Below are 41,436 nucleotides of genomic sequence, written 5' to 3' on the forward strand. Positions count from 1 at the left end.
TTTGACTCTTACCTATGTTTAAATATAAAAGAAGAGAATACTATAATATCAAGTTTCCCTTGACTAATGGTAGAAAAATTGCGGGATCAATTGATGAGTGATCGTCCCCACTACTAGTACTGTTAAAATAGCCAGAACAACTGACATTGATAACGTCGTTCCCATTTGACGCATCAATTTTCTAATATTGGTATTCTGCCCGTCATTAAACATCAGAACAGAGATAATCACCAATAAAAAAATCTCTGGCTCAAATTCAAAGTGTTTATAAATCGGTAAGAATGACAAAACATATCCACCAGCCATTTGTAAAAATGCCACTGGTATTAAATCAAAACGTGAATAAATGGCATTAGCCCCAACAACCGCTGCAATCAACAATAAAACTATAAAGACAGTCTCCATATCAATTACCCTCCCTAGCAATTTTTAGTCTGTTTAATTTTAACGCAACAGCTAATTTAATGGCATAAAAAAATGAAATAAGCTTAAATGTCTCCGATCGTCTAAATGATTTTGGCATAAAAATAAAAAGCATGATCCCCAATACCTTTGAGATCATGCTTTAAACAAATATTCTAATTGAACAAACTAGCCAAAAAGTCTAAGTAACGGAGCCAATTTGGCACAAGACTAAGTTCCACAAAAGGTTAATTTGTTTGAAATTTTTGACGAATATTAAAACAATAATTATTTCTTATCAAGTGATTCAGAAATCTTCTTAAGATATTCGATCATTTCATCCTCTTTAGTTGATTCCACATCTGCTTCTTCTTCACGTTTATTAATTACCTTATTCATAGCCTTAACTAAGAAGAATACTACTAAAGCGATAATCAAGAAATTGATTATCGATTCGATAAAAGTACCATATTTAAATGTAGCATCCCCAACCGCAAAGGTTAGATTCGATAAATCGATTTTCCCCAAAAACAATCCAATCAAAGGATTTACTAAATTACTTACTAAAGATTGAACGATCGATGTAAAAGCAGCCCCCATGATAACACCAACTGCCAGATCCATTACACTACCACGACTAATAAAATCTTTAAATTCCTTTAACATACAATAATCTCCTATCTAATTAATATCTGCTTGATTGATAGTCCAACGGCTAGGTTTTGAAGCCGTTAACATCAAAATGAACAACCAAATACTACCGATCAGTGGAACAAATTCAATTAACATCCACCAGTTACTTTTATTGATATCATGAAATCTTCGTGCTCGAACGGTAAAATTGGCTAGCCACAATAATGCCGTGACAATCACAAAGATAATCGAATTAGGCGTCAAATGCATATGATATGTTCCATTAACAACATATTGTGTTTGATTTGTCAGCGCATAATAAATTGCTAACAAAAAGTAGTTTGCGATGGTTGGTATCCAATACTGACTTCTCGTGGCGGTCGCATTGAATACGGTCATCTTCTTCCAAAAATCTAAATATTTTGACATATACCCCTCCTGGTAAATTATATAAATAATCTTATCCTTTTTACCGGCCAACGCGCAATAAATAACGATTTCTCAACACGAATAATAGGCTAAATTCGTTCAAAATCAATTTAATTGCTTAAATTAGCTACCCATTATCAGCTAGCTAATTTTCTTTAAATATTCATTATTTCCGGTATAGTTTTTTAAATAATTCACATAGGATTTATATACTCTATCATCAAAACATGTTAATAAAATATCCATTTGATAATCAGGGCTATTTACTAACCATTGAGCAGTAGTTTCCAACGTGATCATAGCCGCTTCATCAAACGGATAACCATAGACACCAGTTGAAATGGCAGAAAAAGCAATGCTATGAAGATTTCTATTTTTTGCTAAATCAAGTGAATTTCGATAGCAACTAGTCAAATTCAAAACATCACTGTCACTTCCAGAATAAACAGGACCAACTGTATGAATAACATATTTTGCAGGTAGATCATAGCCGTTAGTTATCTTAGCTTGACCTGTTTTACAACCATTTAAAGTTCGACACTCTTGCAATAGTTCTGGGCCAGCGGCACGATGAATTGCTCCATCGACTCCGCCACCACCTAAAAGGGTTCTATTGGCAGCATTTACAATACAGTCACATTTAATTGTAGTAATATCAACGGTTTCAAATTCTAATTTACTCTTGTACATAGGCGCAACCTCCTACATCCAATATACATTTTAGGCAATAAAAAAACTAGTAAATCAGAATTCACTAGTTTAAAAGTATTTTATGAATGATTTGTTACGTAACTGTCCATGACCCATTCGTTTGTAGATACACGATAATATACATGACCGTCAAAATCTTTTTGCTGGTCAAATTGCCATGGAGTATTATTTGCTAAACCACGATTTTGAATATCCGTCTTATTATTAGATTCATCAAATGCAACTAAAGGAACAAAGATAGCTTTCTCATTATTAACTGAAAGTACTGTGGTCTGAGGAACATTACTATTATCTCTTCCATAAATCAGACCAGAGTCTTTCAAGTTATTGTAATAATATGAGATCAAATCATTGAATTGATTCATGTCATAGCCCCATTTTGCAAAGTAACCATCGGGATCAGAATGATTCGTTTCTCTATAAGTATTACTTACTTGATGATGTGAAACAACAGTTTGACCAGGAATGTCCGGCAAATTATATTGGATCAAACGTGTGGCTATGTAGTATGCATCATTGGACAGTGAACGTGCAAAAGCATCATAATCATGAACTTCACACAGTTCAACTTGAATGAATTTATAATTGGCGGTATGTCCAGCACCCCAAACACCATAATCTGCACTGTGAATATTAATAGATTCTTTATCATCAACAAAAGCGTGCACGTAAGTCTGCAAACTTGGCCAATTATTATTAAAGTATGAAACCTCATTTTCAGCACTAGCATTAGCGTCAGCAGTTTCGTGAACTACGACACCCTCAGGCTTACCAACACCATTTTCATAACCAAACCAATGTGAAAATGTACCCTCACGATATTGAATCTCCGCTGGTTGAATCTTATTTCCTAAAATATAGCTGTTGATTGTATCAGCTTTAGTATTTAAACCACCAAACGAAATAAACAATACTCCTAGTAGTATTGCCACTACGCTCGATAGTAAAACTTTCCCCTTTTTCATAAAGAGCCCCCTATTTAATTTTCATTACAATTTTACCAAAATTGGTACGACCAAACGTTAATATGTAATAAATGAAAACTAAATGTAACAATGACTACGCAAAATTTATAAAAATCTTTTAATTATCGAGAAAAAATAGGAAAACCGATATAACGGCTTTCCTATCTTAATTTATACGAACTTTCGTTCTCTTTAGTTCTAAAGATGCCGCCGACAAGAGTCGAACTTGCACATGGAAAACCATACAGCGACCTGAACACTGCGCGTCTGCCAATTCCGCCACGGCGGCAAAAGTTAATACAATATCTTTTGTAATAAGATTACAATAATAAATGATACTACAAAAAGGAGAACTTGTAATGCAAAAAATTGATAAATCAATTCTTTCAGAAGTAATCCACAAGAGACCTGACATTTCATACAAAGGAAATTACGGTCGAATCTTGATAATTGCCGGATCGACTCATTTTGGTGGGGCTGCTTTAATGTCGGCCCGTGCTGCGGTTAATACTGGTGCTGGTTTAGTAACTGTTGCTACTGTCTCAGAAAAATTCACAGCTATTAACGTTGATATTCCCGAGGCCATGACGATCGACTATCGCCAAGAAAATGATTTAAGGGATGCTATTTCAAAAAACAACGTCATTGTGATCGGACCTGGATTAGGTTCATCCGAAACTACCTTTCATTTGATAAAAACTATTATTAAAAATATCGATGAACAAATAATTATCATGGATGCATCTGCTTTAACGGTCGTTTCTGAAAAAAATATTAATTTAAAGACCATTAAAAACTTAATTTTGACCCCACATCAAGGCGAATGGCAGCGTTTATCGGGCTTAAAAATACCTGATCAGACCACAAAAAATAATTTAGAAAAAATAAACTCATTAGCACCAAATAGTTTATTAATTGTCAAAAAACATTTATCTGAAATTTACTACCAAGAAAAAATTTATCAACTGATCAGTGGAAACCCTGGTATGGCAACCGGTGGCATGGGAGATACCTTGACTGGGATCATCGCCGGATTCGTTGGACAATTTGGTTATTCACTAAAATCTGTAAGCGCTGCATTGTACTTACACAGCCATATTGCTGATAAAATTTATCAAAAAGATTATGTAGTTTTACCAACAAAGTTAGCTAGTAAAATCCCTGAAACTATGCAAGAATTTGCTTGTAGTCAAAATTAATAATTATTAGGAGTCGGGGCAATGAAAAAAGAAATTGAAGTTCCAATAACACGTGACGGACTTTGGCTTGATAGTGACATCACTTATGCACAAGTACCTGGTTGGTTGGGAAACTCTACTCGTGATTTGAAGTTATCTGTCATTCGCCACTTCCCCACTGACGATGAGAACACCAAATATCCTGTTATTTTTTGGTTTGCTGGTGGCGGCTGGATGGACGTTGATCACAATATACATCTACCCAACTTAGTTGACTTAGCACACAAGGGTTACGTTATTGTCAGTGTTGAATATCGTGACAGTAATAAGATAAACTTCCCTGGTCAATTAAATGATGCGAAGGCTGCTATTCGTTACATGAGAAAAAATGCCTACAAATTTCAAATTGATCCTGAAAGATTTGTGGCCATGGGCGAATCGGCCGGAGGACATTTGGCAAGTATGCTTGGTGTCACAAATGACGTTGATAAATTCGATATTGGTGACAATTTGGAATTTATGAGCGACGTTCAGATTGCTATTCCCCTGTATGGCGTGGTTGATCCATTAACTGCTAAAGAGGGAAGTTTGAGTAACGATTTTGATTTTGTTTACCGTAATCTACTTGGCGCGGAACCCGAAGAAAACGCTGAACTGGATGCGGCTGCTAACCCATTAACATATATTAACGATAAAACAGTGCCATTTTTAATTTTTCATGGTGACAAAGATGTTGTTGTTCCCGTTGAAGATGGCGAAAGACTTTATGAAACTTTAATTAAAAATAATGCTAAGGCTGATTTCTATAAATTAAAGAATGCCGGACATATGGATATCAGATATTGGCAACCAGAAATCATTGATATAATCAGTGATTTCTTAGAAAAATACCTTTAAAAACAGACTAAAATCAAAAAACACTTCCAACTTTTGGAAGTGTTTTTTTAGCATTCGCCTGAATTTGTAGTCTTATTATTAGTGGTATCCCAATCAATAATATTAACGGCGCCGTCAACTAATTCACGTGCATTCTTAAAGACAATCATCTGTGTCTTACGATTTACTTCTAATTTCATGTCCTTTTGAATATAATCGTCAGCTATCTTCTTAAAATAAATGGGACCTATATCACTATCCAAAGTGATTTCATAGTCGGACCTAGATGCATTTGCGTCAATTGCAATAAGTCTAAACTTTGTAACGAGTGCTCAATTACCTTCTGCTGAATATGGTCCCAAGCCATTATCTAAATCCAGTAAAATCATTTTACCAGCATCAGTATATGGCTTCAATTTTTGCTTTACTTCATCTGTTATTTCAATTTTCATTTGAGTTCCAATCTAGGCATTCGCCTTAACAACGTCATAATCAATAATATTGACACTGCTGTCAATAATCTCATTTTCATTTTTGAATACTAAAAGTTGAGTCTTAGGATTTACTTCAAGTTTTAGACCATTATCGAGAAAGTCTTCAGCACTTTGTTTGTAATAGATTTTTCCTAAATCACTATCTAAAGTTATTTTATAATCAGATAGATCTTCATCATCACTGACTGCGATAATTCTAAATTTAGTGATCAAGGCACAGTCACCTTCACCAGAAAAACGACCTAACCCGTCATCAAGATCAAGAATGATTTTCTTATCCGCGTCAACGTATGATTGTAATTTACTTTTTGCTTCACTTGTAAGTTCAATTTTCATTATATATGCACCCTCTCTACTTTATTTATGTTTATAGATATTGCCCAAACTACTTTGAAATAAACAATTTGAATATATTCAATATAATTTAGGAATATCCTTCACTTTTAGTATACATAAATCAGTAAAGTTTGTACTTATATTTGCTCATAGAAAAAAATTATTTAACAAAATAGGTACAGTTTTCATGCATTAATAAAAATAGAGCCATTAATCGAAATCGATTAATGGCTCTATTAATTTTAATTAAAAAAGCCTGTCTTATTTAATTTTCACTAATCGTCTGATTCTACCTACTCTGGCGCCCATGATTTTATCAGCCAATTTAGTTTTCAAAACTAAATATCCGTAGATCAAAGAACCAACGATAGCTTCAATGATCAAAATCACAACACTGACAATACGATCAGAATTACCGATAAATTTGAAAGCTACACTATTAATGAAGAAAATAGCGATAAACATGACCAGTGAAAAGACAATGATTCCACTGATACGACGAGAAATCCTATTAGTATCGAATGGATACAGACTGTGCAATTTACGCATCATTAGGAAGCAAACTACTCCCATACCAATACTTGTAGCAACTAATGGTCCGAATTCATGGAAGAACCCGATCATTGGTACTTGTACAACAATTTTAACTATTAAACCAACTATAAAGTATTGAATAGCTAATTTATTGCAATACAGGGCCTGCAAGATTGCTGACAAAACGGTAAACATTCCTAATAAAATTGAGATGATGGATGAAAATTGTAACATCCAAATTCCTAATTGATCATAACGATAAAAGGTTGTCCACAATGGTTGTGATACAGCATACATTCCCAACGAGGCGGGAATCATAATAAAGAAGAAGAGTTCCAAAGTATTAGAAATTTGATCTTCAATATCTTTTTTGACACCTTTTGAGAAAAGTCCCGACAAAATAGGAATGGCCGTAACAGACATCGCTGTGGATAGAGAAACAATGATCATAATCAGTTTATTAGCTTGGAATCCAAACAGCGAGTAGTAATTATCCAATTGGGCATTCGTTGCTTTAACAAACATTCTCATAATTTGATTAAAGGTAGACTGATCAAACAAGTTAAATAATGTAATACCAGCACCTAGAATAATGAAGGGAATTGCTTGTTCAAATATTTCTTTAGTAAAATTTTTATTCAACTTCTCCGGTGCTTTTCCATTTCTGGATAAGGCTCTAAGTTTTGGAAGTTTTCTAGCAAAAGCTATTAATAGTATGGCAATCCCAACTCCAGCACCAATAAATGCTCCAAATGTAGATTGCACAACAGCTGAAATATAACCGCCACCTTGAACTTTCATAATAAAGTACGTAGCAGCTAACATATAAAGTACACGGGCTATTTGTTCAACAAATTGTGAGATAGCCGATGGAGCCATATCGGAGTATCCTTGCATGTAACCACGAAGGATACTCAAAATTGGAATGATCAGAACTGCAATTGCTAATGATTGAATAACTGGTACACTTCTAGGATCGCCGTCAGCAAATATTGCCGACATAAACGATGCGCCAAAGTACATTACGGCACCGAAGATTATTCCCATCAGGATCATTATTTTTAGACCCTGTTTAAATAATTTATTACCAGTAGAATACTCATCTAGCGCATTGTAATGGGAAATCTGTTTAGAGATTGCTCCAGGAATACCTGCAGTAGAAATGATTATAAAAAGACTATAAATATTATACCCCTTAGCATAAAGTGCATTAGCCGCAGGATAAGATGAACCCATCCAGGCCATCCAAGGAATAATATAAATAGCACCTAAAATACGTGAAAAAATACTACCAGCCGTCATCCAAGCAGAACCCTTAAGCATTGTATCTTGAGTATTAGACTCAGGATTAATAACCGGCATAATCTCTTCACCATTCTGGTTGTTATTTTCGTTCAAGTTTTGCACCACCTTAAAAACATCTCTTCAATTATAGCAAAATTCTAATCTCAGAAACTTTAAAATACTCTTAAATTAGACAAAATGCAAGAGCACTAAGAACAGCGTTTAAACTTCGAGCATAGCCCAGGTACCTAAATTATGCAGCCTTTGCATTCTTTAGGTGTCGTAGCTGAGTAGAAAAACTTGACGTTCTCAGTGCGTTTGTACCCACCAAATTCTCCAATGTTATACAATATAATTAATAAATTACCAAAAGGGAGAAAAATATGGAACAAGGATCACTTTTTTCAGCAAACAACACCGAAAACTCCCCACTAGCTAACAGGGTTCGTCCAGATAACCTTGATGAATTCGTTGGACAAGATCATCTGATCGGCAAAGGAAAAATTCTACGCGAAATAATTGATGCTGATAAATTACCTTCGATCATTCTGTGGGGCCCACCTGGTGTTGGCAAAACAACGTTGGCCCATATCATTGCTGCAAAAACTGAGGCCAATTTTATCACCTTTAGTGCTGTAACCAGCGGTATTAAAGACATTAAAAAGATAATGGAAGAAGCCGAATTAAATCGTGAGATCGGTCAGACGACGATTGTCTTTATAGATGAAATACATCGTTTTAATAAGGCACAGCAAGATGCTTTTTTGCCTTTCGTAGAAAAAGGTAGCATTATTTTGATCGGAGCAACAACTGAGAACCCTTCGTTTGAAATTAATTCAGCATTACTATCACGCTGTAAAGTCTTTATTTTAAAGGAATTGACCACCGATGATTTGATTGATCTTTTAAATAATACTCTAAAGAATGAAGCGGCTTTTCCTAACTCTACTGTCAATATCGACCCTGATTCCATTGAAACCATTGCTGAATTCTCTAATGGTGATGCTAGAGTTGCGCTAAATACTTTAGAAATGGCCGTTTTAAATGGCGATAAGAATAAAAACGTTGTCACCATTAATCAAAAAACTCTCAGTCAGACAATTACAACCAAATCGCTACGGTATGACAAACACGGAGAGGAACACTACAATATTATTTCAGCTTTGCATAAATCTATGCGTAATAGTGACGTTGACGCGGCCATTTATTGGTTAAATAGAATGCTAGATGGCGGCGAAGATCCGATTTATATTGCTAGAAGATTGGTCAGATTTGCCAGCGAAGATATTGGATTAGCTGACACTCACGCTTTATCCTTAACAATTGATGTCTTTCAAGCCTGCCAATTCATTGGAATGCCCGAATGTGATGTTCACTTGACCGAAGCTGTTATATATTTATCCTTAGCTCCTAAATCGAATGCCGTCTATTTAGCTAAAACTAAGGCTCATAAGGATATTAAAGAATATGGAAATTTAGCCGTTCCTTTACAAATACGCAATGCTCCTACTAAGTTGATGAAAGATGTTGGCTATGGTAAAAATTATCAATATGCCCACGATGAAAAAGATAAATTAACTGACATGCAGACTGCTCCACCTGAAATTAAAGGTCACGAATATTACGTACCCACTGAGCAAGGTAAAGAAATCCGTTTTAAACAAAGACTGGCTTATATTAAGTCATGGCATGATCAACATAAATAACTCTATCTATTTGGTTAAATCACTGTTACAATAGTCCTATACAGCTTTTATGGGTGACCTTCACAGTCACTTTGTATAGGGAGATAGACAGGTGTGGTCACTTGTCTATTTTTTTGTGCTTTTTTCATTAATTTTAATAGTAGTAACGAACCCCTTGTTGTGGAAACTCAACTAAGGGGTTTTATTAAATCAAAATATTTTAAATAACAAAAAACGCCTGATCACATTTAAATGATCAGACGTAAAATTTTATCCTAAGATTTTTATTTAACAACGATATTAACAATCTTGTTAGGGATAACAATAACTTTAACGATATTCTTACCCTCAACAAATTTCTGAATCTTCTCGTCAGTTTTAGCTAATTTCTCTACCTCAGATTTGTCCATATCAACTGGTAATTCGATTCTATCACGTAATTTACCATTAACTTGGATAATAACTTCAACAGTATCAGAAACTAACTTGCTTTCATCAAATTTTGGCCATGAGGCGTATGATAATGACTCATTATGACCTAACTTGTTCCATAATTCTTCCATCATATGTGGAGCTATTGGAGCTAGTATTTTGATAAATCCTTCAGCATAAGCCTTTGGCATTGTATCAACTTTATGAGCTTCATTAACGAAAACCATCATTTGTGAGATAGCCGTATTAAAGCGTAATTGATCAAAATCTTCAGTTACTTTCTTAACTGTTTCATTATAAACTTTATCTAATTTACCGTCGTTCTTATCAGTTAAGAAGTCCTCTCTAACAGTGCTGTAATCATCATCATTAATGAACAATCTCCAAACACGATCCAAGAATTTGTGTGCTCCTGAAAGCCCATTCTCTGACCAAGGAATCGATGCGTCCAAAGGACCCATGAACATTTCATATACTCTTAAAGTATCAGCACCATATGACTCAACAACATCATCTGGGTTAACAACATTACCCTTTGATTTAGACATTTTTTCATGATTATCACCGAGGATCATACCTTGGTTAAATAACTTTTGGAAAGGTTCTTTAGTTGGAACAACACCCAAATCATATAATACCTTGTGCCAGAATCTTGCATATAGCAAGTGAAGAACGGCGTGCTCTGCACCACCGATATAAAGGTCAACTGGCAACCATTGTTTCAATAGATCGTAGTCGGCTAATTTTTCATCATTGTGTGGATCAATATACCTCAAGTAGTACCATGAACTGCCGGCCCACTGTGGCATTGTGTTAGTTTCACGACGACCTTTACGGCCATTCTTATCAACAACATTTACCCAGTCAGTCAAGTTAGCAAGTGGTGATTCACCGGTACCTGAAGGCTTAATATCAGCTTCAGCAGGTAATTTTAATGGTAATTCGTCTTCTGGAACTAGAGTTGTTTCTCCATCTTCCCAGTGAATGACAGGAATTGGTTCACCCCAGTATCTTTGACGTGAGAATAACCAGTCACGAAGCTTGTAATTAACAAATTTCTTACCATAACCTTTATCCTCAAGAAATTCGATCATCTTGTCGATAGCCTCTTTTTGATGAAGTCCATCTAAGAAATCAGAATTAATATGAGCACCGTCACCACCAAAGGCTTCTTTAGAAATATCCCCGCCTTCAACAACTGGCTTGATCGGTAAATTAAATTTATTAGCAAAAGCATAATCACGTTCATCATGAGCAGGAACGGCCATAACAGCACCGGTTCCATATGTTGCTAATACATAATCAGAAATCCAAATTTGGACCTTTTCGCCATTTACAGGATTAATTGCATAGGCACCTGTGAAGGTACCTGTCTTATCATGATTCAAATCAGTTCTATCAAGATCTGATTTTCTGGATGCTTCCTCTTTATATGCTTCAACAGCGTCACGTTGTTCATCAGTTGTAATAACGTCAACTAAATCATTTTCAGGTGCTAAAACAACATATGAAACACCAAATACAGTATCAGCACGTGTTGTAAAGACAGTAATCTTTTTATCATCATATCCATCGATTGGAAAATCGATATGAGCACCGATCGAACGACCGATCCAATTACGCTGCATTTCTTTGATACTTTCTGGCCAGTCTATCAAATCGAGGTCATCAAGCAATCTATCAGCATAAGCAGTGATCTTTAGCATCCATTGACGCATTGGCTTTCTAACAACTGGAAAACCACCACGTTCAGTCTTGCCATCAATAACTTCCTCATTTGCAACAACTGTTCCTAGATCAGGACTCCAGTTGACTGGAACCTCAGCTTCATATGCTAGACCCTTTTTGTACATTTGTTCAAAGATCCATTGTGTCCACTTGTAATACTTAGGATCTGTTGTCTGAACCTCACGGTCCCAATCATATGAAAAACCAAGTGAATTGATCTGTCGTTTAAAGTTGTTGATATTTTTTTCAGTGAAGTCTGCTGGATTATGACCAGTATCCATCGCATATTGTTCTGCTGGTAATCCAAAAGCATCAAAGCCCATTGGATGCAAAACATTGTATCCTTGAGCACGTTTCATACGAGCTAAAATATCTGTAGCCGTATAACCTTCAGGATGTCCAACGTGTAGACCTTGTCCTGATGGGTATGGAAACATATCTAGTGCATAAAAATTATCCTTGTTTTTGTCATTAGTAGTTTTAAAGGTTTGGTTCTCTTTCCAATACTTTTGCCATTTTTTTTCAACAGCGTTGTGATTATACATATAATTCCTCCAATATTTATGAGTGCAATAAAAAAGTCCTATGATTATAAAATCATAGGACGAATTATCGCGTTACCACCTAAGTTCCGCCAATTGGCGACTCTCGATATCTTTAACGCAGAATGTACGTGATCACTTACTATTAGTTCAGTAATCAAACTTAAGTGGATGAGTTCGGTTTAACAAGTTACACGTTCACATTAACCACGTGCTTTCTGAAATTCTTCTTAAACTTACTACTTCCGTTTGTTGTATTATACTATACCATTAATTTCTGTCCGACAACTAATAAATCTGAATTTAAATTATTATCTTGTCTGACTTTATCAACAGTTGTACCAGCTTGACTGGCGATAGAATCAATTGTGTCACCGGATTGAACTGTTACTGAACTAGATTGATCCGATGATGAACTTGCTGAATTGTCAGATATTGTATTATCAACACTGATACTCTTAGTATGTTTCTTAACACCATTAGTTTCATCTTTTACAATGATTGGAGCCTGATTAGCACCATAAGCATCTTTAGTTGTGTCATCCAAAGTATTTGTCACATTGATCGCATCAGTTGTATCTTGTGGTTGAGCCTGACTTGTAACATTTAAAGTTTTACCTGGATAAACGTAACTATCAGAATTAATATTATTCAAAGTCTTTAATGAATTAACATCCATATTGAATTTAGTAGCAACTGATTGTAAAGTGTCTCCTTGAGCAACCACATATGATTGATCTTGAACGGAATCATCAGCTTGATCAAATTGTGTTAAGTTATATTTTTCAATAACACTGTTTAATTTGTCAGCATAACTTGTATCAGTAGCGTAAAGACCGGTTAAATATGATGTAGCATCTTTATATGATGAAGTATTACTCTTCCATGCTCCAGAATAAATCTGAGGATCACCGGAAACTCCACCTCTGATCAAGTAAACATAATCTTCAAGTGACTCTTTATATGAAGGATATTTTTTAAAATCGGAACTGATAGAATAAAGACTACCTGTTCCATCATCTTCTTGTGTACCCATATTAACTGAGTCACCTTTATATGATCCCTTAATACCAAACAGATTGTAATTTGGAGCACTAGCTAACCCACTAGTTCCCCAACCACTTTCTACCATGGCCTGAGCAATCATAACTGAAGCGTAAATATCATTATTTTGGGCTAATTTACGAGCTGAATTACCAATGTAATCGATAAACTCTTGATCACCAACTCCACGAGGGGTGATGATTGGACTTGAATCAGTTGATGCCTGAGTATCATCAGTCGAATCATTATTACTATAACTATCGGCATGAACAATTGGTAAGGTAGCATTGCTGACTTCAGCAACTGTTCCACCAACAAATAGACCGGCACCTAAAACGGTCATCTTCTTTTTCAAGTTTGTTCTTTTAGCTTTTTTATTATTTAATTTAGTCAATCGGCTCTCTTCGGCCATACGTTGACGACGTGTAATTGTCATAATAATCTGTACCCCCGTATATCGAACTGCAAAATAAATAGATACCAAAGGACCCTATCAATGAAAACTTCCCAAAAAGTAACTTTTAACGTTTTACTACTACTTGTATTCATATTTTGGACTATCAATGTGATACTCCAAACATCCCCTATCAAACTGTTTGATAGTACTATGATTTCAGAAATCTATCATCATTCAGCTTGGTCCCTGAAATTCTTTAGGGGGATAACCTTCCTCGGCAATACTGACCAAACAATCGCAATTGTAATCATTTTTACTATTATCTTACTTTGGAAGCGTTATTATTACGCAGCAATCTTTTTGATCATTAATAAAATACTCGTAACATCCACTAACACTATTATAAAGCATTTAGTTGAACGTGAAAGACCCATCCACCATCACTTTGTTTACGCTGGAGGATTTAGCTATCCCAGTGGACATTCAGCTAGCGCATTCGCATTGTATATAACGCTCTTCATTATAGCATGGTTTGTTTTTAAAAATCTAAAATTAAGAGTACTAATTGGAATAAGTTGTCTTACTATGACTCTATTAATTGGATATAGCAGAATTTTTTTAGGTGTGCATTATCCGAGTGATATTATTGGCGGTTATTTACTAGCTGCCACTATCTTAACGTTTACTACACTATTCTTATTCTCCCAAAATCTGCTTGTTTTTAAGTTCAAACATATTAATGAGCAATGCGATAAGTAGTAAAACGATTGAAGCAATATAAATATTGTGTAGTCCTGAGAACAAGATCTGTCTCATCTTGGGTAATAATTCAACCGGTAATTGACTGGCGGTTTGTGGATCAATTAATTGATTCATCATGTCGACGGTTATTTTTTTATTCTCAGCTGCACCTTTGGCCAAAGCCGTGTTCAAAACAACCCCACAAATGGAAACCATCATTGATTGTCCAATAGTTCTAAGTAACGTATTAAAACTAGTTGCTACTCCAACATTTTCAGGTGGTACAACCGTCTGTGCGGTAACGGTTGTAGTTGTGATAGTAAGTCCAAATCCTAAACCTGCTACCGCCGCTAAAGCACAAAAGTAAGCAAATGGTGAAGTTACAGTAGCCATTATCAATGCACCACCCGCTATTAATAGGAAGAATAAACTAATGTAAATGATCCGATTAGGCGCCATCTTCCTGATTAAATGACCAGCCCAGAATGATCCAAATATCCAAATAATTGAACTTGGGGTAACGGCAAATCCTCCCATTGATGGACTCAAACCTAATATTCCCTGCATCCAAGTTGGAATATAAGCTTCAAACCCAATCAAGAATCCACTAACTAAAAGTGCAATAACATTTTGAATGACAAAAGTTTTATTAGCAAATAAATGTAACGGTAAAATCGGATCGGCAACACGCTTTTCGACCACGATAAATAAAATTACGGCAATAATTGAAATTGCGGTCAAACCTAATGGAATAAAGGCCGAACCAGTTCCAATATTTTGCAAAGCTAGCATTAATGGCAACAAAACCGCCACTAATAATACTGTTCCTGTATAATCGATCTTAATTTTGTCATGTTCCTTTTTCTCTTCTTTAAAGAACAACCAGATCAAGGTAATTGTGATCAATCCAACTGGCAAGTTAATCAAAAAGACCCAGTGCCAACTCAATTTTTCAACAATGAATCCACCCAGTAAAGGTGCAATAACGGCGGCTATTCCCCAAGATGAACCGTTCAATCCCAAAACTCGTGCTCTTTTTTCTAATGGATAAATATCAGCAATGATCGTAAAGGTCAAGGGCTGAATAGCACCTGAACCAATACCCTGTACAGCACGCGCTAGGATCAAAGTCAGCATCGAATTAGACATACTGCAAAGTGTTGATCCGATAACAAATATAATAAGTCCTAAAATAAAAATAGGCTTTCGTCCAACGATATCTGACAATTTCCCATAAATAGGAGTTGCCACAGCTGTCATCAGTAAATAAATCGAGAAAACCCAATTCATCAGACTAACTCCGTGCAAACTCCCAATAATTGTCGGCATGGCTGTAGATACGATTGTTCCCTCGATTGCCGTCATAAATGTTGCTATAAAGACGGCAATAGTAACTACTAAAACATGCGATTGTTTCTTTTCCATTAATTTCCTCCAAAAAAAAAGAGGATTCTTTAAAGAGAATATCTTTAAAGAACGCCTCTGTAATCACTGACTAATCCTTTAAGGAACTCTTGATGTCATCGACTTTATCAAGTTTTTCCCATGGAAGGTCAATATCTGTACGTCCGAAGTGACCATATGCGGCCGTCTTCTTATAAATTGGTCTTTGTAGATCAAGCATCTCAATAATGCCTAATGGTCTTAGATCAAAGTTCTTATTGATACATGCAACAATCTGTTCTTCAGAATAATCACTTGTTCCAAAAGTATCAACGTGAATTGAAACTGGTCTAGCAACACCAATAGCGTAAGCAATTTGAATCTCACATTTATCAGCGATACCAGCAGCAACTAAGTTTTTAGCAATGTATCTTGCCGCATAACTTGCTGAACGGTCAACCTTAGTGGCATCTTTACCTGAAAAGGCACCACCACCGTGACGAGCAAAGCCACCGTATGTGTCAACGATAACTTTTCTACCAGTTAAACCAGAATCTCCTTCTGGTCCACCAATAACAAAACGTCCCGTTGGATTGATCAAAAATTTAGTCTTATCATCGATCAAACTCTTTGGTACAACTTCATCGATAACGTACTTTTTGATGTCCTTTTGAACTTGTTCAAGAGTTGCCTCTTCTTTGTGTTGAGTACTCAAAACAATTGTATCAACACGAACCGGTTTGTCATTTTCATCGTATTCGATCGTTACTTGTGACTTAGCGTCAGGCATCAAGTAATCGATAGTATTGTTCTTTCTAACTTCAGCTGTTTTACGCATTAACTTGTGTGCTAAAGAAATGGGTAATGGCATATATTCTTTAGTTTCATTTGTAGCAAAACCGAATACAAAACCTTGATCTCCGGCACCAATTTGATCCAATGGATCATAATCTGTATCATTTCCACGCTTTTCAAGCGCATCATCAACACCTTGGGCGATATCAGGAGATTGCTCATCTAAAGCAACAAGGACGGCACAACTATTACCGTCAAAGCCTGGATTAGTCCCGTCGTAACCAATTTCTTTGATTGTATTACGAACGACGCTTTGAATATCAACATAAGCACTAGTTGATATTTCACCAACAACCAATACTAAACCAGTAGTAACAGTTGTTTCGCAGGCTACACGAGCGTTTTTATCCTTTTCTAGGATAGCATCTAGAATTGAATCACTGATTTGATCAGCAACTTTATCAGGATGTCCTTCTGAAACTGATTCAGAAGTAAATAAGTAATTCTTTGACATATTTTTTCCACCTTTCGGTTACAGGGCTTCTCCTTTTATCCAGTTTCCCAGAAATAAAAAAAGGATCCCATCAGGAACCTCTTAATAGATTAACACAACTTTTCTACACTTTCAGGAAAAAGTTGAATTGACGTGAAAGTTTTTCTACACTAATATGTCTTTATACGTAAAGGAGTCTCTATGAATAATCGCAAATTAATCGTTGCTCTGCTGGAGTTTATCAGCTATCATATTTTCCCCATCAGTTTTTTATTCACGCATGGTCTAAATAATTATTCAATTAACTTTTATCTGTTAGTTATGGTCGCCATGATTGCCTTTTATAAGGAATACGTTCGTACACTAAAACCGAATTTCTACTTTAATGGTCTATATAGTGTCTGCTTCTTTATTTTAGCGTTCATCTCTTATCGAACTTTAAATATCAATGTGATCATTTTGGCTTTTGTACAATTGGTTTTCTTATACTTGACCAAATACATTTCCAAGAAGTATCAGATCTTAGAAACATTAATCGATAATTTCATAATTCCAAGTTTTACTTCAATCGCGATTGCTTATACATATGCACACTTTATTTCAGTAAATTTTGTCGTACCACTGCTATTGGTTAACATTTCCGCTATCTTGATTGACTACTTTGATGGTGAAATAGCTGACTTCATTCAGCTTGTAACCTTAGCGGGATTAACCTTGATCCTCTTCTTCCTAGGTTATGTCAACATTATTACTGCCGTAACGATCGTAATTTTTGTAGTTGCTTCAACATTATTAAAAGAGTTCAGACATATCTCAGTTTCAAACTTAGTTTATCGTCTGATCGGAAATATTCTTCTATTAATATAGAAACAAACAGGAGCCGTATAACACCTTGAGAAAATCATGTGTTGTGTAGCTCCTGTTTTATATATCAAGGTCAATCTTAAATATGTTTCAAGAAATACAATTCTTCAGGTTTTAAATCAATCGTTTCTGATCGTTCAATAAAAGATCGAATAGTTTTTTCGTGTTCAATTTTTAATTGTGTCTTTAATTTGCGGTTCTTCCAAAATCCGTACGCCATAATAGAAACTGGAATCATTTCAAAAAAAACAGTTGTAGGAACAAGCCAAGGTTCATCACGGATCAATTTAAAAAAATTAGCCTTATCCTCTGCATTTGCTGTTAATAATTTTGTAATTAATATCACACTCCTTTGAAATTAACCACATCATAACCCATTGTTATGATTAAGTCATAATTGAGAACACAAAAAAAACTAGGAACGCGTCCTAGCTAAAATGTTTTATTTGATGGAGGATACAGGGATCGAACCTGTGACCTCCTGCTTGTAAGGCAGATGCTCTCCCAGCTGAGCTAATCCTCCAAATAAAAGTGACCCGTACGGGATTTGAACCCATGTTACCGCCGTGAAAGGGCGGTGTCTTAACCACTTGACCAACGGGTCATTTAATTATGTCTTTCTCAAGCACAAAAAATATTATATATTAACTATAAAGGCGTGGCAAGCCCTTTTTCAGGTTTTTGTAAAAAAGTTAGTGGAGGCAGATATTGAATATAAAGGATTTTTTTGAAAATGGAGAAACAATGGATATTGCAAAAGATATGTTGGGACATACTTTTACATATCTTTCAGAAGAAGGAAAATTTTCAGGAATCATCGTTGAAACAGAGGCTTATCTAGGCGAAATTGACAAAGCAGCCCACTCCTACAACGGTCGGCATACACCTTCCAATGACCCTCTCTACCAAGATGGCGGTACGATTTACATTTATTCGATCCATAGTTGGCTGGACATGGACATTAGTATTCAGAAAAAAGGCGTTCCAAATGGAATTCTGATTCGAGGATTACAGCCGATCGAGGGTCTAGATTTAATGGAAAAAAATCGTAAAAAAACTGGATTCGATGTTTCAAATGGACCAGCTAAATGGATCAGAGCATTTGGAATTCGTGATAAGGACTTGTCTGGTACCTTCTTAAACTCTGATAATTTTATTTTTTCAAAAGAAAAAGTCCGGACTCCTCAAAATATTTTGACCACACCAAGAATTGGTGTTCCAAATAAAGAGCCATGGACTTCTAAAAAATTGCGTTTTATTGTTGAAGGAAACCCTTATGTTTCCAAAATGTATAAACGTGATATGAATCTAGACACTTATGGTTGGTTATAGTCGATCACTTCTAGCTCTCAAAGCATAGAGAATTGTAACTGTATCAACTACTTCTTGAAGTAATGCTCCAACAATAGTTGGAATAAATCCAAATCCGGCGATCACCATCAACACGATACAGATAAATATTCCGATCAAAACAGCTTCCTTAGCTACTTTCAAGGTATCACGAGATATCTTCACCACTTGTGCAACTTTATCAAAGTCATCTTGCAGAATAACTGCATCAGCCGACTCACTTGCGGCATTTGCACCTTGATACCCCATTGCGATACCGGCATCAGCTAAAGCCAATGCTGGGGCATCATTTACCCCGTCACCAACCATAATAGTCGGATGTTCTTCAATGCCTTTAATGATTTTAACTTTATCATTAGGCAAACTTTCGGGATAAGTTTGCGTTATTCCAACTTGAGAGGCAACCTTTGCGGTTGTCTCTTTTTTATCTCCAGTTATCAATAGAATATTTTTGAGGCCAAAATCCCTTAACTTTTGAATAGTTGAAGCAGCTTCTGGCCTAACCTGATCTAGTAAACTAAAAACCCCGGCATATTTGCTATCAATTGAAACATATACACCTGATCCTTTGACTTGATCAATTTTTTCTTCTGTAACGAATTTCTCTTGACCAACTTTAACATAATGACCGTCAATAAACCCGACGATACCTTGGGCCGTATATTCTTTGATCTTATCAACTTTTTTTAGTTTTAATCCTTTTTTAACTGCATAATTCACAATTGTTTGCGCCATAATGTGACTGGAATTTTCTTCCAATGAAGCAGCGTAAGTTAAAACTATATCTTCATCAAAGCCAGGTTTAATTATTGCTTCATCAACTACTAATTTACCTTTAGTGATCGTACCCGTTTTATCAAAAGCAATTGTTTTGGCTGAAGATATTTTTTCCAAGGCCGTCCCTGATTTAACGATAATACCATTTCTACTTGTACGACTCATCCCCGATACAAAGGCTATTGGTGCAGCCAATATCAAAGGACATGGCGAAGCGACTACCAATACTTGTGCTATCCTGACAGGATCTTTTGACAAGTACCAAGCGAGACCAGCGATCACATAAGCAATAATTGTAAATGGCAACGCATAACGGTCAGCTAATCTAACAAAGTGTGCTGGATTAGACTCCGACTCTTTAACTAATTTAACAATAGCTTGATATTCACTATCGGCAGCTAATTTTTTTGCTTCCATTTTAAATGGATACTCGCCATTGATCGAACCCGACATAACTTCTGAACCAACTTCAACATCCACTGGTACCGATTCGCCAGTCAAAGAAGATTCATCAACATTTGATTTACCATCATATACTGCACCATCGACAGGAACTTGTTCTTTAGAACGAATTAATAACTTATCCCCAATTTTAACATCGTCAATATCAATATTTTGAATTCCTTGCGAAGTTATTTTATGTGCAACTGAAGGCGCATTATCTAAAAGTGATTTCAGCTCACTCTTAGCTTTATTAGCGGCATATTCCTCAAGGCTGTCTCCACCAGTGAGCATTAGTAAAATAACCCACCCGGCCCAGTATTGACCTAAAACAATCGTCGCGACGATCGCAGTGATTGCTAAAAGATCTACCCCAAAATCACCATTTTTTAATACCTTGACCATATCAATGAACATAATCAAAGCTAAAATCAATCCTAAAATACTAATGATCCATTGTGAATAAACTGGCAATTTAAACAAGAACTCTAATACAAACGCTATCACACCTATGGTTAGCGTTCCATAGAGCTTAATCTTATCCGAATTCATAGTTAACCTCCTAATGACCCTACTTACGATTATACCTAAAAAAAAAGCCTTGAGTTCAATACCCAAGACGGTTTTCCTTTTATTTAACTAAATTTTTCCAAATAACAACTTTATCTTCTGCTAAGGATTTTTGCACATCAATTATACGTTGATTAGAGCTTCCACGAAATTGCAAAGTTAAATCCTTTTTGGCCTGCAAGAATCTGCCATCAATCAAAATATCTACTAAGGATAACAACTCTAGTTTGTCATCTGACTCTTTCATCAATTCATCCCAAGAATATCCAGTCCATGACCAGATATCCTTACTATGACCAAATTCTTTTCTGACTCTTTTACAAAGTGACAGACAAACTTGAGTATTAACAAATGGTTCCCCACCTAACAAAGTAAGTCCTTGAACATAGCTTTGACTTAGGTCTTCAATGATCTGATCCTCTAACTCTTTAGTATATGGTTTCCCATATCTAAAATCTTGTGCGGCAACATTATAGCAGCCTGGACATCTAAACAGACAGCCACTGACATAAAGGCTGCAGCGAACACCTTCTCCGTCAACAAAATTGAATGGTTTATAATCTGCAATGCGTTTCTGACTTAAATCTTTAGCCATCCATTCTTTGGGTGTCGGATTGTTTGGTTCTCTGGTAGTTCGCGGCATTTTTGATCATCTCCGGTGTCATATTCTTTCTTCTTGAAGCAATTTCTACATGGCGTCCATGAATCATGGGACGCTGTTGAGGGTTTCCTAAATATCCACAAGTTCTTTTAACAACATCACAGAATTTAGGATCATGATTCCCACATTCAGGACAAACAAAGCCTCTAGCGGTAGCCTTAAATTCACCCTTGAATCCACATTTAAAGCATTGGTCAATCGAAGTATTTGTCCCCAAATATCCGACATGATCATAGGCCCAATCCCAAACTGACTCTAGCGCCTTAGGATTTTGCTTAAGATTTGGATATTCACAGTAGTGGATAAAACCACCAGAAGCATACTTAGGAAATACTTCTTCAAATGATAATTTTTCAAATGGTGATGGATGTTTTCTAACATCGTAATGAAAACTATTTGTGTAATATTCCTTATCAGTGATATCGGGAATACGACCAAATTTTTTGATATCATCTCGACAGAATGTATCAGTTAAAGATTCAGCTGGAGTTGAGTATAAACTGTAATGATATCCACTCTCTTCTGCCCAAGCACTACATTTGTCGTGTAAAGCTTTAACAATTTTTTCGGCAAAATCATGGGCTTCTTGATTATGTTCCCAATCATTACCAAAGAATTCTGTACAAACCTCATAAATCCCAATATATCCTAGTGAAACCGTAGCACGCTGATCCTTAAACAATTCATCAATACTATCAGTTTCCTTTAAACGTTTACCAAAAGCCCCATACATATACAATAGTGGAGCGTTTTCTGGTTTGGCCTCTTTAGTACGTTCAATTCGATACTCTAGAGCTTCATGACATAAAGCCATCTTCTCTTCAAAAATATCCCAGAATAAGTCTTTATTTCCAGTTGATTCCAGAGCAATTCTTGGCAAATTAACCGTTACAACGCCGAGATTCATCCGACCAGAATTCACTTCTTTGCCGGTTTCATCCTCCCAACCTTGTAAAAATGAACGACATCCCATTGGTGTTTTAAAACTACCAGTTAATTCAACGATTTTGTCATACATCAATAAGTCAGGATACATTCTCTTAGTTGAACACTCTAAGGCCAATTCCTTAATGTCATAATTAGGGTCTGTTGGTGCCAAGTTCAAACCTTTTTTAACTGTAAAAGTTAATTTGGGGAAAATTGCTGTACGATGTTCTTTTCCCAATCCCTTGATACGGATCTTCAAAATTGATTTTTGAATTTCACGTTCAATCCAGTTAGTTCCTAAGCCAAAATTGATTGTTGTAAAAGGTGTCTGGCCTTGTGATGAATATAGAGTATTGATTTCATATTCCAAAGCCTGCATAGCATCGTAAATATCTTTTTTAGTTTTCTCACGAGCAAACTCGTCTTGCTTATCTTCTATGACCCATTCTTTAGCATCATTGAGATGCTTTTCATAATTGATCTGAGCATAGGGTGCTAATAATTGATCAATTCGATTAGCTGAACAACCACCGTATTGCAATGAGGCAACATTGGCAATTATCTGTGACATTTGAGCCGTTGCCGTTTGAATTGAACGTGGTGAAGATACCCAAGCGTTACCTATTTTGAAACCATTTGTCAACATTTCATCAAAGTCGATCAAACAGCAATTTGTCTCTGGTGTAACTGGTGAATAATCTAAATCATGCCAATGAAGATCCCCTCTTAAGTGGGCCTTGGCAACTAGGTCTGGCAACATTTTTAGACCAATAGCTCGACTAGCTACACCTGCTTCAAGGTCACGTTGTGTATTAAAGACCTTACTATCTTTATTAGCATTTTCATGCACGATAGCCTCATTATTACCAAACAATTTATTGATGTTTTTCTCAACATTTGTCGCATCAGAAAAAGAATCTCTTTCGCGCGCAAAATAAGCCTGATACAAGTCAACTTGAGTCGTCAACTTATACTTATTCATCAAATCAACAATCAACTGATGCAATTCTGTTGTTTCAATCAATGTTGAATCTTGATATTCGGTGACAATATCCTGTTTTATTTGATTGATCAAACTCTCATCATCGATCAACTTATTTAATACAAAATCAATTTTGTAAGAGTAAAATTTTGTCTTCTCTCCAGATCTTTTTTCGATTGGAATTTCGTTTAATGCATCCAGTACATTTTCTTTAATATCTAACATACACACACAACCCTTTATTGAATAAATAATATTATATGTGGTTATTTTGAGTAAATCAACATCTAGTGGTAGTACCAATTTGTTTCACGCTATATCTAGTATGTGGTTCCTAGAGGATAAATTATTTTCTCGGATGATGTTTCATAAAAAATCCAAATTTTACTCAAAAAATCAAGGAATTTTTTTAGTTAATTTATTTATCATTTTTTAAATTTTATTCAAATTGTATATATATGTAGTTATTTTCACTTATCAAAAATTATTCTTTTTAAGTTGACACCGTGTCACTTTTTGCTTTATACTTACAGCACAGTTAAAGGTGACACCGTGTCACTTAGGAGGTCATTATGGTTTCAAACACATTTGAAAATTTAGATACTGACAAAAAGACAAGAATAATAGACTCACTACTAAACGAATTCTCTAATCACACATTGAATGAGGCACAGGTTTCTCGAATCGTGAAAGAATCCGGAATCGCACGCGGTGCTTTTTATAAATATTTTGACGATTTAAAAGATGCCTACAGCCATCTCTATGGCATAGCTATGAGAGATATCCATCAGGATATCGAGACTGAACGGTCCGAATCCCCATCTGCATATGTTCAACAGACGCGTGAGTTTGTTGAAAAAAGTAAAGACAGTCGCTTTTATTCCCTAGTAAAAATGCATATTCTGCATAATGAATCGACCTTTGTTTCCGTTTTTGATGATCATCTGATAACTGAAAGTGAATATCACTGGGCTACTCAAGTGATGATCCACGAAACCATTAAGCAAATAATGCTAGAACCTAGTGCCAAAGAAATTCTATTGAAGAAACTTGCTAATATTTTGACCACTTTAGCAACAGAGGAAAAATAAATGTTCTTATCACTAAAAGAAATTAAGAAAGAAAAGTTCAGATATGGTTTGATCGTAGCAATGATCGTCATGATCTGCTACTTAATTTTTATTCTAACCAGTCTAGCTATGGGACTATCCAGTCAAAATACTGATGCAATCGATTCATGGAGCATGAAAAGTATTGTTCTGGATAAAGATTCTAATACCAGCCTATCTCAATCACTAATTACTAAGGATCAAAAGAAAAATATCAAACTGACAAAAGATGAGGCTTTGATCGGCCAGGCTTCTGTAGTTGCCAAAAAAAATGGTTATGCAAAAGAATCATCACAGTTCTTAGGATTGAGTAAAAAACAATTTATTGCCAAAAATCTAATTTTAACTTCTGGGCACAAGATTAACAGTAGTCATCAAATAATTGTTGATGAAAAATTTAAAACTGACGGTTATAAAATTGGTGATAAATTAAATTTCAATTCTGACAAGACTAAGTACACGATCGTTGGTTTTGTAAAAAATGCCAAACTGAATATTTCTCCTGTTATTTACGGTGATATAACAACTTGGCAAAGCATCAAAAATTTAAACGGGCAATTTGTTGGTAGTGCCATTGTCTCTAAAAAAGCTAACTTCAAAGCTAATAACGAACAATTAAAAACCTACTCAACATCGGCCTTTATCTCTAAACTACCAGGGTATTCCGCTCAAAATTCAACCTTTATCTTCATGATCGGTTTCTTAATGGCCATCTCACTGATAGTTATCGCCGTATTCTTATACATTTTGACAATTCAAAAATTACAAAATTACGCAGTCCTCAGAGCACAAGGTATTCCTGCGAAAACGCTAATTAATGCTACGATATCTCAATCAATCATCCTTGTTATCGGGGGGCTGCTAATTGGAACTATCCTAACTGCGGCAACAGCTTTTATTCTGCCTGCATCAGTTCCGATGAGTTTTGATGTTCCTATCCTTTCAAGTGTCGGTATTGGTTTGATCCTAACAGGACTGATTGGTGCCTTAATACCTATTAAATTAATTCTAAACGTTGACCCTGTCAGCGTGATCGGTGGTTAATATGACAACTTTACAACTTAAAAATATCAATAAATATTTTGGCTCAGGTACTAGTCGTGTACATGTTTTAAAAAATATAAACTTCACCGCCAAAAAAGGTGAAGTCAATCTAGTTCTTGGGCCATCCGGATCTGGGAAAAGCACCTTTTTGACCATTGCTGGTGGATTACAGACTCCTACCGATGGTTCAGTAGAACTAGAAGGAAAAGCATTAAAGTCACTCTCAAATAAGCAAAGAGATGCCTTAAGATTAAACAAAATAGGGTTTGTCTTATAAGCATATAATCTAATTCCTTATCTAACTGTTAAAGAACAATTCAAATTGGTAACAAAGGTAAAAAAACAAAACAATTTGGATGAACAGACATTAGATAAATTAATGAATCAACTAGGTATTGCTGATTTGAAAAATAAATACCCTGGTGAATTATCTGGCGGTCAAAACCAGCGGGTAGCAATCGCCAGAGCACTTTACACTAAACCTGATATCATTCTAGCCGACGAACCAACGGCCGCCTTAGACAGTGAACGTGTAACCGAAGTAGGAAAAATCTTTCAGACTTTGGCTAAAGAACAAAATACAGCCGTTGTTGTGGTGACGCATGATTTACGATTGATAAACTTTGCTGATAATGTTTATCAAATCATGGATGGTACTATGAGTCTTAATAATAGTTTGAAAGCTGGATAGAAGTGTTTTTTTCCGTCAAAGGTACCTAGTAATTCCACCTATTTATTATGGAGCTATATTCAGCATAAAAAATAATCCCTTTATAATTGTCTGATGTAGTATCTGACCTATATAAAAGGATTTTTTAAATAAAAATATTTACTACCAATAATTAGTTGAACAAAGATACCCGAGCATGCCAGCACAATCTTGTTCGTGGGCGTCCACTATTCAGCCTTTTCACCTCGAACAAAATAATACGTAACAATAGTCGACAATAGCACGGCCAACGTTACCGGTATCCGAACTATCCATAATAAAGCATCAGGCACCTTTGTTCCTATACTAAAGAACTTCAAAACTCCAATATGACTATAAAAACTAACTAAATATACAACAACCATATAAAATAATTGTTGAGAAATATTACCAACTGCCGATAATTGGTACTTAACTAAAAATGCCCGCTCAGTTTCAATTCGGGGATAATTATATAATGAATTATTTAAAATTGAATTATCTGACCCGATAAATAATGCACAACATAATATTCCGACAAAGTAGGTAAAATTAAATAACGACAATATCAATCCCAGAATAACCAAGGGATAGCGTAATCCCAGATGATTTTTCAATATAAATGGGCCAATTTCAAATCCTAATAAATACAACAGATATACGATTAACAAGGTACTAAAACCAAACCTTGAACTACTGTCAAAAATTGTATACAACAAGATAAAATTCATCACAATACCACGATTGATGGCGGCCAAACTTAATGGGAAAAGTTTTTTATGAATTTTTAGTTGATAGAACCACAAGATGACTAATGCCATGACGGCCACTCCACCTACATAGAGATCTTCAACATGCATAATATTTTCTAACCTTGTATAGCGTATCGTGAAGACCAGCATAACCAATATCACAATAAATATCAGACCAATTGCTGAATAGCTTCGACTATATCTAACAAATTCGTGTTCACGATAGAACTTAATTTTAGAATTTAGTCTCCAACTACCCAACATTGAAATAGCAAATAATACTGCCAAGATTACGAATGAAATCCAATATTGCACCGTTTTAATAGCCAATAATTCGACAACTATCAAGAGGATCATAGAAATTAATGACCCTAGCCAATGTAGTTTGGTTAAATGAAAGTCGTTAGTTATCTTTCCTTTGGTGCGGACCGTCAAAAAGTACGGCCAAATCCAGCTAGATGCCAATCCCAAAAGTATTCCTCCAACTATACCAAGCCAGATATTTCGAGCAAACATCAAGCATAACGAACCAATAACGCCAAGTAAATTAGATATGATCAGCATAAATAATGCCGAGTATTTGATGTAAACTGTGACCAACATTCCAATCGAACGGAAAGTATATAACATCAAGAACGGCAATACATAGGCGAACACATTTTTATTATGATTATAGAGTGATAAACAGAAAAAATATGGGATCACAACTCCAACATTGGCGAATAGATTCAATACTCCCTCAGAAAAGGTTTCGAAAATTTTTTTCAAGATGAACTCCCCTGAATGATTTATGTACTTATATAATAAAAGAAAAGAAGCTAGATTGAAATATTAATCTAGCTTCTTAATAATTTTGGCAGGTACTCCGCCAATTAAAGTATTGTCAGGTACATCTTTAGTTACGACAGCACCGGCGGCAATAACAACATTATTACCGATATTTACTCCCGGCATAATGGAAACTTTCCCACCGATCCAAACATCATTTCCAATATTCACAGGCCTTGCAATTGCCTTGTATTCACTTCGACCCTTGGCAGTCATCGGATGATTAACTGTATAAATATCTACATTAGGCCCAATCATTACATTATGGCCAAAATTGACTGGAGCAATATCTAAAATAGTTAAATTATAATTACTTAAAAAATCCTCACCAACATGAATATTTAGGCCGTTATCACAATTGAAATTGGCCTGAACAGAAATTCTCTGTCCATGAGAACCCACTATTTCCTTGATTTTCTTCGTCTGCTTTTCTGGCTCAGTTGCAGGAATTGCATTGAACTCCTGACACAACCTGGCGGCACGTGCCTTTCTTTTGGCAACCTCATCATCAAGAAAATAATATTCCAATCCGGCGTCAAGTTTCTCAATTTCCTTCATAACATTCACCTCTATTACAGATTAACATTAAAATAATATCTACATAACCAAACGAATTAAGGCCATGGCGACTATTCCCACAACAACGGTCTTCATCAGATCCTTTAACCAAACGGCCGTTATAACGGTCGGAACTAAAGCAATAACTATATCCCATTTTGGGATTGCCAAATGCCCTGCCTTAGCATTAAAAACGGTCTCCAATAATAAAGCAAATAATATTGAAAGTGGCAAATACTCCAAAAAACGTGTTACTACAGCTGGGAACTTAACCATCTTGCCTAAAATAAACGGTGTTATTCTGGGAATCCAAGTCACTAAAGCACTTCCAACTAATATTAACAGAATCCTTTTACTTATTATCATGAACGATTCCTCCAACAAAACATCCGACCAAGGCCGAAATAATAACAGCGACAGATGAACTAACAAAAAATAACAATAAATATAAACTTACCCCCACTGAAACTACAACTGATACAGCTTTCCTTTGACTCTTAGTTAATTCCCACTGAAATTGGGTAATAAATAATCCCGCAAACATAGCTGTCAAAGCAAAATCGAGTCCAAACTGCTCTGGATCAGTAATAAAGTTACCAACTACTCCACCTAGGATAGTTGCAACGATCCAAGTAATGTACGCCGTTACATTCAATCCTTCCATCCAGCGCAAAGAAAAGTATTTTTCTTGTGCGACTGTTGTAGAAAAAACTGCAAATGATTCATCAGTCAATAGTGAGCCAATCGAAACATTTCTCAACAGTGACTCTTCTCTAAAATGTGGACTGGCAGTCATACTCATCAATAGATGTCTTAAATTAACTAAAAAAACCGTCATAACGATACCAGTAATAGATGTATTGGCCAACAATAAACCACACATGACAAATTGTGAACTTCCACCATAAACAATGGCTGACATCAATGCAATTTCAAATAAATTAAGATGTGAGTTTATCCCAACGATGCCAAAAGAAAAACCAATACCTAAATATCCTAATACTGTCGGTAGGCAGCTCCTAACCCCATCTCTAAAAGTTGTATAGCCTAAATCAGTTTGTACATCTTTCATAAAATCACCTCAAAAAATATAAAAATCCCGTCATTGTTTAATGAATGGCGGGATTTTAATAACTAAAAAATTATTTTACTTCAACAAGACCATCAGCAACAAGCCTCTCAGCAATTTGAACCGTATTCCAAGCAGCACCTTTCAATAAGTTGTCTGAAACGACCCACATATTGAAGGCACCTTTATTTTCAAGGTCTGGACGAATTCTACCAACATATGTATCACGCTTACCGGTCGCATTAATTGGTTGTGGATAAATTTGATGTGCAGGATCATCTTGAAGAACTGCGCCAGGTGCATTTTCGATGGCCTCACGGATCTTTTCTACAGAGGCTTCATCCTTCTTTTCAACTTCAATATAAATGGATTCCCCATGACTGATAGGAACCGGTACTCTGACACAAGTTGCTGTCACTTTGATTTCTGGTGAATCCATGTCATCTAACATAATCTTCTTAGTTTCATGGATCATCTTCCACTCTTCATGTGAATAGAGATCGTCCTCTAAAACATCAATCTGTGGCAACAGGTTGAAGGCCAAAGGATAATGTTCTTTATCTCCTTTAGTTGGGAAAATGTCAGCTGACATTTTCTTTCCATCAAGAAAGTCTTGAGCTTCACTATATAGTTCATTCAAGGCCGATTGACCAGCACCTGAGGCAGCTTGATAAGTAGAAACAATGATTTGTTTCAAACCGAAGGCTTTTCTGATGGGTTCAAGTGCAACCATCATTTGAATAGTGGAACAATTAGGGTTGGCAATAATTCCATGATGATTATAAAGAGCTTTTTCGTTAACTTCTGGTACAACTAAAGGTACATCGGGGTCCATTCTAAAGGCACTAGTGTTATCTACACAAACGGCCCCTCGTTTAACAGCTTCTGGCAACAATTTTTTCGATACAGAACCACCTGCGGATGCCAAAACAATATCTACACCTTCGAATGATTCTGGTTTAGCCTCTTCAACAGTCACTGGTTGACCCTTAAAATGTAAAGTCTTACCAGCCGAACGACTTGACGCTAATAATCTTACTTTTGAAACAAGAATTGTTGATTCCTCTAATTGTTGAATCAGACGTGTACCTACTGCACCTGTAGCTCCTAAAATAGCAACTTCATAACCTTCACTCATTATTTTTCCATCCCTTTAATAAATTTTTACTGTAAGCTCTTTGTAAATTTCTCTAAACGACTCATTGCTTCTTTGATATCTTCCATTGAAGATGCATAAGACATTCTGAAATATCCCTCTCCACCTTCGCCAAAAGCCATTCCTGGTGTTACGCCAAGTTTTGCCTCTTCGGCTAAGCGTGTACAAAATTCAACTGAACTTAATCCAAATTTAGCTGGAATCTTTGAGAATGTATAGAATGCTCCTTCTGGAAGAAGTGTGTCATAACCTAAATCATTCAATTTACCAACAATATAGTCACGGCGTTCTTGATAGACAACTCTCATTTCTGACGCATCATCAATACCATTTTCAAGTGCCTCTTGGGCAGCATATTGAGCGGGATTTGATGGTGCAGTTACCATAAAGGCATGCATCTTAAGAGCATTTTTAACAAATCCTTCTGGCCCAGCAATATATCCGATACGATAGCCAGTCATAGCATGCGATTTTGAAAGTCCATTGATCAAGACAGTTTTACCAGGTAATAATTTAGCAAACGATAGATGTTTTTTGCCATATGTTAATTCAGCATAAATTTCATCTGAAATAACAAACATTTCCTTATCTTTAACAACATCAACGATTTCTTCCAATTGTTCCTTAGAATAAACGAAACCAGTTGGATTACCTGGATAGTTGATCAAAACAGCTTTAACTTTATCTTCGCCCTCGCGTTTGATAACTTCAGACAACTTCTTACCAGTTAGTCTAAAACCATCTGCAGTTGTATCAACTTGCACAGGAATTCCACCCAAAACTTTGATGATGGGAATATACAATGCAAAAGTTGGTGTCGGGATGATCACCTTATCACCAGGATTGATCATAGCTGCAAAAGTTGCATAAACTGCTTCTGTGGCTCCAATAGTTACAACGATTTCTGATTCAGGATCGTAGTCTAAGTCGAAACGTACATTTAAGTAATTGGCAATGGCTTTTCGCAAACCAATAATTCCGGCTTGTTCTGAATAGTGTGAGTCATTTTCTTTAATACTCTCGATGGCTGCTTGTTTAACGTGTTCTGGCACATTAAAATCCGGTTCACCTAAAGTCATTTTGATAATGCCGGGAATTTGTGAAAACTTCTTAGCAAAATATCTTATTTGAGAAACTCCAATTGGATCAACAACTTTATTAACAACGTGTTCAACACTAGAATCTAGTTTTGGCATATAACTCTCTCCTAAAATTAATTTGTTACTAGTTTTAATTCTATAATAGTTTAGCCGTGAATGCTTTTAATCGTTTCATAGCTTCCTGAATGTTATCCATTGAAGTGGCGTAAGAAACTCTAAAGAATCCCTCACCTGCTTCACCAAAGGCATCTCCAGGAACAACTCCGACTTTACCCTCTTTAGCAAGTTTGCGACAGAATTCTTCCGAGGTTAATCCAAATTTCTTAGGAATGGCTGGAAAGACGTAGAAAGCACCATCTGGCTTAATTGTCTTGTAACCTAAGTCATTCATTTCTTTAACTACATAGTCACGGCGCTCTTCATATGTCTTACGCATTTCGATTGGATCATCCAGACCATTTTCCAAAGCTTCTTGTGCAGCAAATTGAGCTGGGTTAGAAGGACAAGTAACAGTAAATGAATGTACTTTACTTGCTTGATCCACAAATTCCTTAGGGGCCGCAATATAACCAATTCTGTAACCAGTCATTGCATGCGACTTTGAAAGTCCATTAATCAAAACTGTTTGTTCTGGCAATATTTTGGCGAATGAAACATGTTTTTCTCCATAAACTAATTGGCTATATATTTCATCAGAAATTACATACAATGACTTATCACGGATAACATTTGCTAAAGCATTCAATTCCTTTTCTGTATAAACAATTCCAGTTGGATTACTTGGGTAGTTCATAATAATTGCCTTAGCATCTGGATCTTTGGTTAAAACTTCTTCTAACTTAGCTGGAGTTAATTTAAAGTTATCTTTTGATGTATCGATCTCAACAGGTACTCCACCTAGTAATTCAATATCATCCATGTAAATTGAGAAAGCTGGTGTTGGGACCAAGATTTTATCGCCATGATTCATAATGGTTGAAAGTGAAGTATAGATTGCCTCTGTAGCACCAATGGTAACAATTACTTCCGTTTCAGGATCATAATGCACATCATAATCTTTAGCTAAGTAATTACTGATTGCTTTACGCAAACCAGTAATACCTTTTTGTGGTGTGTAATGTGATTGATTATCTTCAATACTCTTAATAGCAGCCTGTTTTACGTGTTCTGGAACGTTAAAATCAGGTTCACCAAGAGTTAATCTGACGATCCCAGGAATATTGGCAATTTCTGAATTAAACATCAGAATTTTGTCATCTCCGATTGGTCGTGTTAATTTGTTACCAACTTCTGCTACGCTTTTTGCTAATTTGGGCATAGAATTCATCTCCACTTTAAATAATTTTTTCTAATCCAATTACTAATTCATTTCTCTTCATTACTTCTTTGACTGCCAACTCGACGCCCTTCATAAATGAGGCACGGTCAGTCGTACTTTGTTTAATGGTTAAGCTTTCATCATCACTACCGAAGATAACTTCTTCGTCAGCAATAAATCCAGGTAATCTGATAGCATGAATTTTTATACCATGATAATCTCCACCACGTGTACCTAATGGATCTGACTCATTAGGATTTTCTAGTTCATCTTTTTGTTGCGCCTCATGAATCAAACGTGCTGTATTTAAAGCAGTCCCCGATGGTGCATCGAGTTTGTCCTCATGATGTGTTTCTACTATTTCAGCTTGGTCAAAGTACTTGGCAGCTGTTTGGGCAAATTTCATCATCAATACAGCCGATATGCCAAAGTTAGAAGCAATGATGCCACCTAATTTTTCTGAATCAGCCAGTGATTTCAATTCACTAGTTTGTACTTCTGAAAGACCACTTGTACCAATAACCGGACGAATGTTTTTGCTGATAGCAAATTTGGTATTTTCAAAAACCGCAGTAGGGATACTGAAATCGATCCAAATATCAGCTGCAATATTGATCTGTGAAAAATCATTAAAGACTTTGACGTCTTGATCTAAGTCATAATCGGCTGGATTTAAGCTGTCAATAATTGGATTGAAAACTCCTACTAATTGAAAATCAGCATTTTCATTGACCATTGCAACGGCCTTTTGGCCCATCGATCCGTTAAAACCTGAAACAATAACTTTAATCACAAGCAATCCTCCTATAAACCTAATTTATCAAACAAATTTTTTTGCTCTGAATCATTTAATGAAAGAATAGGTAATCTGCATCCACCAACATGGTAACCTTTAGCATTTAAAACAGCCTTAACGGGTGATGGTGAGGGATACATGAATAAGGCACTCATCTTAGGTGTCAATTCTCTTTGCAATGCTCCGGCACCGGCGACATCCCCACTAGCCAATTTTTGATACATTGAAGACATCTCGTCACCATAAACATGTGCTGCAACTGAAATAACTCCGTTGGCTCCAAGAACCCTTGCGTATAGTGCTTGTCCATCTTCACCACTATAAACTAAGAAGTCATCGGCCGTATGTTCAACGATATATTCCAGATCATCTAAAGAATTACATTGCTTGATACCGTGAATATTAGGATTCTTTGACAATTCGACAACTGTTTCTTTATCCATTAAGACTCCGGTTCTACCAGGAATGTTATAGATCATGACTGGTATTGATGAAGCTTTAGCTACGGCTTCAAAGTGAGCCTTCATACCGCGTTGATTTGGTTTATTGTAATAAGGAACAACAACTAATGCCATATCGATACCCTTGATCTGACCAACTTTTTTAACAAAATCGATAGTACCTTGAGTATTATTACTACCGACACCAGCAATGATCGGCACACGTCCAGCAACGATTTCTGTAAATTTCTCATATAGCGACAACTTTTCGACTTCGGTCAATGTCGGTGTTTCACCAGTAGTTCCACCAATAACAAATCCTTGACTACCATGTTCCAACAGATGGTTTGTTAGTTTTTCCAAAGCATCAAAATCGATCTCCGTTGCTTCATCATTAAAAGGTGTTATGATTGCTGTCATTAATTCTGCATTCTCAAACATTATTCTTCCTCCAAATTCATACGGTAATTTAAAAATCCTGTAAAAGCTTTAACACCAGCCATAATTGCTTCTTCATGTGGCAAAAAGTCAACTGAATGTAATGATCCGGGACTAGATACTCCTAACCAAAACATTGTTCCCGGGATTTTATTCAATAGATAACCAAAATCCTCTCCTGTCATTGCTGGCTTAGTTTCTTGGAATCTTACTTGATCATCCTGTTGCATATATTTAATAAATCGTTTAGTAAGTTTAGGATCATTTTCCACTGGATAATAACCGCCTTGATTATATTCAACAGTTATCTTCGCATTAAATGAAATTTCTAATCCTTTTGCTATCTCTAAAATGCGATTCCGGATAAATTCGATCATATCCTGAGTCAATCCACGAATCGTACCTTCTAGTCGAGCAGTTCCGGCAATTACATTTCTGATCACTCCTGCTTCGACTTTTCCAAAAGTGATCACACCACACTTGACGGGATCAATACTTCTAGAAATGACGGTTTGAACTTGATTAATAAAGTTTGCTGCGATTACAACAGCGTCGTTGGCATCATGTGGAAAAGCAGCGTGACCACTTTTTCCTTGAATAATAACATTAACTTCAGTTGTACCCGCAAATAGGGTTTCCGCATTAGTTCCAATAACCCCTGTTGCTAAATCAGCATTATCATGCAATCCATAGAATTCATCAATAGCATATTCACCTTGAAATGCTCCGAGATCATAGGCTTTTTGACCTCCACTGTCACTCTCCTCAGCAGGTTGAAAGAAAAACACTAAATTGTCTTTAGGTTGATGTGTAGCAAAATAGCTCAAAATTCCTAAAGCAACTGTCATATGAATATCGTGTCCACAAGCATGCATAACGCCTTTATTCTTGGAAGCATATGACAAATTATTTTCTTCTGTCACTGGTAAAGCATCCATGTCGGCACGATAACCGATCGTACGTTTAGGATCACTGCCTTGTACATGTACTAATAAAGCAGTTGGCAATTCTTTTATTTCTTTCAATTCCAAGTAATCTTGTGGAAATGTTGCAATAACTTTTTTTATATAAGTATTTGTTTGAAATTCGTCCAATGCTAATTCAGGAATTTGATGTAATTTTCTTCTAATATCAATTAATTGATGTTCGTCTAAGATCATAATTACAACTTCCTTAAAGTATTTTCGATATGCGTCTTGTCAGTTGTTTGTTGGTCCTTGATTTTCAATACCTTGGCGGGAACACCAGCCATTACAGCTCCTGGCTCAACGTCTTTAGTAACAACGGCACCAGCACCGATAACTGCATTGTTGCCGACTTGAACACCTTCTAGAACAACTGCATTGGCACCAACAGTTACATTGTCACCAATTCTTACTGGATCGGCGGAGGCTGGTTCAATAACTCCGGCTAAAACTGCATTAGCTCCGATATGTGAATTTTTACCGACGATAGCACGTCCACCAAGAACAGCTCCCATATCTATCATTGTTCCATCACCAATCTCTGAACCGATATTGATAACCGCACCCATCATTACAACAGCATTGTCGCCGATAGTAACTTGATCACGAATAATTGCACCTGGCTCAATTCTGGCATTGATATTTTTAATATCCAGCATTGGAACAGCCGAATTTTGAGCACTTGTTTCTAAATAATAATCGCTGATACCGTCATTACTTAATAGAGGAGCAATTTCTTTATAGTCACCAATTAAAATTCCCATTGAACCAGTATTAAAAAATTTAACTGATGCTGGAACCTTTAATGAAGAAAAATCACCTTGTAAATAAATTTTAACGGGAGTGACCTTCTTAGAATTTCCAATATAATTAATAATTTCTTCTGCATCCATCTTACTCATGAAAAAACTCCTCCTATTATATGTAACAGTTTAAATGTAATTACGATCTAACTTAACTAAGTCTTCATATGATTCACGTTCAACGACCAATTTATCGTGACCATCTTCAGCAAAAACAACTGCTGGACGAGGATTTCTATTATAGTTAGAAGCCATTGAATAACCATAGGCTCCAGTGTCAAGTATAGCTAAGATATCACCTGCTTTAGTATCGGGAAGTTTCTGATGGTCGATCAAGATATCTCCGGATTCACAATACTTACCAGCAATGTGAACATCTTCGGTCAATTTTTCATCCATCTTATTAGCAACAACTGCCTCATACTTAGCTTGATAAAGTGCTGGACGAATATTATCACCCATACCTCCATCAACATTTACGTAAGAAGTTAAGTCAGGAACATCTTTTCTTGAACCGATCGTATAAAGACTGTAACCAGCAGGTCCAACAATTGAACGTCCCGGTTCGATCCAAATCTCTGGCAATGCTAAATCTTTTGCTTTTGCTTGTTGTTTTACTGTTTCCACAATCTTTTGAATAAAGACATCTGGTCCAATGGCCTCATCTTGATCATTGTAGCTGATACCAAAACCACCGCCTAAATTGATCACTTGAGGTACATAACTGAATTTATTTTTCCAATCTTCAGCAATCTCAAACATCTTCTTAACTAACATGACAAAACCTTCAACACCAAAGATCTGTGAACCAATATGTGCATGAATCCCGATCAAATTCATTCGTTTGTTGCTAAGGACCCTTTGTAGAGCTTCGGATGCTTGACCAGAACCTACATCAAATCCAAATTTACTATCAACTTGACCAGTTTGGTCATATTTATGAGTATGTGCTGAGATGCCCGGTGTCAATCTCAACATAACATTCGTCTTAGCATCCTTTGTTTCAAGAATTTCCTCTAATAAACCAATTTCATAAAAATTATCTAGAATAATCACACCAACATGATTATCAACTGCCATCTCTAATTCTTCTTGTGACTTATTGTTACCATGAAAGCTGATTTTGTCTGCAGGAAAGCCTGCCTTTAAGGCCGTGAAGAGTTCACCACCAGAGACAACATCCGTATGAACATCTTCTTGGTTTAGAACTTGATAAATTCCGACAGCAGCGAATGCTTTACTAGCATAGCTAATTTGATAATTCAGTCCGCTCTTTTCAAAACTATTTTTAAAAAGACGAACTTGATTTCTAATTTCTTCTACATCATAAACAACTAAGGGCGTTTGATATTTGGAAGCTAGATCCACACTATCAACGCCTCCAATCATCAAATGTCCATTCTTATTAGTTAATTCACTACTTATCATTTTATAATCTACCTTTCTTAGAGGTCAGGTTGGATAAAAAAAGACCCCTTTGCTTAAACAAAGAGATCCAAAATCCACGTAATTCCGCATCATTTTGTCATAAGCGCAACGCAGCGACATTTTACTGCGACAGTTCGTACTATCTTATTAGTACGTCCCAGCAAACTGAGTTTTGCAACACCCAGCGCTTCGGCGACATCCCCTTTGGACAAGTTCACTGTTCTTGCAAGAACTCCTTTGCCTAATAATGTCAATCGCGACCTCTTTTTGTTTTGTTGCTTAAAAGATTATAACAATTCTAATAATACGTCAACCCTAATTAAGTAATTTGAATATTTTTTCTAACTTTTAAACTTTAAGCTTGTTTTAATGAGTGAAAATGCTAAACTCTTCATTAAAAAAGTATTAATTTTTTAATTAAAAATTGGAGTGATATATGTGAAAGTCGTCAAGTTCGGCGGTAGTTCTCTAGCAAATGGTGAACAGTTCGATAAAGTTATTAATATTGTGACAAGTGATGACGATCGAAAAGTCATCGTGACTTCTGCCCCTGGTAAACGTTTCAAGGGTGATATTAAAGTTACCGACTTATTAATAAAATATGCAAATTTAGTTCTAGAAGGCAAAGATTATCAAGAAGTTTACAATAAAATAGTTGACCGATATCAAGAGATAACTGATTACTATAATCTAACTGATGAAACGATCAATAAAATCAAAGTCAAACTGACCGACTTGGCTAAAGCAAGTTATAAAGATGATGATCATCTTATGGCAGCCTTTAAAGCACATGGTGAGTTTTTAAATGCCATAACTTTGGCTGATGTTCTCAACCATAAGGGAATAAAGGCCAAATTTTTGAATCCTAAAGAAGCTGGATTTCTAGTCGGTGGTGAACCTAATAATGCCGATGTTTTACCAGAAACATATGGAAACTTAGCAAAGGTTCAATTTGATGATACAAAGATCATTTTCCCAGGATTCTTTGGTTACAGTAAAGATGGAGATATTTTTACTTTCTCACGTGGTGGTTCAGACATCACAGGCGCTATTTTAAGCCGTGGCTTTAACGCAGATCTATATGAGAACTTTACCGACGTAGACGCCATTTATGTGGCAAATAACCATATTGTTGATCACCCAGTAGCAATCAAGAAGATGTCATACCGTGAAATGCGAGAATTATCATATGCCGGCTTCTCAGTCTTTCAAGATGAGGCCATCATTCCTGCCGTTGAAGGTCAAGTGCCAGTAAACGTTAAAAACACAAATAATCCACAAAAACCAGGTACCCTGATCGTACCTTCTCAATTCCTATTCAATCCCGCAAACCCTATTACAGGCATTGCCAGTTCAGATCGTTTCTCAGCATTATATCTTCATAGATATCTATTGAATAAGGAAGTCGGTTTTACCTTAAAATTACTAAAGATTTTTTATAAATATGGAATTCCTTATGAACATATGCCATCAGGAATCGATGATTTAACAGTGATTTTTGACAAAAGCAAACTGGATCCAGAAACAATCAAGAATTTATGCAATGATGTCAAAAAAACTCTAAATCCTGACTATCTAGAATGGATCGACGACTATGCTATCATAATGGTTGTTGGTGAAGGATTAGCACACACCGTTGATACCGTAAGTAAAATCATTGATTCTCTAACTGAAAATAATATTGCTATCGATATGATCAACCAAGGCGCATCAAGAATATCTATCATGATTGGAACACAGGTCAAAGATTCTAAAGCCGCCGTTCAAAATATCTACGAAACATTTTTTGAATAAATTTTGAGGTGAAAATAATGGTTCAAATTTTAAAAGTACATGGCTCCGAAAATCAATTTTTTATTTTAGATCAAACAAAATTGAAGCAACAATTATCGGATGAAGAATTGAAACAATTAGCCATTAAGATCTGTAGTCCTAAAACCGGTTTGTTACATGGTTCAGATGGCTTACTAGTGGTAAATGATTCCAAATACAATGACTGCATCGGACAAATGCGAGTTATCAATGCCGATGGTAGTGAGGCTAAGATGTGCGGTAACGGGTTGAGAACCGTAAGCCGTTATCTATCAGAGAAATTTGATAAAGTTGAATTTAAAGTTGAGACTCTTGAAAATAATCTAACCGTAAAAAAATCACAGGATCTTGCTGAAGGATTACCCACATTTAGTGTAGAAATATCACCAATTTCCTTTGCAAAAAAAGACCTGCCTTTTAATTACAAAGATAAATCTCAATTGATTGATGATGAAGTCCCTGAATTTATCTCCGGACAAACATTCACAGCTATTGCCGTTCCTAATCCTCATCTCATAAGCTTCGTAAAAGAAGTAAATAAAGCCGACTTGGGCAAATTAGGCAAATTAGGCAAACTACTAAACGATCCTAACGAATACTTCCCAGAAGGCGTAAATGTTAGTTTCGCAAAGATTTTAGATAACAATAAGTTATTCGTTCAAACATATGAACGTGGAGTCGGATTTACTAATGCATGTGGTACTGGAATGTCCGCCACCAGTTTAGCTTTTGCCATTATTCATGGTGATAAATTCGACTATACTAAAAATATCGAGGTATTTAATCCTGGTGGTATGGTTCAAACCAATATTCAATTGAATGCAGTACCTGAAAAGAGTCAAATCCGTTTGATTGGTAATGCTACCTTTACACATAAAATAGAAATCAGTGAGAATGACTTACATGTCGCTAAATTATCTAAGGTTGATATTAAAATTACTGGTGAAGAAGATAACTATCAAAACTTTGTAAAATCGTTAAATAAATAAACGAAATATTTGGAATCACTTTTCGGTGATTCTTTTTTTATGGTTAGATATGAGAAATGGTAAAGGTAAACAGGACAAAAAAAGACGCCGTATCATAGATACGACGCCTTTTTACACAAATATACATGGATGTACATAATCGTAATTAAGTACAACGGAGAGTAGGGGATTTGAACCCCTGATACAGGCAAAACCCGTATACATGATTTCCAATCATGCTCCTTCAGCCACTCGGACAACTCTCCAAAATAAAAAGCCTAAAAAAATACATCTAATTCATATGAACTAGATGTATTTTTTGGCACACCTAGGTGTTCCTAAGTATTATTTTAACTCCGGATGTCAGACTCGAACTGACGACACCCTGATTAACAGTCAGATGCTCTACCAACTGAGCTAATCCGGAATAACAGCGTGGCAACTACCTATCCTTGCGGGTAGTTTCCCACCAACTACTTTCGGCGTTAAGAAGCTTAACTTCTGTGTTCG

Annotated in this window: 37 protein-coding genes, 5 tRNA genes, 2 pseudogenes, 2 riboswitches and 1 other annotated feature; of the genes and pseudogenes, 11 read left to right on the forward strand and 33 right to left on the reverse strand. The window is 35.9% G+C overall.

Features of this window, described 5'->3' with window-relative positions; genetic code table 11:
• Positions 1–63 precede the first annotated feature (63 nt).
• From EKM64_RS09295 to EKM64_RS09320, 6 genes are all read right to left on the reverse strand, one after another.
• Complete coding sequence (locus EKM64_RS09295) at positions 64–405, reverse strand: cation:proton antiporter domain-containing protein (RefSeq protein ID WP_125677913.1); 342 nt, start codon at positions 403–405, stop codon at positions 64–66.
• A 285-nt stretch (positions 406–690) separates the two neighbouring features.
• Positions 691–1,068: a large-conductance mechanosensitive channel protein MscL gene (gene mscL / locus EKM64_RS09300; RefSeq protein WP_125677916.1), complete on the reverse strand. Its 378-nt coding sequence runs from the start codon at positions 1,066–1,068 to the stop codon at positions 691–693.
• 15 nt (positions 1,069–1,083) lie between these two features.
• On the reverse strand, positions 1,084–1,464 hold the full coding sequence (locus tag EKM64_RS09305) for a DUF805 domain-containing protein (RefSeq protein ID WP_125677918.1): 381 nt from the start codon (positions 1,462–1,464) through the stop codon (positions 1,084–1,086).
• 141 nt (positions 1,465–1,605) lie between these two features.
• Positions 1,606–2,154: an O-acetyl-ADP-ribose deacetylase gene (locus EKM64_RS09310; RefSeq protein WP_125677920.1), complete on the reverse strand. Its 549-nt coding sequence runs from the start codon at positions 2,152–2,154 to the stop codon at positions 1,606–1,608.
• Between the two features lie 80 nt (positions 2,155–2,234).
• Complete coding sequence (locus tag EKM64_RS09315) at positions 2,235–3,140, reverse strand: peptidoglycan recognition protein family protein (RefSeq protein ID WP_125677922.1); 906 nt, start codon at positions 3,138–3,140, stop codon at positions 2,235–2,237.
• A gap of 205 nt (positions 3,141–3,345) precedes the next feature.
• A tRNA-Leu gene (locus EKM64_RS09320) sits at positions 3,346–3,429 on the reverse strand.
• Between the two features lie 70 nt (positions 3,430–3,499).
• On the opposite strand from EKM64_RS09320, the gene EKM64_RS09325 reads away from it, so the two are divergent.
• Both EKM64_RS09325 and EKM64_RS09330 read left to right on the forward strand, forming a co-directional pair.
• Entirely contained in the window at positions 3,500–4,339 is an 840-nt protein-coding gene (locus EKM64_RS09325; RefSeq protein ID WP_125677924.1) for an NAD(P)H-hydrate dehydratase, read from the forward strand.
• Between the two features lie 21 nt (positions 4,340–4,360).
• A complete protein-coding gene (locus EKM64_RS09330; RefSeq protein ID WP_125677926.1) occupies positions 4,361–5,215 on the forward strand; it encodes an alpha/beta hydrolase in 855 nt (284 codons plus the stop codon).
• A 47-nt stretch (positions 5,216–5,262) separates the two neighbouring features.
• Here EKM64_RS09330 and EKM64_RS11560 read toward each other — a convergent pair.
• The 3 genes and pseudogenes from EKM64_RS11560 to EKM64_RS09350 form a co-directional block, all read right to left on the reverse strand.
• Positions 5,263–5,646, reverse strand: a pseudogene (locus tag EKM64_RS11560) (iron-sulfur cluster biosynthesis family protein).
• Between the two features lie 12 nt (positions 5,647–5,658).
• A complete protein-coding gene (locus tag EKM64_RS09345; protein ID WP_125677932.1) occupies positions 5,659–6,024 on the reverse strand; it encodes an iron-sulfur cluster biosynthesis family protein in 366 nt (121 codons plus the stop codon).
• Positions 6,025–6,285: 261 nt separating this feature from the next.
• Positions 6,286–7,920 (reverse strand): putative polysaccharide biosynthesis protein, encoded by a 1,635-nt coding sequence (locus EKM64_RS09350; protein ID WP_125677998.1) that lies wholly within the window; start codon positions 7,918–7,920, stop codon positions 6,286–6,288.
• A 305-nt stretch (positions 7,921–8,225) separates the two neighbouring features.
• On the opposite strand from EKM64_RS09350, the gene EKM64_RS09355 reads away from it, so the two are divergent.
• Positions 8,226–9,548: a replication-associated recombination protein A gene (locus tag EKM64_RS09355; RefSeq protein WP_125677934.1), complete on the forward strand. Its 1,323-nt coding sequence runs from the start codon at positions 8,226–8,228 to the stop codon at positions 9,546–9,548.
• Between the two features lie 263 nt (positions 9,549–9,811).
• Here the strand turns inward: EKM64_RS09355 and leuS are convergent, their stop codons facing one another.
• Entirely contained in the window at positions 9,812–12,232 is a 2,421-nt protein-coding gene (gene leuS, locus EKM64_RS09360; RefSeq protein WP_125677936.1) for a leucine--tRNA ligase, read from the reverse strand.
• Positions 12,233–12,284: 52 nt separating this feature from the next.
• Positions 12,285–12,491, reverse strand: a binding site (T-box leader).
• Positions 12,492–13,709, reverse strand: coding sequence for a glucosaminidase domain-containing protein (locus EKM64_RS09365; RefSeq protein ID WP_125677938.1), 1,218 nt, complete (start codon positions 13,707–13,709; stop codon positions 12,492–12,494).
• Between the two features lie 171 nt (positions 13,710–13,880).
• On the opposite strand from EKM64_RS09365, the gene EKM64_RS11760 reads away from it, so the two are divergent.
• Positions 13,881–14,429 (forward strand): phosphatase PAP2 family protein, encoded by a 549-nt coding sequence (locus EKM64_RS11760; protein ID WP_164505348.1) that lies wholly within the window; start codon positions 13,881–13,883, stop codon positions 14,427–14,429.
• On the opposite strand, the gene EKM64_RS09375 is transcribed toward EKM64_RS11760, so the two are convergent.
• Complete coding sequence (locus tag EKM64_RS09375; RefSeq protein WP_125677942.1) at positions 14,367–15,836, reverse strand: MDR family MFS transporter; 1,470 nt, start codon at positions 15,834–15,836, stop codon at positions 14,367–14,369. The genes EKM64_RS11760 and EKM64_RS09375 overlap by 63 nt on opposite strands.
• A 70-nt stretch (positions 15,837–15,906) precedes the next feature.
• Positions 15,907–17,103 (reverse strand): methionine adenosyltransferase, encoded by a 1,197-nt coding sequence (gene metK, locus EKM64_RS09380; RefSeq protein WP_125677944.1) that lies wholly within the window; start codon positions 17,101–17,103, stop codon positions 15,907–15,909.
• Positions 17,101–17,193: riboswitch (SMK box riboswitch) on the reverse strand. (Overlaps the previous gene by 3 nt.)
• A 90-nt stretch (positions 17,194–17,283) precedes the next feature.
• Between metK and EKM64_RS09385 the strand changes: the two genes are divergently transcribed.
• A complete protein-coding gene (locus tag EKM64_RS09385) occupies positions 17,284–17,949 on the forward strand; it encodes a hypothetical protein (protein WP_125677946.1) in 666 nt (221 codons plus the stop codon).
• Between the two features lie 76 nt (positions 17,950–18,025).
• On the opposite strand, the gene EKM64_RS09390 is transcribed toward EKM64_RS09385, so the two are convergent.
• From EKM64_RS09390 to EKM64_RS09400, 3 genes are all read right to left on the reverse strand, one after another.
• Positions 18,026–18,292: a hypothetical protein gene (locus EKM64_RS09390; RefSeq protein ID WP_125677948.1), complete on the reverse strand. Its 267-nt coding sequence runs from the start codon at positions 18,290–18,292 to the stop codon at positions 18,026–18,028.
• Positions 18,293–18,396: 104 nt separating this feature from the next.
• Positions 18,397–18,469, reverse strand: a tRNA-Val gene (locus EKM64_RS09395).
• A gap of 9 nt (positions 18,470–18,478) precedes the next feature.
• Positions 18,479–18,550, reverse strand: a tRNA-Glu gene (locus EKM64_RS09400).
• Between the two features lie 104 nt (positions 18,551–18,654).
• Between EKM64_RS09400 and EKM64_RS09405 the strand changes: the two genes are divergently transcribed.
• Positions 18,655–19,278, forward strand: a complete 624-nt coding sequence (locus tag EKM64_RS09405; protein WP_125677950.1) for a DNA-3-methyladenine glycosylase — start codon at positions 18,655–18,657, stop codon at positions 19,276–19,278.
• Here the strand turns inward: EKM64_RS09405 and EKM64_RS09410 are convergent.
• The 3 genes from EKM64_RS09410 to nrdD all read right to left on the reverse strand — a co-directional run bounded on the left by EKM64_RS09410 (position 19,273) and on the right by nrdD (position 23,879).
• Complete coding sequence (locus tag EKM64_RS09410) at positions 19,273–21,066, reverse strand: heavy metal translocating P-type ATPase (protein WP_125677952.1); 1,794 nt, start codon at positions 21,064–21,066, stop codon at positions 19,273–19,275. The two genes, EKM64_RS09405 and EKM64_RS09410, sit on opposite strands and share 6 nt — an antisense overlap.
• A 79-nt stretch (positions 21,067–21,145) precedes the next feature.
• The gene (gene nrdG / locus EKM64_RS09415; RefSeq protein ID WP_125677954.1) at positions 21,146–21,727 is read right to left on the reverse strand and encodes an anaerobic ribonucleoside-triphosphate reductase activating protein; all 582 of its coding nucleotides are present in this window, start codon (positions 21,725–21,727) and stop codon (positions 21,146–21,148) included.
• Entirely contained in the window at positions 21,672–23,879 is a 2,208-nt protein-coding gene (gene nrdD / locus EKM64_RS09420; RefSeq protein ID WP_125677956.1) for an anaerobic ribonucleoside-triphosphate reductase, read from the reverse strand. Before nrdD ends, nrdG begins: the two co-directional genes overlap by 56 nt.
• 347 nt (positions 23,880–24,226) lie before the next feature.
• Here nrdD and EKM64_RS09425 point away from each other — a divergent pair, with 347 nt between their 5' ends.
• From EKM64_RS09425 to EKM64_RS09435, 3 genes and pseudogenes are all read left to right on the forward strand, one after another.
• On the forward strand, positions 24,227–24,745 hold the full coding sequence (locus EKM64_RS09425) for a TetR/AcrR family transcriptional regulator (protein ID WP_125677969.1): 519 nt from the start codon (positions 24,227–24,229) through the stop codon (positions 24,743–24,745).
• Positions 24,746–25,807 (forward strand): ABC transporter permease, encoded by a 1,062-nt coding sequence (locus tag EKM64_RS09430; RefSeq protein WP_125677971.1) that lies wholly within the window; start codon positions 24,746–24,748, stop codon positions 25,805–25,807.
• A gap of 1 nt (position 25,808) precedes the next feature.
• Positions 25,809–26,498, forward strand: a pseudogene (locus EKM64_RS09435) (ABC transporter ATP-binding protein).
• A 206-nt stretch (positions 26,499–26,704) separates the two neighbouring features.
• Here EKM64_RS09435 and EKM64_RS09440 read toward each other — a convergent pair.
• The 12 genes from EKM64_RS09440 to lysA all read right to left on the reverse strand — a co-directional run bounded on the left by EKM64_RS09440 (position 26,705) and on the right by lysA (position 38,146).
• Positions 26,705–28,015: a hypothetical protein gene (locus EKM64_RS09440; protein WP_125677973.1), complete on the reverse strand. Its 1,311-nt coding sequence runs from the start codon at positions 28,013–28,015 to the stop codon at positions 26,705–26,707.
• A gap of 63 nt (positions 28,016–28,078) precedes the next feature.
• Complete coding sequence (locus tag EKM64_RS09445; RefSeq protein ID WP_125677974.1) at positions 28,079–28,633, reverse strand: sugar O-acetyltransferase; 555 nt, start codon at positions 28,631–28,633, stop codon at positions 28,079–28,081.
• Between the two features lie 39 nt (positions 28,634–28,672).
• Entirely contained in the window at positions 28,673–28,999 is a 327-nt protein-coding gene (locus EKM64_RS09450) for an AzlD domain-containing protein (protein ID WP_318530743.1), read from the reverse strand.
• Complete coding sequence (locus EKM64_RS09455; RefSeq protein WP_125677976.1) at positions 28,986–29,705, reverse strand: AzlC family ABC transporter permease; 720 nt, start codon at positions 29,703–29,705, stop codon at positions 28,986–28,988. The genes EKM64_RS09450 and EKM64_RS09455 overlap by 14 nt, the downstream gene beginning before the upstream one ends.
• Positions 29,706–29,775: 70 nt before the next feature.
• Positions 29,776–30,840, reverse strand: a complete 1,065-nt coding sequence (locus EKM64_RS09460; RefSeq protein ID WP_125677978.1) for an aspartate-semialdehyde dehydrogenase — start codon at positions 30,838–30,840, stop codon at positions 29,776–29,778.
• A 26-nt stretch (positions 30,841–30,866) separates the two neighbouring features.
• Positions 30,867–32,054, reverse strand: a complete 1,188-nt coding sequence (locus tag EKM64_RS09465) for an aminotransferase class I/II-fold pyridoxal phosphate-dependent enzyme (RefSeq protein WP_125677980.1) — start codon at positions 32,052–32,054, stop codon at positions 30,867–30,869.
• Between the two features lie 40 nt (positions 32,055–32,094).
• Positions 32,095–33,276 (reverse strand): aminotransferase class I/II-fold pyridoxal phosphate-dependent enzyme, encoded by a 1,182-nt coding sequence (locus tag EKM64_RS09470; RefSeq protein ID WP_125677982.1) that lies wholly within the window; start codon positions 33,274–33,276, stop codon positions 32,095–32,097.
• Positions 33,277–33,292: 16 nt separating this feature from the next.
• Complete coding sequence (gene dapB / locus EKM64_RS09475; protein ID WP_125677984.1) at positions 33,293–34,069, reverse strand: 4-hydroxy-tetrahydrodipicolinate reductase; 777 nt, start codon at positions 34,067–34,069, stop codon at positions 33,293–33,295.
• An 11-nt stretch (positions 34,070–34,080) separates the two neighbouring features.
• Positions 34,081–34,953 (reverse strand): 4-hydroxy-tetrahydrodipicolinate synthase, encoded by an 873-nt coding sequence (gene dapA / locus EKM64_RS09480; protein ID WP_125677986.1) that lies wholly within the window; start codon positions 34,951–34,953, stop codon positions 34,081–34,083.
• The gene (locus EKM64_RS09485; protein WP_164505349.1) at positions 34,953–36,110 is read right to left on the reverse strand and encodes an N-acetyldiaminopimelate deacetylase; all 1,158 of its coding nucleotides are present in this window, start codon (positions 36,108–36,110) and stop codon (positions 34,953–34,955) included. The genes dapA and EKM64_RS09485 overlap by 1 nt, the downstream gene beginning before the upstream one ends.
• Before the next feature lie 2 nt (positions 36,111–36,112).
• The gene (gene dapD, locus EKM64_RS09490) at positions 36,113–36,817 is read right to left on the reverse strand and encodes a 2,3,4,5-tetrahydropyridine-2,6-dicarboxylate N-acetyltransferase (protein ID WP_125677990.1); all 705 of its coding nucleotides are present in this window, start codon (positions 36,815–36,817) and stop codon (positions 36,113–36,115) included.
• Positions 36,818–36,847: 30 nt separating this feature from the next.
• Positions 36,848–38,146, reverse strand: coding sequence for a diaminopimelate decarboxylase (gene lysA / locus EKM64_RS09495; protein ID WP_125677992.1), 1,299 nt, complete (start codon positions 38,144–38,146; stop codon positions 36,848–36,850).
• A 93-nt stretch (positions 38,147–38,239) separates the two neighbouring features.
• Positions 38,240–38,420: riboswitch (Lysine riboswitch) on the reverse strand.
• A 164-nt stretch (positions 38,421–38,584) separates the two neighbouring features.
• Here lysA and EKM64_RS09500 point away from each other — a divergent pair.
• Positions 38,585–39,940, forward strand: coding sequence for an aspartate kinase (locus tag EKM64_RS09500; protein ID WP_125677994.1), 1,356 nt, complete (start codon positions 38,585–38,587; stop codon positions 39,938–39,940).
• A 17-nt stretch (positions 39,941–39,957) separates the two neighbouring features.
• The gene (gene dapF, locus EKM64_RS09505) at positions 39,958–40,947 is read left to right on the forward strand and encodes a diaminopimelate epimerase (RefSeq protein WP_125677996.1); all 990 of its coding nucleotides are present in this window, start codon (positions 39,958–39,960) and stop codon (positions 40,945–40,947) included.
• A 155-nt stretch (positions 40,948–41,102) separates the two neighbouring features.
• On the opposite strand, the gene EKM64_RS09510 is transcribed toward dapF, so the two are convergent.
• Together EKM64_RS09510 and EKM64_RS09515 are read right to left on the reverse strand one after the other, a co-directional pair.
• Positions 41,103–41,192: transfer RNA gene (locus EKM64_RS09510), tRNA-Ser, on the reverse strand.
• Positions 41,193–41,280: 88 nt separating this feature from the next.
• A tRNA-Asn gene (locus EKM64_RS09515) sits at positions 41,281–41,353 on the reverse strand.
• Positions 41,354–41,436: the final 83 nt, after the last annotated feature.

The sequence above is a fragment of the Companilactobacillus keshanensis genome (assembly GCF_003946205.1).
GTDB lineage: Bacteria > Bacillota > Bacilli > Lactobacillales > Lactobacillaceae > Companilactobacillus > Companilactobacillus keshanensis.

What these genes read in the sequence shown, in the direction of transcription:
- EKM64_RS09295 (WP_125677913.1), bottom strand. Translation starts at nt 405, where the DNA reads ATGGAGACTGTCTTTATAGTTTTATTGTTGATTGCAGCGGTTGTTGGG.
- mscL (WP_125677916.1), bottom strand. Translation starts at nt 1,068, where the DNA reads ATGTTAAAGGAATTTAAAGATTTTATTAGTCGTGGTAGTGTAATGGAT.
- EKM64_RS09305 (WP_125677918.1), bottom strand. Translation starts at nt 1,464, where the DNA reads ATGTCAAAATATTTAGATTTTTGGAAGAAGATGACCGTATTCAATGCG.
- EKM64_RS09310 (WP_125677920.1), bottom strand. Translation starts at nt 2,154, where the DNA reads ATGTACAAGAGTAAATTAGAATTTGAAACCGTTGATATTACTACAATT.
- EKM64_RS09315 (WP_125677922.1), bottom strand. Translation starts at nt 3,140, where the DNA reads ATGAAAAAGGGGAAAGTTTTACTATCGAGCGTAGTGGCAATACTACTA.
- EKM64_RS09325 (WP_125677924.1), top strand. Translation starts at nt 3,500, where the DNA reads ATGCAAAAAATTGATAAATCAATTCTTTCAGAAGTAATCCACAAGAGA.
- EKM64_RS09330 (WP_125677926.1), top strand. Translation starts at nt 4,361, where the DNA reads ATGAAAAAAGAAATTGAAGTTCCAATAACACGTGACGGACTTTGGCTT.
- EKM64_RS09345 (WP_125677932.1), bottom strand. Translation starts at nt 6,024, where the DNA reads ATGAAAATTGAACTTACAAGTGAAGCAAAAAGTAAATTACAATCATAC.
- EKM64_RS09350 (WP_125677998.1), bottom strand. Translation starts at nt 7,920, where the DNA reads ATGCCGGTTATTAATCCTGAGTCTAATACTCAAGATACAATGCTTAAG.
- EKM64_RS09355 (WP_125677934.1), top strand. Translation starts at nt 8,226, where the DNA reads ATGGAACAAGGATCACTTTTTTCAGCAAACAACACCGAAAACTCCCCA.
- leuS (WP_125677936.1), bottom strand. Translation starts at nt 12,232, where the DNA reads ATGTATAATCACAACGCTGTTGAAAAAAAATGGCAAAAGTATTGGAAA.
- EKM64_RS09365 (WP_125677938.1), bottom strand. Translation starts at nt 13,709, where the DNA reads ATGACAATTACACGTCGTCAACGTATGGCCGAAGAGAGCCGATTGACT.
- EKM64_RS11760 (WP_164505348.1), top strand. Translation starts at nt 13,881, where the DNA reads ATGATTTCAGAAATCTATCATCATTCAGCTTGGTCCCTGAAATTCTTT.
- EKM64_RS09375 (WP_125677942.1), bottom strand. Translation starts at nt 15,836, where the DNA reads ATGGAAAAGAAACAATCGCATGTTTTAGTAGTTACTATTGCCGTCTTT.
- metK (WP_125677944.1), bottom strand. Translation starts at nt 17,103, where the DNA reads ATGTCAAAGAATTACTTATTTACTTCTGAATCAGTTTCAGAAGGACAT.
- EKM64_RS09385 (WP_125677946.1), top strand. Translation starts at nt 17,284, where the DNA reads ATGAATAATCGCAAATTAATCGTTGCTCTGCTGGAGTTTATCAGCTAT.
- EKM64_RS09410 (WP_125677952.1), bottom strand. Translation starts at nt 21,066, where the DNA reads ATGAATTCGGATAAGATTAAGCTCTATGGAACGCTAACCATAGGTGTG.
- nrdG (WP_125677954.1), bottom strand. Translation starts at nt 21,727, where the DNA reads ATGCCGCGAACTACCAGAGAACCAAACAATCCGACACCCAAAGAATGG.
- nrdD (WP_125677956.1), bottom strand. Translation starts at nt 23,879, where the DNA reads ATGTTAGATATTAAAGAAAATGTACTGGATGCATTAAACGAAATTCCA.
- EKM64_RS09425 (WP_125677969.1), top strand. Translation starts at nt 24,227, where the DNA reads ATGGTTTCAAACACATTTGAAAATTTAGATACTGACAAAAAGACAAGA.
- EKM64_RS09430 (WP_125677971.1), top strand. Translation starts at nt 24,746, where the DNA reads ATGTTCTTATCACTAAAAGAAATTAAGAAAGAAAAGTTCAGATATGGT.
- EKM64_RS09445 (WP_125677974.1), bottom strand. Translation starts at nt 28,633, where the DNA reads ATGAAGGAAATTGAGAAACTTGACGCCGGATTGGAATATTATTTTCTT.
- EKM64_RS09450 (WP_318530743.1), bottom strand. Translation starts at nt 28,999, where the DNA reads ATGATAATAAGTAAAAGGATTCTGTTAATATTAGTTGGAAGTGCTTTA.
- EKM64_RS09455 (WP_125677976.1), bottom strand. Translation starts at nt 29,705, where the DNA reads ATGAAAGATGTACAAACTGATTTAGGCTATACAACTTTTAGAGATGGG.
- EKM64_RS09460 (WP_125677978.1), bottom strand. Translation starts at nt 30,840, where the DNA reads ATGAGTGAAGGTTATGAAGTTGCTATTTTAGGAGCTACAGGTGCAGTA.
- EKM64_RS09465 (WP_125677980.1), bottom strand. Translation starts at nt 32,054, where the DNA reads ATGCCAAAACTAGATTCTAGTGTTGAACACGTTGTTAATAAAGTTGTT.
- EKM64_RS09470 (WP_125677982.1), bottom strand. Translation starts at nt 33,276, where the DNA reads ATGCCCAAATTAGCAAAAAGCGTAGCAGAAGTTGGTAACAAATTAACA.
- dapA (WP_125677986.1), bottom strand. Translation starts at nt 34,953, where the DNA reads ATGTTTGAGAATGCAGAATTAATGACAGCAATCATAACACCTTTTAAT.
- EKM64_RS09485 (WP_164505349.1), bottom strand. Translation starts at nt 36,110, where the DNA reads ATGATCTTAGACGAACATCAATTAATTGATATTAGAAGAAAATTACAT.
- dapD (WP_125677990.1), bottom strand. Translation starts at nt 36,817, where the DNA reads ATGAGTAAGATGGATGCAGAAGAAATTATTAATTATATTGGAAATTCT.
- lysA (WP_125677992.1), bottom strand. Translation starts at nt 38,146, where the DNA reads ATGATAAGTAGTGAATTAACTAATAAGAATGGACATTTGATGATTGGA.
- dapF (WP_125677996.1), top strand. Translation starts at nt 39,958, where the DNA reads ATGGTTCAAATTTTAAAAGTACATGGCTCCGAAAATCAATTTTTTATT.